We start from the raw sequence: 57,671 nt of genomic DNA on the forward strand, positions 1-57,671 counted from the left end.
AAAAGGAACCAAGAAAACGACCTCGAAAGAAGTCGCTTTTATCGAAAATTGGATTAACAATTACCCTAAAAAATGCTTGGACTACAAGTCGCCGAGTGAATTTCTTACGGGTGGCTAATTTCAACTTGAAATTTGGGTTTCATTTTTGTTCTCCCATAAAAGCACCGCATCATTAAATAACAAACATGATATTAGCGATATTGTGTTAAATCTTGTTTTAAAAAGTAGTAAAATAGGTTGCCATAATTTCCTGAATAATCCAGTACATGACCGTTATAAACGACCTTAGTGACTTTGTAATAGTCGGCAATATCGATTGAGCAAGCTTGCTGTGAACGTTCGAATTCCTCGTATGAGTCAAACGTCACCACTCGTTCTTGGTTTACGGCGTTTAAAAATGTAATTTCAATCATTATTTACATTTCCTTTCTAATTCTACATACTATATTACTTTGATGTTGGAATATAGTATGTAGAACTGTATAACGCTATGCTACTACAAAGTATGTTTTCACACAACTATTTTGCTCTGACTGGATTTTCTCAATCATAATTCAAGAATCAATTGTAAATTATAAAAAGAGATTCCAAACAGAAATCTCTTTTTTAACTGAATTTGTAAAATTATATTATCCTTTATGATATTCAAAAGCAATAGTATAAGTCTTTTCGGTATTGGCTGGAAGAACAATATCACCAAAACCGTCATTATTAATAGCATCTGGGAGAAATTGTGCTTCAAGCGCTAAGGCTTCAAATTCTTTAGCCATTTTACCCTTATCACGCGCTGGATAAATATCCTCAGGAATGCCACCCATACTGTAAACGACCCAAGTATCACGGTCAGAATAAAGGTGAACAGAATCGCCACTTTCTTCATCTTTCAATTCTCCACAAGGTTTATCAAGCGAAGCATTTACCAAGAAAGCATCGTCAAGCCCGCCTGTATCAGCGATAGCCTCTCCAAGGTTTTGCCCAGTTTGAAAATCATAAGCTGTGCCAGCAACGTCAATGAATTTTCCTGTTGGCACCAAATCATCACGTGTTTCCAAGTAACAGTCAGCAGCCAAAGTAAAGGTATGGTGTGCCAAGTCTTGGCGTTCACCGAGGTTAAAGTAAACGTGGTTAGTTGGGTTAAAGAGGGTCGCTTGACCGCCATTTTTACCAGTGTAAGTGATTATAAAACGATTGTCGTTATCCAGCGTAAAACGTGCTGTTACCAACATATCACCAGGGAAACCATCAACACTTTCTTTAGCATTGTAAGTCATGACAACAGTGGCTTTGTCAATATCATTTTCAACTCTTGCTTGCCAAATGTGTTTGTGGAAACCTTTTGGACCACCGTGAAGAGTGTTTCCTTTTTCGTTTTGTGGTAGCTGAATTTCTTTGCCATCAAGGTTAACTTTCCCTTGATTAATACGCCCTGCAACACGTCCGATTGATTGACCTGCACATAAAGGACTTTTCAGATAATCACTTGGCTCATCAAAACCAATGATAAGATTTTTCTGACCACCTTTGTCATCTGGCACTAAAAATTCTTGCCAAGTTGCTCCCAGCGTTAGTAAACCAACTTGGACACCATTATCATTAATAATAGTGTATTTTTCAATCTTTTGCCGATTAATTATCTCAACAATTTCTTGTTTTACTTCCATTTTTCCCTCTTTCTTAGGTTCTTTCTTTTATTTTACCTTTTAGATAATTTTTTGTAAACGTTTACTATTGGATTTTACTAAGTTTTACCAGACATCATCGTTATAAACCAAAAACTCCTGTCCATTGGACAGGAGTTCAAGATTATATGTAGTGATTATTTTACCACGATGTTGACAAGTTTGTTAGGGACAGCAATAACTTTGACGATATCTTTGCCTGCGATTTCAGCTTGAATCTTGTCATTGGAAAGGGCGAGTTTTTCGAGTTCTTCGCGACTTGCGTCTTTTGGTACGACCAATTTAGCTCGTACTTTTCCTTTGATTTGGATGACAATTTCAACGTCGTTTTCAACAAGTTTTGATTCATCCCATGTTGGCCATGCCACGTATGAAATGCTTTCACCTGATTGGGTCACGTTTTGCCACAATTCTTCAGCAAGGTGTGGGGCAAATGGAGCCAACAATTGAATGAAGCCTTTGGCGTAATCTACAAAGAGTTTGTCTTCTTTGTTGGCGCTGTTTACAAAGACCATCAATTGTGCAATCGCTGTGTTGAATTTCATGGCTTCGAGCTGTTCTGTAACGGCTTTAACGGTTTCATTGTAAACCTTGTCTAAAGCACCGTTATTGTCAGCAACGATATCTTTGGTTGTCAACAAGCGGTAAACGCGGTCAAGGAACTTACGTGAGCCTTCAAGACCTTCTTCAGACCAAGCGATAGAAGCGTCCAATGGTCCCATAAACATTTCATACACGCGCAATGTGTCGGCACCATAGCGTTCAACTACGTCGTCAGGGTTGACAACGTTTTTCAATGATTTAGACATTTTAGCTGGTGCTTGTTCCAATTCTTCGCCAGTTTCGATGTTGAAGAATAACCCATCGCGTTTTTCAACCTTGTCTGTTGGTACAAGGGCTCCACGGTGGTCGCGGTAGCTTGTTCCCAAAATCATCCCTTGGTTAAAGAGTTTTTGGAACGGTTCTTTGGTTGGAACAACGCCTAAATCATAAAGGAATTTGTGCCAGAAGCGAGCGTAAAGCAAGTGAAGCACGGCGTGTTCGGCACCACCGATGTAAATGTCAACTGGCAACCATTGTTTCAATAATTCTTCGTCAGCTAGTTTTTCGTCGTTATGCGGGTCGATGTAGCGTAAGAAGTACCAGCTTGAACCTGCCCATTGTGGCATGGTATTGGTTTCACGGCGCCCTTTAACACCGTCTTCACGAGTAACTTCTAACCAATCTGTCAAGTTAGCTAGTGGTGACTCCCCTGTTCCTGAAGGTTTAATGTCCTTAGTTACTGGCAAGACCAGAGGAAGTTGGTCTTCTGGAAGGGCAGTGGTTGTGCCATCTTCCCAGTGAACGATTGGAATTGGTTCACCCCAGTAGCGTTGGCGTGAAAAGAGCCAGTCGCGTAAACGGTAAGTGACTTTTTTATTTCCCACTCCTTCAGCTTCGAGCCATTCGACCATTTTGTCAATGGCTTGCGCTTTGTCAAGACCGTCTAGGAAGCCAGAATTGATGTGAATACCGTCTTCTGTGTAAGCTTCTTCTTCAACATTGCCGCCTTCAAGTACTGGGATAATATCTAGATTGAATTGTTTAGCGAATTCCCAGTCGCGTGTGTCGTGGGCAGGAACAGCCATGATAGCACCAGTTCCATAGCTCACAAGCACATAATCTGCAATCCAAATTGGCATTTCACGACCATTGACAGGATTGATCGCATAGCTACCTGTCCAAACACCTGTTTTTTCTTTAGCAAGGTCTGTACGCGCAAGGTCAGATTTGAGGCTTGCTTGGTGTTTGTAATCTGCCACAGCTTGTGCTTGTTCAGGCGTTGTAATAGCATCAACCAATGGGTGTTCAGGTGCTAAAACAGCATAAGTCGCACCAAAAAGAGTATCAGGACGAGTGGTAAAGACTGTGAAATCTTGGTCTGTGTCCTTCACTTTGAAGGTCACATTGGCACCTGTTGATTTACCAATCCAGTTGCGTTGCATATCTTTGATTGATTCAGGCCAGTCAAGGTCTTCCAAATCTTCTAGCAAGCGCTCTGCATAAGCTGTGATTTTAAGCATCCATTGACGCATTGGTTTGCGGACAACTGGGTACCCTCCACGTTCAGAAGTACCGTCAGGAAGCACTTCTTCGTTGGCGATGGCTGTTCCCAATTCTTCAACCCAGTTAACAGGCACTTCAGCTTCGTATGCCAAGCCTTTTTCATACAATTTTGTGAAAATCCACTGTGTCCATTTGTAGTAGCTAGGGTCAGTGGTATTTACTTCGCGGTCCCAGTCGTATGAGAAACCAAGTGCATTGATTTGGCGTTTGAAGTTAGCGATGTTTTGCGCTGTAAATTCAGCTGGGTCATTTCCTGTATCCATCGCGTATTGCTCAGCAGGAAGTCCAAAAGCGTCCCATCCCATTGGGTGAAGCACGTTATAGCCTTGTGCACGTTTGAAACGACTCAAAATATCAGTTGCTGTGTAGCCTTCTGGGTGTCCAACGTGAAGCCCTGCACCTGACGGGTAAGGAAACATATCCAACGCGTAAAAGTTTGGTTTATCAGCGTCTGTTCCTGTTTTGAACGTATGATTGTCAGCCCAATAAGCCTGCCATTTTTTCTCAATTTCTTTGTGATTGTAAGTTGCCATGTCATTTCTCCATGTTCATAGTATAGCTTCTATTATACCATGAAAATAACAAAGAAAAAAGGCGAAATCACTGGGGACTTCATGCCTTCGATAAATAAGCTTGTAAGCTCGCCATATCTGCTTTGGCTTGTTTCAAGCCAATCTGATAAATCTCTTCAAACTTGTCAGGGTTGGTTTCCAGACGTCCAATCTCTAATGGTTGGCTTGGTCTAATCGCAAAAACTTGCCCCTTCTGCTCCAAATCAATAATGTGCTCCAGCGTGTCATTATAGTATTGGTAACGTTTGGAAGCCACTTCGACAAAGTTAGGGTAATGCCTATAAAGCAACTTGTAAAGGCGACCACTAGACGCTTTTTTGCGGTAATCAAGCGGACGTGTCAAGACCACGATGAGTTTATCAAAGCCAAGGCTTTTGGCAAAATCAACAGGAATGCTGTCTGACAAGCCACCATCAAGGTAATGTTTGCCCTGCCACTCAACAATTTTTGAGGCTACTGGCAAGGCCGAACTGGCACGAAACAACTCCATTTGCTCAAACACATTGTCAATCTTGTGGTATTCTGCCTTACCTGTTTCAAGATTGGTGACAGTGACGTAAAAAGGAACACCAGATTGCTCAAAGGTTTCCTCATCAAAAACATCTAATTCCATGGGAACCTTGTAATAAGCAAATTCTTTGTTGACCACATTGCCCGTTCGTAACCAAGAACGAAGGCCCATGTAGTTAGGATAAGAAGCGTATTTTTGATTGTAACGGAGAGCTCTGCCCTTTTGCTTAGATAAAAAATTCACCCCAAAAAGTGCCCCAGCTGATACCGCGACTATCCCGTCAACCTTGATACCAGCATCTAAAAATGCATCGAGAACGCCAGCCGTGTAAAGCCCACGCATTCCCCCACCTTCTAATACTAAACCAACAGACATTTACAGACTCCTTTATTCTTGTATATGACTATGTACAGTATATCAAATGATTGGCAAAAGCACACAATGCCGATATCATTTTTAGTCACCGACCAACAAAAAAGCTAGAGCATTCACCCTAGCTTAATCATGACGCTTGTTTACAGTTCAGCGATTTGGTAAAGTTCCAATTCTGCTTGTGTTTCTGTTCCAAACATATTAATCATCAATTTCACTTTGTTGTTTTCAATTTCAACGACGCGACCTTCTTGTCCCATAAAGGCACCATCAATGATTTGAACCACGTCACCTTCTTTAATGTTGGTATCAATCACATCAACCGTTTGACCCATTGAGATGAGAATTGAGCGGATTTCTTCTTCCAAGAGCGGTGTTGGTTTTGAACGGTTACCGTGTGACCCAACAAATCCTGTAACGTTTGGTGTGTTACGCACAACAAACCAAGCTTCGTCTGTCATAACCATCTCAACCAAGACATAACCAGGGAAACGGTTTTCTTCAACTTCTTTGACTTTCCCGTTTTTCTCAACATTGACAGTTTGCGTTGGGATTTCCACGCGCAAAATATTGTCCAACATATTGTAGGTTTGGGCACGTTGCAAAAGGGTTTCTTTCACTTTATTTTCATACCCAGAGTAAGTTTGTAGCACAAACCAGCCTTTATCAAATGAATCTAGCATCTTTTCCTCCACTATAAAAAGCCCTGAGGGCTCTTTGCTTCGTTTTTTCTTTCATTATAGAATAAAAAGGCGTTCTCTGTCAATGATGGACTCGGGGAAACCACAAAAAAAGTGATGGGAAGCCCCACCACTTTTTGTTATTCTACCTAAAAACGGTTCAATAAGTCCGTTACTCCCAACGAGAGTAGTTTATCAAAGATATAAATCGCAAGTGTAAAAAACGCTGTATACTCTAATACAGAAATAAAATCTCTCCAACGTTGTCTACGATCTGGCCATGTTGTATCTCTTAAAACCGCAAAAACTCCCTTGATAAATCCCACGGATCGCTCCTCCTTCACACTCGTTACGTAATCGCCTTAATATTAACGTGTTTCTTTGTGTAACGTGTATTTCTTACAATGTTTACAATATTTATTGACTTCTAAACGTACAGGTTTAGGGTTACTGCTCACTCCGATAGAGTAGTTACGGCTCCCACACTCTGTACAAGCTAAACTTGCTTTTTTCTGTGCCATAATGCCTCCAATATCATCCTATCATCTTTTTATCATTTTATCAAGTTTTAATTCGTTCGTCTATTAAACCAGTTGGAAACATTGTCCCAAACGTCTTGAACGGCTTGACCTATCTTTTCCTTGGCGGTTTGTGCTGATTCTTGAACCTTATCCAAAAAGTTATCTGAGCTAGATGATGGGCTAGTGTCAGTGTCAGACGCGTTGGCACTATAAATCAAGTCGTAACCGTTTTGACTATAAGCATTTTCAACAGTAAAGGCAGTACCTGCGGTGTATGGCAAGATGCGACTGGCAACAGCACTGAAAATCGTTGAGGCTGTTCCCGAGCTGGCATCTGTCAGGTAGTGATTTTCGTCCGTCGAATCATAGCCTAGCCACTGGGCAATCACCACATCAGGCGTGTAACCAATCACCCACTGGTCGCTCGTCAAATTGTCATTGAAGCTTGTTTCAACCGTACCTGTTTTTCCTGCCATGGTATAACCATAAGCATTGGCATTGATAGCAGAACCATTTGAAAAGGTTCCTAACATCATGCTGGTCATCTTGTCCGCAACAGTTTGGCTAATCACGCGTTTTTGGTCTTGTTTAAACTGTGCAATGACTTCACCGCTGGCATTTTCAATACGTGAAATCAAATGAGCCGTTGGCATGATACCGTCATTGGCAAAGGTTGAATAGGCCTGGGCCATTTCAAGCGGGTTGGTTGTGACACCGCCACCCAGCGCGATACCCAGTTCTTCCTTGACCTTCTTCATGTTCAGACCGAATTTCTCACCGTAAGTAATACCCTTGCTGATACCGATTTTATTGAGCAAATAAACAGCTGGAATATTGTAAGAATTAGCCAAGGCTTGATACATAGGAACATCAGCTGTTTCAACGCCACCATAGTTTCCAGGATCATAGCCATCGTAATCTTGCACGGTATTTGGCAATTCCGTCGTAATCGAATAGCCCGCCGCGACGGCTGGAGTGTAAACCACCAACGGTTTAATGGTTGACCCTGGGCTACGTGAGGCTTGGGTCGCGTAGTTGAAACTTCTAAAGGAAGCCGAACTTGAGCTCACACGCCCAACTAAACCACGAACAGCACCAGTTGCGGGATCCATTGCGACGCTGGCTCCTTGAGCGCTTTGACCATCATAACTTGACGTTGGGAAATAACTCGTGTCGTCAAAAACAGCCTGCATATTGTCTTGATAATTTTGGTCTAACTCCGTATAGATTTTATAGCCATTGTTGACAATATCATTTTCTGACAGATTGTATTTTTGCTCTGCTTCTTGAATAACCGCATCAAAGTAAGACGGGTACTGATAACTATCAGAAGTTCCTGTATAAGTATCGTGCAACTCACTGGCAATATCCACTTGTGAGGCCTCATCAGCTTGTTCTTGCGTGATTTTACCAGCGTGAACCATGGCCTGCAAGACCGTATTCCTTCGGTTTGTTGCATTCTCCACTGAGTAATATGGGTTGTAAATCTCAGGCCCCTTCAACATTCCAGCCAAAATAGCCGATTGCTCCAAGGTCAAATTCTCAGCGTCAGTACCAAAGTATTTTTGACTGGCATCTTCAACACCCCAAACCGAATTACCAAAATACGCATTGTTCAAATACATGGTCAAGATGTCGTCTTTGCTGTATTTTTTGGTCAACTCTAGCGCTAGGAAAAATTCCTTGGCTTTACGCGTGACGGTCTGTTCTTGGCTCAGGTAAGCATTTTTCGCCAATTGTTGCGTAATGGTCGAACCACCACCAAAACGCCCAAACGTAAAGACTGCCAACAAGAAACGCGAGTAATTGATACCGCTATTTTGGTAAAAGGTTCTATCCTCCGTGGCAATAACCGCTTCTTTCATGTAATCGCTGATATTGTCAAGGTCCACATAAGTTCCTTTTTGTCCCGACAGCGAGCCAATTTGCTCATCATTTTTATCGTAGATGACAGTGGTAGCCTTTAAGGCATCTTGCAAATCAGAAACGTTGGTTGATTTAGCAACCAAATAAAGGTAAGAACCAATCGCCAAGGTCGCTATCCCCGCCAAAATCAGCAGTATTTTACCAATATGGTAACGGCGCCAAAAACGGCGGATGGGATTCTGAGGAGAGGGTACAAACCGCAGGATTTTTTGCACCCAAGCGGGATAATGCTTGGTTTTATCTTGGTGCGCACGGCTTCGCTGATAGCGTGGTGCAGCCTCTCCTTCTTGAGAATGATCAGTAACGTCTTCAGGACTTTCTTCCTCGTTGAGCCACTCTTCAAAATTACGGTCCTCTTCCTGAGAAGATTCCCTTCCTGTCAAGCGCCTAACAAAGGACAGAAAGCTTTCTTTAATTCTTTTTAAATGTGTCATAATTCCATTATAGCAATTTCCCTTAAAATCGTCAGAAATGAAAAGGATGTCATTTGTTATAACGTTTTCATTCTATTTTTAAGGTTTTATGATAAAATGGTAGGGTAGAGATATCTGGTCAGACAAAGATATTAGAAAGGAATTGCTTATCATGAACAAAGAATTTGAAGCATTTAAAAAAACACTTTCTCCTGAAAGTCTAAAAGCCATCTACGATGAAACAAAGATTGAAGTTTCTGAAAGCGAAACCGAAGGAACAGAAGCTTATTCTGTCGCAGTAGCAAGCCAAATGGCGGTCAACTTGGTGGAAAAATACCATGCTTGGCTCAAAGAAAATGAAAGCAAATAGGGCTTTAGCGCATCTCGTTGAGGTGCGTTTTTTTTTGGTATAATAGAGTCATGACTACATCTTACACATTTACCAATCCCTACCCAGACTGCACGGTCAAGGAACTTTTAGAAGAGCACCTGCTGATTCCTCGGAAAATTCGGCATTTTTTGCGCACCAAAAAACACCTGCTCATCAACGGAGAAACCATTAATTGGCAAAGTTTGGTGCAAACAGGCGACAGCATCCAGCTGACCTTTGATGAGGAAGATTATTCGCAAAAAGACATTCCCTTGGGACAAGCTAAATTGGTGGATTGCCTGTATCAAGACGAACACATTATCATCGTCAACAAGCCCGAAGGCATGAAAACACACGGTAATGAACCAACAGAAATGGCTCTGCTTAACCATGTTTCGGCTTATGTAGGGCAAACCTGCTACGTGGTGCACCGTTTGGACAAGGAAACCAGCGGAGCTATTTTATTTGCCAAAAACCCTTTTATCCTGCCTATTTTAAACCGTTTGTTGGAAAACAAGGACATTTCTCGTGAATATTGGTCCTTGGTTCAGGGGACTTTCGAGCCAAAACACCAAGTTTTTCAAGATAAGATTGGGCGCCACCGTCATGACCGCCGCAAACGAGTAGTCGACCCTAAAAATGGCCAGCGCGCCATTACTATCGTGGACCGTTTAAAAGTTTTTTCAAAGGGAAGTCTGGTTCGCTGCCGCTTAAAAACAGGGCGAACGCACCAAATTCGAGTGCATTTGTCAGCGCATCATTATCCCATTATTGGGGACCCTTTGTACAGCCATGTGTCCGATGACCGCCTCATGCTGCACGCCCACAAACTCAGTTTTACACATCCCTTAACCCTGCAAAAAATCAGCGTCGAAGCCCATTCTGACACGTTTGAAGCAGGCCTTTCTTAGATTCAAAAAAACAAGACCCAAACGCAGTTGAGTCTTGTTTTTAGTCGTCTTAAAACTTACAAACCAGCTTCTTTTAAAGCGTCTGCCAATCTAGCAAAATCCGCAATAGAAAGGGCTTCGCCACGAACAGACGGTTTGATATCTGCCATGTCAAGCGCTTGTTCCAATTTAGCCTTGGTTTCCTCAGCTTTTCCAAAATGGCTAGTCAAATTATTCCAAAGGGTTTTGCGGCGGTGAACAAAGCTGATTTTAGCAATGCGGAAGAAGAAATCTTCATCTTTCACTTGAACAAGAGGTTGCTCACGGCGTGTCATTTTCAAAATAGCTGAATCCACGTTCGGTGCAGGCACAAAGACCGTGCGAGGCACGATGAAAGCCACCTTGGCTGTCATGTAATATTGCACCGCGATTGACAATGACCCATAAGCCTTGGTATTTGGCTCAGCTGAAATACGGTCTGCCACTTCTTTTTGCATCATCACGACAAATTCCGCAAATGGGATTTTTGACTCAATCAAATGCATCAAGATAGGTGTGGTGATGTAGTAAGGCAGATTTGCGACCACCTTGATAGGCAAATCGGGATTTGCAAATGATTTGATATGGCTTTGCAAATCAGCTTTCAAAATGTCTCCGTTGATGACTTTGACGTTGTCAAAATCGCGGAGCGTATCCGCCAAAATCGGAATCAAACGGTCGTCAATTTCAAAAGCCATGACTTCAGCAGCATTTTCTGCCAAAAATTCCGTCAAAGCACCGATACCAGGACCAATTTCAATCACGTTGACACCCTTGTCAATCTCCGCTGTATCTACAATCTTTTGAAGAATATTGGTATCTGTCAAAAAGTTCTGTCCAAATGATTTTTTAAAGGTAAACCCATGACGCTCAAGAATAGCACGCGTCACGCTATAATCTGCAATTCTCATAATCAATATTCCCCAACCAAAACGTGGGGACTTTTCTTTCCTTTCGTTTCTATCAATCTTAGTATAGAACACAGAAGACTCTTAAAAAGTCAGCCCTCATATGTTGCCATCGTTTCTTCTACTTCGGCCAAAGTAATGTCAAAGAGCTCTAAGCGTTTGAGAAGTTGTTTGCCGTTGCTATAACCAATACGAAGCTTTTCGCCCAAATATTCGCGACGTTTGCGGCTATCTGCTCCCATTAAAAGCCCCAAGCGCATTAAGTCTGTTTTCGTGATGTCAAACTGGTCATCGTCATCAAAATGCCCCAACACACCTGACAAAGCCTTTTGCAAATCATCAAAACTGGCGTGTTCGACACCGAGCGAGCGCCCTTTTGTTTTTGACTTGGGAGCCGCCTCATCACGATTTAAAAAGGCGTGCTTCACATTTGGGATGGCATTCATGATGATTTTACGAATGCGTTCGCCGTTGTAATCTGGGTCGGTAAAGACAATAACCCCACGAAGATCATTTAATTTGTCAATACGCTCAAGGTCGTCATCATTGATAGCAGAACCTCGTGTTTCGTAGGTGTCCACATCGTAGAAATGACGCAAATTGGCTGTGTCGTCCTTGCCTTCAACCACAACCACTTCTTGAATTTTAATTTTCTCAGTCACAATCAAACAACCTCTTTGCATTTTCTGTTGTCGCTTGTGCCACTTCTTCCACAGTCAAGCCACGGAGTTCTGCGATTTTATCTACAACATAGCGAGTATAAGCCGTGCGGTTTTCACGTCCACGTTTTGGAACAGGGGCAAGGTATGGGGCATCTGTTTCCACCAAAATCTTATCCAACGGCAATTTTTGCGCAGCTTCTTGCACATCAAGGGCTTTTTTAAAAGTGACAACCCCTGAAAATGAAATCATCATACCAAGCTCGATAAAACGCTCTGCCATTTCCAAAGACCCTGAAAAAGAATGAATAATCCCACCACGAGGGCCAACACCTGCCTCTTTGATAACTTGATAGGTGTCTTCTAGGGCATCGCGGGTGTGGACGATGAAAGGCAAATCATGGTCTTTTGATAATTGAATCTGACGCTTGAAAATCTCAATCTGAACATCTTTCGGGTCTTCCATCCAATAATAATCCAATCCAATCTCACCTAGACCAATCACTTTTGGATGTGACAAGTGGGCGACAATCATATCCTCCACTTCTTGATTGTAAGACCCAGCTTCTGTCGGATGCCAACCAATTGTAGCATAAACTTCAGGGTATTTTTCAGCCAAATCAAGGGCACGTTTAATCGTTGGTGCATCAAAACCAACCACATTGTGCCGAGTGACGCCCATTTCCTTAGCTAGCGCCAATTCTTCATCTTCACGCCCAACAAAATCGTCAGCGTTTAAATGCGTGTGTGTATCAAAAATCGTTATCATGTATTAGTCTATTCCTCTTTTTTCTCGTTTTTATTATAACATACTTCACGAAAAGGTATCCTGACACTAGGTTCACAAAAGAGCTGCACTTTCAAGCAAACGAAAATACCATCAGTCTCGAGCACTGATGGTATGGTTTATTCTATCAATTAAGCAGATAAAACTTTACGTCCTTTACGACGACGTGCAGCTAGGACACGACGACCGTTTTTAGTCGACATACGGTGACGGAAGCCATGCTTACGTTGACGACGAATTTTACTTGGTTGATAAGTACGTTTCACAGTGATTACCTCCTCATAGATTTTCGTATTCGTTTAGCCGGCTATTTTTGATCAGTTACTAAACATACCTTATTATTTTATAACAAGAATGGCATCCTGTCAAGCTGTACCGCTCTTGTTTGTGTCTATTTTTTTGAGAATAATCATCAAGCCTATAAATCAAGAGATTTCTCTGTTGAATTTTTTCAAAAAAAAATACCGAAACAAAGGTTTCCTTGCTTCAGTCTTGACTTTATTGGCTTTTTTGTGTTACAATAACTTCAGACTGATTAAGCAAAGTGTAGATTTGTCTTAATCGGTGGAGTAGAAGTTACCCGCTTCTGCTCCTTTTTTTGATTTTCTACAATGATATTATAACAAAATTGTCAGAAAAATGCAAACAAAAACAACTTAAAAAAGCCTTAAAATCCAAAAAATTTTAAAGTTTTTAATACTTAAATTTTTGGCGGTCAAGAGAAGTAAATTTCCCAGCACGTTGAAAAATTTTGCGTGATTTAAATATCGTTTGTTCCTTCGCTTCTCGGAGATAACCAACGCTTAAACGTTGATTTTGATAGTATTCATACTCTTTTCGCCAATTACCAAAAAATAGATCATCAACAAAATTAATTCTATCTAGAATAATTAATCTCGACATTGTATAAGCACCTTTTAATGACCAATACATTCCCCTGTGTTTCATCCGATAGGTTATTTTTCGATGCTGACTCTCCATAACACCTATTCCTTTGGCTGATAAATTTCTTAATTTAGCAGGCTTAGTTATTATCTGATGAAAGCAATACTTTTCAACTTATTATTTTTCTAACTTGGTAGTGTATCATCTAATCTAACATAGATTTTTATATCTAATTTAATTGACAGATTGAATCTCAAGCAATTATATCACACATTTTTACGTGCTCGTAATGCTGAGAGAATTGAAACAGTATCAACAACTTCTTGAAGCATAGCTCCTAATAAAGTTGGGATGACACCTGTTGCTGCAATGACCATCAGCACTAAACAAACAAATAAACCAATTAAAACAGATTGTTTAGCGATTTTCATGGTGTGTTTTGCAATAGCAATAACTTGTGCAACCTTACTCAAATCATCTTTCATGATGACAACATCTGCGTTCTCACTTGCTGCTGTTGATCCATGAGCACCCATAGCAATTCCGACATCTGCGGTTACAAGGGCTGGGGCATCATTTACACCATCTCCCACCATTAAAACTGGTCCATTTTGGACTTCAATATCTTTTAAGTGCTTAATTTTATCCTGCGGTAAGCAATCTGCGAAGACTTTATTAATACCAACCTGCTCTGCTATTTCCTTAGCGACTGAATATTTATCTCCAGTGAGCATAACTAGGTTTTTAACATCCATTTGTTGGAGTTTTTGCATTGTTTCCTTGGCTTCAGGTCGAACGGAGTCCTTAAAAGTAATATATCCGAGTAGATGACCGTTTTTACCAACATAAATGCTAGTTTCTTTTGAAAGATTTTCAGAACTAAAGTTTTTGATAAGGCTCGGTTTGCCTGCTGAAACTTCATTACCTGAAATCTTTCCTATGATACCTTGAGCCGTTACTTCAGTTGCTGATGTGACAGGTAAAAATGTAATACCTTTACTTTTAGCGTATTGTACTAGTGAACGTGCTAAGATATGTGATGAATTTTGTTCAAGACTTGCTGCAAGCTGAATGAGTTCTTCTTCCGTGGTCCCTTCAACTGCGATGATTTGATTGACAGCTAGGTTTCCTTGTGTAATAGTACCCGTCTTATCAAAAGCTACAGATTTTGCACCAGACAACTTTTCTAGGGTTGTCCCTGTTCTAATAATAATCCCGTTCTTTGATGCTTGACTCATGCCAGCAACCAGTGCTACAGGGGCTGCTAATATTAGGGGACATGGCGAAGCTACAACAAGGACTTGAGCAAAACGCACTGGATCTTTTGAGACAAACCAAGCAAATCCACCGATTACATAAGCAATGACTGTAAAAGGAATTGAATAGCGATCAGCAAGTCTAACAAATGGTGCAGGATTTGAAGTTGACTCTTTTACCAATCTCACCAATTGTTGGTATTGACTATCTTCAGCCAGTGAAGTAACTTCAAATTGGATAGAATTTGAACCATTCATAGAACCAGATAAAATATTATCTCCAACCTTCTTTTCAATTGGTTTAGATTCACCAGTCAGTGAGGCTTCATTAAAATCAGATTCTCCACGTAAAATACGTCCATCTACTGGCACCATCTCATCAGGTCTAACGACGACTACATCACCAATTTTTAAAGCTTCAACAGGAACATCTTCCAACTCGTGTCCAATCAAGCGATGTGCAATTTTGGGACTATTATCAAGAAGACTTCGTAATTCACGACTGGCCTGTTTACTGGCATAATCTTCAAGACTTTCCCCACCTGTAAGCATGATGAGAATCATAAGACTAGCCCAATAATCACCAACAAGTAAGGTAGCAATAATAGCTGAAATAGCTAGAATATCAACACCGTACTGACCAGATTTTAAAGTCTTAATCATATCAATAAGCATTGATAAAGACATAATACCGCCGGCAATAGCCACTAGAATGTAGGCCAAATCTGGTTTATGAAGAATAAAATTAATAACCAATGCACATAGTGCAATAGTTAGAGTTGTAAGTAATTTTTTGAAGTTTGACATTCTATTAACCTCTTTCTTACTTTTATTATATTATAATAGTTCCAAAAAAACTACTATTTATAATGATTCTAAATAAAAATCAAATTATTAAGTGCAACAAATATTTTACTGAGCTAAGTCAATATATCTTATTATCATAGTGTGACTTTTATCTAACTTCATAGAATGCAGTAAGTGACTATTTATGGGCGTGAAAAAATCTCTTGAATACCGTGTTCTAAAATATTACTGGAAACTCATTCAAAAGGATAGTCGAAAATTATCGCCCAATGCTTTTTATTCAAGGACTTTCAGAGAAACTCTAATATCTAAAGAGTATTTAAAAAGATTTTTCAAACACGTACCGCAACTTAAAAATTACTACAACCTTTATCCGTTATCAGAAATACATCACTAATGCTACTCCCTTATTCTAACGTCAAACCTGAAGCTACTAACAAACTCATCAAAGATATTAAACGAAACACTTTTGGTTACAGGAACTTTGACAACTTTAAAAAACGCATTTACCTCGCTTTAAACATCAAAAAATCGAGAACATCATTTGTTCTCGCTAGAGTTTAACTTTGACACCTATTACAGTTGACAAAGAGCGATTCATATGCAGGTAACTCTCATCATAGCAAGGACGAATACAATTCATGGTTAATTAATGACATGAATTTATTAAAAGATAACGGTTTTAATCAGTTATACAGCGCCATTGAAAGTATTATAACTGTGCTATTTAACGCTTTTGCTATCATTTATTTTCATTGGCTACTACTTGCGGTTAGTATTTTAATGACTGCTTTAGTTTACTTTCTTCCTAAAATTTTTGAAAATAATATTGCACAAGAAACGGAGGCTGTTTCATCTGATTTGACTGTTGCTTTAAATCGTACAAGTGATTATTTAAGTGGTTTTGACATTTTTTTCCACAATAATCAAACTGCTTACTTTAAAAATCGCATTTTAGCAGACTTTTTCACAGTGGTAAAATCCAAGGTTAAGTTGGCAAGAAGCTCTAGTACGGCTAATTCTCTTTCATTGATGTCAAGTGTTGTGGCACAAGTAATTATTTTTATGGTTACTGGTTATCTAGTCATTAAGGGGGAAATCACTACGGGGGTTATTTTCTCAATTGCCAATCTAACCAGTTGCCTATTCAACTACACTAGGGGAGCTGCTTATAACATTGTTACCTTTAAAGCGACCTTTAAATTGCTAGAAAAATACCCTAAAAAAGTAAGTATTGAGAATCTCGATGCCATAACTAATTTTAATTAAGAATTGGTTATTCACGATTTGTGTGTCACTTTTGAAAATGGCAATAGCATCACCTATCCTAATATTACGATTAAGAAAGGAGAAAAAGTTGCTATTGTGGGAGGCTCGGGTGCTGGAAAATCAACATTAATCCGAGTATTAACAGGAGAATTGACCTGCTATGACGGTGATATTGTGATTGATAATCATCATTACAAAGATACGTTGCTAGAAAGTTTGCAAACTATTTTTGCCTTGATTCCTCAAAAACCACATATTTTTAAAGAATCTTTACTTGATAATCTGACCCTTAGTCGTTCTGTGGATAAGGACGTTTTTAAAAAGGTTTTGACTTTTGCACATGTGGATAGCTTTATTTGACCAAATTATAAAACTCTGAACATTCTTAGCTGCCTCTTTTTTATCATTCGTTTTTTATACAACAAAAATACTATTTGACTTATAATAAAAATAAGATATAATAATATCCTAACATTATTTAAAACATTGTGTCTTAATATTCGTAAAAAGGAGAAGTAATGTCTACCAACAATCGTTATGTCATCGCAAGTTGTGGTGTTATCTTGCATTTAATGCTAGGCTCTACCTACGCTTGGAGTGTTTATCGTAATCCTATTATTGCTGAGACTAGCTGGAATCAATCAGCGATTGCCTTTGCTTTTTCGCTTGCCATTTTCTGTTTGGGCATGTCGGCTGCATTTATGGGGCAAGTTGTGGAAAAATTTGGACCTCGTGTTACTGGTACCATTTCTGCTATCTTATATGCTTCTGGAAACATCCTGACAGGCTTTGCTATTGCCCAGCATAGTATCTTTCTGCTTTATCTTGGTTATGGTGTCCTTGGCGGTATCGGGCTGGGTACGGGCTATGTCACACCCGTATCAATGATTATCAAGTGGTTTCCTGATAAACGAGGGCTGGCAACTGGGCTAGCTATCATGGGATTTGGCTTTGCCTCTCTTTTAACCGGTCCAATTGCGCATTTTTTAATCACCAAATATGATGTTATCAACACCTTTTACCTGTTAGGGGGAGCTTATTTTCTGGTCATGCTTATCGTCTCACAGTTTCTCAAATTTCCATCCTACAGTGAACAGGATACTGACGACAGTCATAAGCAATTAAGTCAAGGTATTGGAGCTAAAAAAGCCTTAAAAACAGTTGAATTTTACCTGCTCTGGCTAATTCTCTTCATCAACATTTCTTGTGGGCTTGCCTTAATCTCTGTTGTCTCACCTATGGCACAAGATATAGCTGGCATGACTGCCAACCAAGCTGCCATTATCGTTGGGCTTATGGGAATTTTCAATGGCTTTGGAAGATTGCTCTGGGCTAGCTTGTCAGACTATATCGGTCGTCCGCTGACCTTCCTTATTTTATTTGTTGTTAATATACTCATGACTGTATCGCTCATATTCCTTCACGCGCCAGCATTGTTCACCATTGCCATGGCTGTGCTCATGACTTGCTACGGAGCTGGCTTCTCACTCATTCCACCATATCTTAGCGATATTTTCGGTGCTAAAGAGCTAGCAACCATGCACGGTTATATTTTAACAGCTTGGGGAATGGCTGCGCTAGCAGGTCCAATGCTGCTTGCTGTCACATACTCAGCAACCAAATCATACACAAGTACTCTTATTATCTTTATCCTACTCTATCTACTTGCACTAGCTATTACACTTTGGCTAAAATCACAAAAAGAAAATAAATATTTATCATAAAAATAACCCCCTAGCCTGTGGTGAGCAAGCTAGGGGGTTCTGTGTAATAATATTGTCTATTTTTTCAGAGTAAACACAAATTTTAAAGGGTATTCAATACATTTTAAGGAGTAAAGTGTTGAATTAATGTAAAAATTGGATTAGGATTCCTCCAAGGATGAGGACGATTGCACCGCCAAGTCGGTTTGCCATTTGGGCAAAGGCAATCATTTCCATGCGGTCCGCCGCAGAAAGCACAGCGATATTTCCTGTGCCACCCATGGAATTGTTAATCATCCCAGCACCGATAGCTGTTTCGACTGGATACATACCGAGAACCTGTCCCAAAATCCAGCTAGCAAGTCCCATTGACACAACAGATGTTAAACCGATAAGGACAAATTGCCATGTCATGGCTTGCGCTAATGAACTCAAATCAATCATTGAAAGCCCAATACCTGCCAAAACAGCGTGTGTCAAGTTAGTCATAATCACACGATTAAACATAACCACTGCTTCTTCTAATGGTTTTGGTACAATATCAAGCGCTTTGAGAACAAAGACAATGATAATCATAAAGGCATAGCTGTGCACTTTTGGAATAAAGGCATTTAAGATAACGCCGATAAGGAAAAGGGCAAAGGCAAGCATCATTCCGACACCGATTTTTGTAGGGTCAAGCGGAGCTTCAGATTTTTTCAAATCGTCTTTGTCAACAGGGATGAGCACACCGTGCCCATTGAATTTGGTGTTAGCAAATCCACGCGCCAACACAATGGCACCGATAATGGCAAAAATATTTCCTAGCGTGGTTGCTGGGGCTAATTGTGACAAGATTGATGAGGCATCTGTGTGCAATCCAGCCGCATAGATTTTGGATAATGGCACGATTCCTGCACCCATTCCTCCTGCCATTTGGGCAAATGAAATGTACATGACAGAATGTCCAAAGCCTTGACCGAGCAAAGCCCCAACAGCACCAGTGGCAAAGAAACCGATAACCATTGATAAAAGAGCGACAGGAATGAATTTAGCAGAGGCTTTCACCAAAAGTTTGCGGTTCATCCCTAGAATTGAGCCACAAATAAGCGCTGCAATATAAAAATCTAGAAAACCCCAATCACTCATGAAACTAGAAGTGGCTGAGACAACTGATCTTGGAATCAATCCTGTTGAAGCTAAGATTGCGGCTAACAGCAAGGTAAAGACTGACCTACCACCAAGGTAAGTATTCCAAAATGGTAATCGTTCACCAAGGAAGTAGAAAAGATGTCCTAAAACGACCAACATAAAAGTAATTCCAACCATATTGAGCGGTAGTTTCCCCATAGCAATAACAACAGCTAAAATGATAACCAGAGCCTTATAAAGTGGAGCGGAAACACCCGCAATTTTAACGTTCGAGAATTTTTTCATACGAATGGTTATCCTCCTTCATTAATATTTTGGATACCATTTAAGGTCACGAACAGCTTTAGCCATGTCTTTTTCTTCAGCTTGAGCCAAACCTTGTTCTTGAGCTTTTTTGGCAACAGCTTCCGCAACTTTGATAGAAACTTCAGCAACGTATTGGAATGGAGGAAGAACAGGTGCTCCTGGTTGACCTGGATCTACAAGACCACTAAGTGAGTGAGCTGCAGCACCAATCATTTCATCTGTAAGAAGTGATGCTTCAGAAGCCAACATACCAAGACCAAGACCTGGATAGATTAGAGCATTGTTTGCTTGACCGATTTGGTAATCAACGCCTTTGTAGCTTACTGTACCTGAAGGCACACCAGTAGCAACGAAGGCTTTACCGTCTGACCATTCTATAACTTGCTCAGCAGTTGCTTCTAATTTCTTAGTTGGGTTTGAAATTGGGAAGATAACTGGACGTTCAGTGTTTTCACACATTGCTTCAACAACTTCTTTAGTGAAGGCACCAGCATCAGTTGATGTACCAACCAAGATTGTTGGTTTAACTGTTTTAATAACGTTAAGAAGGCTTGTCATATCACCGCAGTCAGCGAAGTCTTCACGTTTTTTAGCAAATGGTTTTTGAGCAGGTGTCAAATCTTCCATGTCATCGAAAAGAAGACCTTGTTTGTCAATCATGAAGAAGTGTTTGTAAGCTTCTTCTGGAGTCAAACCTTCTGAAACCATTTCAGCGTGAACGCGGTCAGCAATACCAGCACCAGCAGAACCACCACCGTAGCATAGGTAAACTTGGTCAGTTAGTTTTTCACCAGTGATGTCCATAGCACCGAAGATACCACCAAGAACTACGATACCAGTACCTTGGATGTCATCGTTAAATGTTGGAATTTCTTTTTTGTATTTGTTAAGAATGTTCGCAGCATTTGAACGACCGAAATCTTCCCAGTGAAGGTACAATTTAGGGAACATGTTTTCAGCTGTTTGAACGAATTTGTCGATAAATTCGTAGTATTGGTCACCTGTAACACGTTCGTGGCGGTTACCAAGATACATTGGATTATCCAAAAGTTCTTTACGGTTTGTACCAGCATCGATAACAAGTGGCATAACTGATGCAGGATCAATACCAGCTGCAGCTGTGTAAATCATCAATTTACCAACAGAGATATCCACACCTTGTACACCCCAGTCACCGATACCAAGGATACCTTCAGCATCTGTTACAACGATCAAACGGATATCGCGGTCGCCAGCAGCATTACGCAATGTTTCTTCGATGTTTTCTGGGTGGTTGATATCAAGGTATGCAGCGTATTGTGGGTCAACGTACAATTCACTGTATTCTTCGATTGTTTCAGCGATAACTGGATCGTATACAATTGGGTTGAATTCAACGATGTGTTGGTTGAATAGGTAGTAGAAAAGTGTACGGTTAGTGTTGAAGATCTCCATCAAGAGATGACGTTTTTCAAGATTTGATGGCTTACGCAAGAAATTTTGGTAAGCTTGTTCAGCTTGTTCTTCAATTGTTTGAACGTAAGGCGGTAAAATACCAAGCAAGCCAAGTTCTTTACGTTCTTCCATAGTAAAGGCAGTCCCTTTATTTAAAAACGGGTTATTTAGAATTTCATGTCCACGCATGATTTTTCCTCCTGATAGTATATTAAATATGTAGAAAGATCTTATGCGGGTCATTATAAACTTCCAAACTTCTTATAGTCAAACCCATCAGTTTTAATAAATAATATTTATAAGTAGAATCCCAAAGAATATGATAAAATAAGTCAAGGAGGTAGGCATGAACTTACGTGATTTAGAGTATTTTTACCAGTTAGCCAAATCAAAATCCTATACTGGAACAGCGCAGCATTTCAAGGTCAGCCAACCGACAATTTCTTACGCTATCAAACGTTTAGAAAAAGAGTTGGACTGTGACTTAGTCATTAAAGATCCTTCGCACCGTACTGCCGAATTAACCTTACAAGGTGATATTTTCCAAAGTCACGTGGAGGATGTCTTACTACAAATCAAAACAGCAGTTAATGAGGTTCACCAATCACTCAATCCTATGACGACCGTTGGTTTCCCGCCCATTATCTGTAATTATATTTTGACTGAATTGCTGGAACAAAATGAAAACTTGGAACCTTTTTCACAGGTAAAAGCCATTCGTGGCGGTTCAAATAGCCTCATGATGAAATTGCTCGATGGACAAATTGATTTTAGTCTGCTTGGCTCACTAGCTCCCTTAAAAAATGACCAATTGGTCATCCGACAACTCTTCAAAAAAGATTTTTACGTTGTCCTTTCTAAAAATCATCCACTAGCTAAACAAAAAGAATTATCATTCCAAGATATTCTCTTTGAAAAATTCATTCTGCTAGATGAACACAACATCCACTTAACAGCTTTCAACCAGTTAAATCATCGCTATCACGACCAAGCATCCGTCTTATTCAAAATCGATGATGTGTCAGTAATCAAGCAAATGGTTGCTGAAAACATGGGAATTTCACTTTTATCTGATATTGCTCTTGCTAGTGATTCTGATCAACTGATCAAAATCCCATTATCAAAAGAGGATAGCATCACATTTTACGTCAGCTATGCCCATTCAAAACATGCTGTTTTATCAGATGAAACTGAAAAACTGATTGATTTGATTGAAAAAGTGTCATAGCAAATAAAACAAAAAACTCAACCCTATCGGGTTGAGTTTTTCCATGTTGAATTTTTAATAGAATGAATCAGGCTCTTTGGTGTAATTTGCCCATTTTTTACTTAGAAATTGTTTGTTGATTTGGTAGTTTGGTTTACTTTGCTTTTCAGTCAAGAACGGGTTAACAGCCTTATCCATAGCTACCCAGCCATTCCAGCCCATGTGGATAGTATCTTCCATGAAGTAAGCCTTATCACCATCTCTTGAGAAATCAGCAATATTTTTAAATCCTTGACTTTGCAACTGGTATTTGATTTTTTCAACTGCTTTTTGGTACATGTCTTCGTTAAGCCCTGTATAATCTGACCATTTGCTATTAACAGGTGGGATAACAAAAAGAACATTGGTATCATTTTGAGCAAATTGGTTCAATACCAATTGTAGATCGTTGTACTCCGGTGATTTTAAGTAGTTAAATTTACGTTGAGAATTTTTTAAATCTTTCAATATCGGTTTGATACGAATATCATAAAAACCGTTGTCGATTCCAAAGGTATTACCACTACTTGCTTTTTTACCATCAGCTGTTGCTAGTTTTCCTAGTTTCTGATATGAAAAAGCATTTGGGAGTTTTTTAGCTTGAGTAACTACTTTGCTATCGTAATGATCAATCACAGAAACGCGACTGAAGAAAGCATCTTCTTTTTGATAAACAACACTTTGAGTTCTGAGTTTTCTCTTATCAGCTGCTGATAATTTTTTGCCTTCAGCTACTTTTTCCATCATGTCTTTGAATGAAGACTCTGGATAAAGTTTCAAGAAACGTTTAGCAGCATAACGATCATAAGCTGTTCCTGTTTGGCTTTGCAAGAAATCAATGGCTTGTCCACTGCTAAAATAAGATTGAAACGCGTCAGCATTGGCACCCTTAGCCGTAAACCACTGAGGAGAAATGAAATAAACGGCTTGTTTATTTTTCAACTCATTATTGATTTGTTGGATGCCATAAAAGTGTGTCAATGAGGCAGATCCTCTTTGGCCAAGCAAATATGGTGTATAAGAACGATTGTAAGTTTCTGCAATGACAGAAGGGTGCATTTTATCAAAGCGCAGCCACTCACTTGAACCAAAAAAAGGAACGAAACGATGATTTGGATCCGTTAAAGCACGAACCTTTTTATATTTGCTTTTAAAACCTGTTTTACTTAAGGAAACAGCGTCTTTCTTTTCTACTTTTAGGGAGTGCGATTTATTCGAAAGCGAGACACTACCCAGACTAATGACAACTAGCAAAAAGGCACAAATAACTGGTCCTAGAATTTGCCAAAGGCGTTTAAGCATTGCGAAGTTCCTCAATTCCAGCAATGATTTTATTAGCGGTATTCCAATCATCACGTCCAAATTCTGAAATTGGAATATCAATATCAAAATGACTTTCCAATTCAACAATCAATTCGACAGTTCCCATACTATCAAGGACGCCTGCGTCAAACAAATCTTCATCCATCATGTCTGAAACGTCTTCCATAAAAAGATCATCAATAATTGCTAATACATCTGATTTAATATCCATTTGCTAAACTCCTGTTGAAGCCGTTGCTAAAATAGCTGTTGAAAATAAAGCGACTGCTTTAATCTTTTTCATTGGTTTCCTCCTTTATTCATTTCGTTGGCGATGATAGCCAACTCCTGTTAACACAAGAAGATTATCTCCGTTTCGATTAATTCTCTCAGCAATGATAAAGTGTTTTCGCTTGACGGTTAGAATTGCTGAGTAGATCTCGTGAAAACGGAGAATCTCTTCACTAACAACTTGCCAATTGCCATTAACCATTCGTTTTTCTTGCACTACTGCAAACTTTGGTCTGACAATGGCTTGCCTTCCGTCAACAAGGTAAAGAATAGCTTCACCTTGTTGTCCAAGAAGACGTAAGTCTGATAGAGTCATTTCTGGTCTATCAAATACTTTTTGTAAGTTTGGTATAGCAAACTCCTTTCTGCTGCTTATGTAGAAATAAATTCTATCCGCAAATTTAAACGCATGAGTAATACTCACAACTCCTAAACAGGAGTTAAGCCAGGACGTGCCTTCCCTTTTAAAAGGCTGTTACACCGTCTTCCTTATTCATTGTTATTCCATAGGCTTGCTGATCAGATCGGTGTTGGTGTTTAATTGTCAAAGGGCACAAGCAGTTTTAAGACCTGCTTAGGTCAAGACTGACATTTTGAGTTCTCCTTGTAGTATCACTGTTTATCCTTTGACGGTAATATAGTCATCTCATCATCAGCCATAAGTGGGGCATTGTGAATTTCAATTGTTAGTAAGGTAATGCCCGCAAGAACAATAAAGCTAATAATAACAAACACAATGCTAAACATAGTTTCCTCCTTGCAAACGCAGTTCATGATAAGCCTTTGCATTTCGATGTGCAATTTCTTTTTGCTCATACAGTCGTTCTTGTTTTAAGTTTTCTAGTGATTTCAGCAAATAGGCTAATGGTGATGCACTATCCTTTGGAATACGTTCAATCATGTTTAATACTTCAGCACTTGTTACATAGCCACTTGCTAAATATTGTCCGATTTTCATTTTCTGGTTATGAGTCATTGTTAGGACATCTGGGAAACCAAACATCTGGTCATTGTATTTATCAGCAATTATTTGCAAGAGAGAATAATACTTTGGTTCAACGAATGGAGTTGATTGATTTTGTGATAATGACTGATTAGTTTCAGTTGACTGTGAAAATTCATTAGAATTTTTCTCAGTCTTTCTAGAACTAATATGATCACTATAATTAGTCTCGTTATATTCAGTCTCATTAGGGGCTGAATTTGACACCACCCCCGTATTATTTTGACACCCCCCTGGTCTAAATTTGACACCCCGGGTAATTCATCATCGTTAGCGTCAAAATCATCAACAATCAAGTTTCCAAGATAAATACGATTAGCAAGGTTTCCTTTACTACTAGTTGACTGTTGAACTTCCTTAATTAAATCGTATTCAGCTAATTGTTTTTTTATCCTTAACAAAGTTGACTTTGATACTTTAAGAATTTTCATCAAACTTGTATTTGAATAAACTAGATAAATTCGTCCCTCTTCATCAACCCAATTATTTCTTAGGGAAAGGCTTAGTCTATCTTTTAAGATTGAATAAGATACTTTTGAATCTAATCGCATATCTTCATAACGAGGACTTTCAAATAAAAGTTTTGGAAGTTTAAAATATCGTTCAGACGTTTCATACTGTTCTACAGTTATTGCATTAAAAACCATAAATCTATACCATTTTAAAATAAAGCTGACCATTTGGTTTTATTTCAATAAGACCAAATTTTTCTAATTCAGCAAGTTGACTTTGACTTTCTTTACGTGAAATTTTTAACTCAAACATCAAAAATTCAATGAGTATTTCACGCGAATGTAGTTCATTAGAAGTCATGTTTGTATCCTTTCTTTTTAGTACAGAAAAAGAGAACAATTTTCATTGCTCTCTTGACTTATAGATTTATTTTATTAATTCTCAAAACTCTAGACACTTACCGCTCTTTTTTAACAAATCAAATCCCCAATGCAGCTTTTCAAGGCGTTTGAAGAGGTCTGAAATTAAATAACTCACCTCAATGAGAAGTGTTGACTAAATATTTATTCACCACTGTCAGTAGCATATGTCTTTAGGATAGCATAGTTATCAGTTAAAGAATAAAATAAACCACCTTCCTCATCAGTAATGACTTTAGTATTTCCATCAATACCCCAGTCGTTAAACATTTCATCAATGTCACCTCACAATCCCAAGTTTTCCAACTCTGACAAATAACGCCGACTAACATCTGCTTTGATTTTTCCTGTCAATATCGCTAACATATTGCCTGAAAAGCTATTCTCAAGTGCTTTCAAATGATTGATATTAATCAAAGCATGCTTAGAAACCTGTACAAAATCTGGATTTGCTAAGCGATTGCGAAATTTATACAATCGGTCGTTAGTCAGCAATCGTCCCTGCGTCGTTTCCAAAATAAGGGTAGAGCCATCAACATCAACGAGAATCAAATCTGCCACATGCAACATTTCAATACAATCTACCGTTTTTATCGGCAAAACTGCCGGATCTGTTTGCTCAAATTGGGCAAGATAATCCAGAACTTTTTGTACGGAATTGTCAAACTGACAGCTTTTAACTAAGACTTCAATAACATCTTTTGGTAACTGCTTATTTTCCTCGAATTGATAGTGCACAACTCTCCCCCCTCATTTTCTACTTATCCACTAATCACTGGACGTTTTTCTTTGACGATTAACATCATTGCTAGAACGCTAAGGTTAATAACCAGCACACCACTGATGATTAGCAATTCTTGATTGACCGTCGTTAATTCTTTTAATTTTAACCCAATGCCTAAGTACGCTTTTTCTGATTTTCCAAGATAGTCTTGGTTAATCAATACCTGACGATAAGCCGCAGCGACGTAGGCTGCTGGCGTTATTTTAACCACAATTTGTGCAATATTCGGTAGTACTCCAAGTGGCATATAAACGCCCACGAGAAACCCTGAAACTGTCCCAACAATAGTTGATAAAGCCTCACTAGATTCTATCGATTTGACAAATTGTAAAATCAACAAAGCAAGACTTGCTCCGAGTAATGACCCTAAAACCATTATACCAAGTATTTGTGGTAAATGTGAGGCAGAAAGGCTAATCTTATCTTGCCAATGAAAATAGAGTTTCATCACGATAAACATAAATGCTTGCATGGTAAAACCAATGATACTCGCTGACATTAAATAACCCAGATAGACTTTAAAACGTGACATATCAGTCAATAAAAAATCTTCTAGCTTGTGATTTTCTCGGTCATGAACTAAGCGAACAATTCCTGTCCAAGTTGTCGTAATGCTCGTTATCGCCAAGGTACCACCAATCACCCAATTATCTAAAACTTCTTCCAAATGTGAGGTTCCAGACCAAGAATCCTGCATATTTTTTTGCAAGAAAATAATGTATAAACCAAAAGCAATCAAAGCTCCCAACATCGAGAAAAAACACTCATTTTATTGGAAAAATAAAGTTTCAAATTTCGTTTTGTCATCGCAACCATTTACGCCATATCCCTTCCCGTAATGCTTAAAAAGACATCGTTAATATTAGCCTTTTTGTAATCAAAATCCTCAATCACGGCTCGCTTGTCCGACAAAATCGTTAGAGCTTCTGATACACTGTTAACCTCAATTTTCAAACAATCATCCGCTTGTAGATAATAATCGGTATCCTGAAAAGCTTTCACTTGTTGTGTTTTGATTAATAAATGGGGCTGTGTATAAGTTTCTTTCAATTCCTTGGCTGACCCTTTTGCCAAAACCTTGCCATGGTCAATGATATAAGCCATATCCGCATTTTCAGCTTCTTCAAGGTAATGCGTTGTCAAAAAGATTGTTAATTTTTCTTCCGCTTGCAACTGGCGTAATAATTGCCAAATAGCTTCTCGTGTCTGTATATCAAGCCCGGTTGTCGGCTCATCCAAGAAAAGCAAATTAGGCTTATTTAAAAGTGCACGAACAATATCAACGCGACGTCGTTGCCCACCTGACAAAGTACCATATGTCTGATTAAGAAAAGCATCGATCCTCGTCAAACGAATCAGTTTATCCATCCAATCCTTATCACGGTTACGGTAAAGCGCCAAACGACTTCTCAAATTATCCAAAACAGTTAATTCCGCATCCAAGACACTCTCTTGAAAGACCATTCCGATTTTTAAATCTGGCGCTAATTCAATTTCACCAGAGGTCGGTGCCAAAAGACCCGTCAACATCCGCATTGTCGTAGATTTACCAGCACCATTTGTGCCAATATAGGCTATTAACATTCCCTCTTCAACTTCCAAATCCAAATGATCAATCACCAATTGGTCTCCAAATGTTTTCGTAAGCTTCTTCGTTCTAATCAACATAACCTTCCCCCCTTTTACAGCTATTATAGCAAAAAAGTCCCAACAAAATAGCCATCTTACGGTAAGCGGTGAAAAATAGCAACTAACCGACAAAAAAAAGAGCCTTAACGGCTCTGTAAATTTATTAAACAGCTGTCACAACCACGTAGCGATCTGGGTCATTACCTTCTGAATAACTATCCACGCCTTCAATGCTGGTGATAGTTTTGTGGACGATTTTTCGCTCACTATTGCTCATGGGATCCATGACATAATCTTTACCTGTTTCAAGCACGCGATTAGCTGCTTTTCGGGTAAATTCAATCAAGGTTTCCGTGCGGTGTTCCATGTAATCATGCACATTTAAAATCACTGAAAAATTCTTTGAATAACGGTCATGCAAGAAGTTTTGTGACAACAATTGCAATGATTTCAAGACTTTACCGTGATAGCCAATTACACGTCCTGCCTCTGGTGTTTCAATTTGCAAATTGATTTGGCGGCGGTTGTGGCTGGTTTCAAGCGTTGCTTCGATATCCATTTCATAAATGATTTTTTCGACATAGGCAGCTACTTCTTCAGCCGCTTTTTCGATATCATTGCTCAATTCAGCACGGTTGTCAGTCGATGAAACAGGCTCTTCTTTTGGTGTTTCTGGAGTTGGTTCAGAAACAGTAATTTCGGGGCTTGCTGAAACTTCTTGGGTGTCAGCTGTATTTTCTGGAGTATCAGCCTTTTCCAAGGCCTCTAAAACCGCTGTATGACCAGCTTCTTCAAGAATTCTTTGGGTCGATTTTTTGTGTTTGACGATGTTTTCCTTAACTTCATCATCAATCTTTTCGCCACGTTCTTCCATTTGCTTGATGATTCCTGAAATTTTGCGCAATTCCAGTGTGTCCTCAAGTTGAGAAGAAACGGGGGTGTTTTGTTGATTGATGGTATCAGGAACGCCTCTGACAGCCTTTTGGTCTGCCCTATGAGCCGTTACTTCATTAATGCCTTCAATATCAACTTGAGCTGGTTTTTTACCAAATCCTAAAAAACCATGTTTTTCACGAGAAACGACTTTAATATGAGCTTTCAAGCGGGTTAGTTGCATCTCGTTTAGCCCTTTTTCGATTGCTTCTTCAACAGTTCGACCTGTGAATAATACCATACTTTCCTCTCCTACCTTTTTCTTCTTTGAGCTTTCTTTTTAGCTCGGCGAATTCTAGCAGCACGTTCTCTTTCTGCTTGCTCTTCTTCCAAACGTTTTGCAATAATTTTAAATGGGTTATTTAACAAAAGGATTTGGAAAACTTGGAAAGCATAGGATACAGACCAGTAAAGCACAACCCCTGAAGCCAATCGGAAACTCATAAAGAAAATCAAGACAGGCATGACATAAGTCATCACAGTCATGGCCATGTTTTGCTCACGCGCAGCCTTATTGGTCAACCAAGATGACAAGAAAGTAAACAAAGCAGCTGCCAACGGCAAGATGAAGTAAGGGTCTGGTTGTGACAATTCAATCCACAAGAAAGTCCCTGTCTTCAAGAAAGAAACGCGAGTCAAAGCTTGATACAAGGCCATCAAAATCGGCAATTGTACCAACAAAGGAATCATGGTTGCATAAGGATTGACACCGTATTTTCTGTAAAGAGCTTGGCTTTCCTCAGCCAATTTCATACGGCTATCTGTGTCACGACCTGGGTAACGCTTTTGCAATTCTCTCAACTCTGGTTGCAAGTCTTGCATTTTTTGACCAGATTTGATTTGAATATTGTAAAGCGGCATCATGAGGGTTCGGATAACAATGGTGAAGAGCACAATCCCAACACCGATACGACCGTTAATGGATAGCCACTGAATGGCTTTGGCAAAGAAATAAACAATCTGGTCCCATCCATTTGTTGATGAGGCTGTCACTTCTCCAGTACCACAAGCCGTTAGAAGTAATAAACTAAGACCGCTAAGTCCTAATAATTTAAAGTTTCTTTTCACTAGTTAGACCTTCCTGATATAGATTAGCAATTTTTAAAACATGGAGTAAATTCTTTTTCACTTCATGGTAGTCTAGCTCCTCGACACCTTTACGCGCAATAATCACAAAGTCGTAAGGCTGCAAATGAGGTGAGAATTCCAAAAGGACGTGTCGAATTTTTCGCTTGATACTGTTTCGTGTCACAGCATTTCCAAGTTTTTTGCTTACAGAAAGCCCTGCCCGATAGTGGCTTTGATTTTTTTTGAAATAATAAACGACAAATTTTCGGTTGGCAACACTAGTGCCTTGACTGAAAATAGTCTGAAAATCTTTGTCACTTTTAACACGATAGGTTTTCTTCAACGTACGACTCCATTCTAAATTATGTCTATTATACCATAAAAATTCAAAAAGCCCCAACCTCTAATGGTTGTGGGCTCAATATCTTCTGTTAGACGTTTATTTCACCTAATCTTTCTGCTGAGCTAAGCATTGTTTGGCTTGGTCAATTTGCCACTGTACTTGGTCAAAGCCTGTACCACCAAGCGAATGACGGCGTTTGACAGCCGTGTGAGAAGCCAACGTATCGTAAATATCCGCCTCAATCAAGTCAGAAATAGTTTGGTAACGCTCCAGCGGCACATCTTGCAAATAACAACCTGCCTTGGTGCATTCCAAGACTAACTTGCCGACGATTTCGTGGGCTTGACGGAACGGTAGACCCTTGCTAGCTAGATAATCGGCTAACTCTGTTGCATTTGAAAAATCTTTCTCTGTTGACTCAGCCATGTGCTCTTTATTAACCGTCATGGTTTTGAGCATTCCTGCCAAAATATCAATGGCCACCGTAATGGTTTCCACCGTATCAAACATACCCTCCTTGTCCTCTTGCAAGTCTTTATTGTAAGCCAGCGGCAAAGATTTCATCACGGTCAATAACCCAATCAAATTGCCATAAACACGCCCTGATTTTCCACGAATCAACTCGGCCATATCAGGGTTTTTCTTTTGCGGCATAATAGATGACCCTGTTGAAAACGTATCTGATAGGATGATAAACTGAAATTCATTTGAACACCAGTTGATGATTTCTTCACACATACGGCTCATGTGCATCATCAACATCGAACTATTGGCCAAAAATTCCAAGATAAAATCACGGTCAGATACAGCGTCCAAGGAATTGCTATAAGGTTTGGCAAATCCCATCAAATCCGCTGTCATGTTACGGTCAATAGGGAAAGTCGTTCCCGCCAAGGCTGCCGCACCAAGAGGAGAGAGGTCTGTATGTTTCACGTTAAACACAAAACGTTCGCTGTCACGCGTGAACATATTATAATAAGCCATCAAGTGATGCCCAAATGAAATAGGCTGAGCGTGTTGCAGGTGGGTATAACCTGGCATGATGGTGTAAACGTGCTCTTGTGCCAAATCCACCAAGGTTTCCCGCAAATGAGCCAACTTACCAATCACCTCATCCAATTTTGCCTTCAAATACAGGTGCATATCCGTTGCCACTTGGTCATTACGCGAACGTGCCGTGTGCAATTTACCCGCCACAGGACCAATTTTAGCAGTCAAAAGGCTTTCCATATTCATGTGGATATCCTCATTTGACACGTCAAAAGTTATCTGGCCTGCCTTGTATTCTGCTAAAAGTTCTTCCAAACCTGCCTTGATTTGATCAGCCTCGTCTTTAGTGATAATACCTGTTTCACCCAGCATAGTCACATGGGCAATTGACCCTTTCAAATCAAATTCTGCCATTTTTTGGTCAAAAGAAATGGATGCTCCAAATTCCTCAACCCATTTTTCAAGACCAGCCTCAAAACGCCCGCCCCATAATTTATGATTGTCATTCTTATTCATAATCGTTTCCTTTTCCTAAAAGCAATCACGATTTCGTGTTGGTATTGTTATTAAAAAAGCTAGATTGCTCTAGCTATTTCACCTCACGGGGTGCTGGGCTTAAAGGCATCTCGCTGGATGGCCTTATTTAAGTTCGATGCCACTCTCTGTTGGCACTTGCGAATGAAAGTTATAAGAAAAGAGGTTCAGATAGGGCTCCCTGTCCCTTTTTATCTGAAGCTTGATGGATAAGCTTGTTGTCTCCTAAGCCTAAACAGTATCCCACCAATTTTCTTGTCTTATTGGTTGTTGACTTGTGAATTGACTTGGGTGGGTAGTCCCCAAAGTTTGATGAAACCTACGGCTGCGTCTTGGTCAAAGCTATCGGCTGATGTATAAGTTGCCAAGTTTTCATCGTAAAGTGAATTTGGTGATTGACGTGCCACCACTTGGGCGTGGCCTTTGTATAATTTCACTTTCGCAATACCATTTACCACTTTTTGCGTTTCTTTGATGTAGGCAATAATGGCTTGGGTTGCTGGGCTAAACCAAAGGGCATTGTAAATCAAATTTGACAATTCATTTTCAAGAATGGGTTTGAAATGTGATACTTCACGCACCAAGGTCAAATCTTCGATTTCTTTGTGGGCAGTCAAAAGTGTGATAGCTCCAGGACATTCGTAGATTTCACGCGATTTGATACCAACCAAACGGTTTTCCACGTGGTCAATACGTCCAACACCGTGTTTTCCAGCAATCGTGTTCAATGCTTGGATAAGGTCTGTCAATTTCATGGCTTCGCCGTTTAGGGCAACGGGTTTTCCTGCTTTAAATTCAATATCCACAAATTCTGGTGTGTCAGGTGCTTCTTCTGGTGACGTTGTAATGCCAAAGGCGTCTTCTGGAGCTTGATTCCAAGGATTTTCAAGAACACCGCATTCATTGGCACGACCCCAAAGGTTTTGGTCAACAGAATAAGGATTGTCAAGGTCAGCTGGAACTGGAACGCCGTTTGCTTTAGCGTACTCAATTTCTTCCTCACGTGACCATTTCCACTCACGCACTGGCGCAATCACTTTTAGACTTGGGTCCAGCGCAGCAATGGCCACTTCAAAACGCACTTGGTCATTTCCCTTACCTGTACAACCGTGGGCAATAGTTGTTGCGCCCGTTTCGTGGGCGATTTCCACCAATTTTTTAGAAATAACTGGACGGCTAAGGGCTGATACCAAAGGGTATTTTTGCTCGTAGTAAGCATGAGCTTGCAAGGCTGGTAGAACATACTCCTCAGCAAACTCATCCTTAACATCAAGGACATAAGACTCAATCGCTCCGACCTTAAGTGCCTTATCATGAATAAAGTCAAGGTCTTTGCCCTCACCAACATCCATACAAACCGCAATCACATCATAATCTTTTTTAAGCCAAGTAATCGCAACTGATGTATCCAAACCGCCTGAGTAGGCTAAAATCACTTTTTCTTTTTCCATAGAACTTCTCTCTTTTCTTATAGTTTTCGTCTTTATTAATTTTATGTGCATAATTATACACAGGTAAAATCATATTGTCAATAGAAATTTGAATATTTTTTCAAAAAATATCCCGTTTTTTATCTTTTATAAGTGTTATACGGTATATATACAAAAATCATCTTCTTTTATACAAGAAATACAGAGCAAGTATTCTGGCATAAAAAATAACCTACCACAAATTGTGATAGGTTAGGTCATTTAATGACTCTGCAATCTTAAATCCTCAATTTTTTGGGCTATTTTCTGATAGCCTGTCATCTGTTTAAAAGCATCCCATTCAATCCACTCAAATGAACTAGACTCTTTCTCATCTATGATAACCTGAGTATCCTTGCTCGATAAAAATAGGTATTGGCAATCATAGTGGTAATGACTTTTTTCATTTTTTAATGTATTTTCTGGAATTTTATGAATAGAGATGTGGAATGGAACAAGCGGATTGAGCGGATTTACACATTTATAGACTAAGTTTTCCGCATCAATCTGAGTTTCTTCAACCAACTCTCTTTTGGCAGCCATTAGAGGATTTTGGTCAGAAGGTTCAATGTGACCTCCTGGTTGCAGGTATCTCTTTAGAATATTATGGTGAAGCATCAAAACCCTGTTATCTTGCTCTGATACGACAAATATAGAAGCTGTAAAATGCCCTCTAAAGTTCTTTCTATTCGTCAATTCACTATCTGTTTCAGTAGCTACCTGACTTAAAAGATTGTCACAAGCAGACTGCTCATCAGGGTTATTCAAAAGGTATTCTGCCAATAACTCCTGATATTGCCCCATCCCCAATCTCCTTCCCATTTTGCCTCGTCACTCATTATGACAGGCTTTTAAGCATGTTATCGATGTGTTCGATTGATTTTTCACGACCAAGAAGGTAGATGGTATCTGGAAGTTCTGGACCGTGCATTTCACCTGAAACGGCGATACGGATTGGCATGAAGAGGTTTTTACCTTTGATGCCTGTTTCTTTTTGAACAGCTTTGATTTGTGGGAAGATGTTTTCAGATTTGAAATCTTCATCACTCATCGCTTCTAATTTTGCTTTGAAGGCTTCAAGAACGGTTGGTACAGTTTCACCAGCCATGAATTCTTTTTCAGCATCAGTTAATTCTGGGAAATCTTCAAAGAACAAGTCTGTCAATGGAACGATTTCGTCCACAGATTTCATTTGTGGTTTGTAAAGTTCCACTAATTTTTCAGCCTTGTCTGTCAAACGACCAGCTTTTTCCAAGAATGGTTTTGCCATCGCAAAAATGGTATCAAAATCAGCATTCTTGATGTATTCGTTGCTCATCCAATCCATTTTCTTTTGGTCAAAGGCAGCTGGAGATTTGCTCAAACGATGTTCGTCAAAGAGTTTAATCAATTCTTCACGTGAGAAGATTTCATCCTCACCACCTGGGTTCCAACCAAGAAGAGCAATAAAGTTAAAGACAGCTTCTGGCATATAGCCTTTTTTGCGGTAATCTTCGATAAATTGAAGCGTGTTGGTGTCACGTTTTGATAGTTTTTTACCTGTTTCAGAGTTGATAATCAAAGTCATGTGACCAAACTCAGGTGCTTCCCAACCAAGGGCTTCATAAACCATCAATTGTTTTGGTGTATTGGCAATGTGGTCATCTCCACGGATAACATGTGAAATCTCCATTAAGTGGTCGTCAATGACAACGGCAAAGTTGTAAGTTGGATAACCATCTTTTTTCTGGATAACCCAGTCACCACCGATGTTGCCACCTTCAAATTCAATCTCGCCTTTAACGATATCATTCCATTTGTAGATACCTGATTCGTTGACAGCCAAGCGAACCGTTGGAACGATGCCTTTTGCTTCACGTTCAGCAATGTAGGCTGCTTTTTCATCCTCAGACATACCAAGAAATTCGTTAATGTAGCGTGGTGTTTCACCAGCAACTTCTTGGCGTTCACGTTCAGCAGCTAATTCTTCTTCTGTAACGTATGATTTATAAGCTTTACCTTCTGCCAACAATTGGTCGATGTATTTTTGGTAAATATCCAAACGTTCTGATTGGCGGTATTTGTCATGAGTTTCTGGGCTTTCGTCCCAATCCATTCCCAACCATTTGAGGTTTTCCAATTGTGAACGTTCACCGTCTTCGACATGGCGTTTACGGTCAGTATCTTCGATACGGATAATAAAGTCACCACCATGGTGACGAGCGTAAAGGTAATTAAAGAGCGCAGTTCGCGCATTTCCGATGTGTAAAAGTCCCGTTGGACTTGGTGCGTAACGCACACGAATCTTCTTAGGCATTGTCATCTCCTATTACATTTCAATCATTCCTATTATAGCACAATCTTGAGTCTTGGAACAAAAAATTCAGCTGAAATCAGCTGAATTCCTTCCTATATCCAAGATTTAGAACAATTGAACTTTAACTTGATGCTGAACTAGCTGCACTTGACTCTTTTTCCTTGATATAATCAATAGCAATAACCAAAGAAATGACAAGGTCAGACAAAGAATCATCAGCAATTTCCACTCGATAAGTTGAAGGAAATTTAAACCATTCTTGATGAATCTTAGCCACCTCACGTCCTTGGTTAAGAAGGCTAAATGTCATATTCCAAATATCCCCAGCTACTTCTAAACCAAAATCAGAAATATCATACTTAGCTTTCAACAGTGAAAAACGTTTTTGAATCGTGATTTCCTTACCATCCGCAAAAGTCACCATAAATTTCTGGAAAGGAAAACTAAACTGCTGCTTAATATGACTGACAGTCTTTCTTTGTCCATCAAAAATAGTAAATTCCTTAAATAGTTTCAGAAAAGAACCTTGAACCTGATAAGCCAAACGACTATCCTCATCAAAGATGTCAAACTTGCCAGCTAGCGACCAGAATTTTTGGCTGATTTCAAATTTTCGCATAAACTTCTCCCAATTTACTCAAAACCCTAAAGGCATTTTTATGGCAAATCATTGCCCGCAGCCAAGTAGATTTCATACCATTCTTTTCGCGTTAACTGGATTTCTGCCGCCTTAGCTGCTTCAGCAACACGAGCTTTTTTGGTTGTTCCAATCACAGCTTGCATTTTTGCTGGATATCGCAACACCCAAGCAATAGCAACCGCTGACGGGCTGACATGATATTTTTCAGCCAAACGGTTTAAAACGTGATTTAACTCAGGGTATTTCTCAGAACCCAAGAAAACACCGCCAAAATAATCAAACTGAAGTACTGACCAAGCTTGAATCACCACATCATGCAAGCGACAATATTCAAAAATACTGCTGTCGCGAACAATCCCAGCCTCTTGTTTCATATTGACATGAAAACCAGCGTCAAAACTAGGGGTAAAGGCTGCACTCAGTTGCAATTGATTAGCCACCAAAGGTTGGTTAACATCTTTTTGAATCAATGCCATCATCATCGGATTTTGATTTGAGACACCAAAATCGATAACTTTTCCCTGTGACTTCAACAAATCAAAAGCTTCCGCAATTTCTGCAGGCTCCATAAGCGCATCTGGACGATGAAGTAACAAAGAATCAATGTAATCAACATTAAGACGCTCTAAAATGCCATCCACAGCTTCTAAAATATGCTCTTTTGAAAAATCAAAATAAGTAAATTCTTCCATGCGGATACCACATTTTGATTGAATCCACATCTTCTCACGCAAGTCAGGACGACGTTTCAACACCTCTCCTAAAATCTGTTCGCATTTTCCATGACCATAACAATCAGCAATATCAAAGGCATTAATTCCAACCTCCAGAGCAGACTCAATCAAGTCTTCAACTTGATCAACCGTCATTTCTGAAATGCGCATTAATCCCAAAACAACTTCTGAAACTTCCTTTTGGCGCTCGCCAAATTTGATATATCTCATTTTCTCTCCTTTTTCAAAATCAAACACCTAGAGTGTTACTTCACTGATGCGACCAGTATTCACATCATAAACAGCACCAGAAATCACAATATCATCAGGAATCAACGGCGACTCGCGCAGCTTTCTAACATCCTCACGGACACTTTCTTCAACATCAGAAAATGGCAGAAAATCTTTTCCATGAACTGACACACCTAAATCACGCTCTAACTGCGCTGCAAAAGCTTCATTTGTAAAACTTTGTGCCCCACAATCTGTGTGATGAAGAACTACAATTTCACGTGTCCCCAATTGTTGCTGAGAAATCACCAAAGAACGAATCACATCATCCGTCACGCGCCCACCTGCATTTCGCAAAATATGAGCATCACCAAGCGCCAAACCAAGTGCTTGAGCCACGTGCAAACGCGAATCCATACAGGTCACAATCGCAACCTGGGTTTTCGGTTTTTGTGGCAAATGCTCCGTTCCATGCAAATCCGCATAGGCTTGATTGGTTTTCAAAAAATTATCAAAATAAGACATCCAAATTCCTCCTTGGTCTGATGACGTCTAAAGTTTTTCTCATCTTATCATTTTTCGCCCCTCTTGTCGCCTAAAACGCTTTACATAAACGAAAAATCCAAGACGATTACCTTGGCTTTTCAAACTATGCAAAGACTTTTTTGAGCACATCACCGACCGTTGTCACGCCGATGACTTGGATAGTGTCTGGAATGTCAATTCCTGAAAGGGAATTTTTAGGAGCGTAAACCTTGGTAAATCCGAGTTTTGCGGCTTCATTGATCCGTTGCTCGATGCGTGTGACACGGCGAATTTCACCCGTCAAGCCAATCTCACCGATAAAGGCTTCTTGAGGATTGGTTGGTTGTTCCTTGTAACTTGAGGCAATCGCAACCGCGACCGCCAAATCAATAGCAGGCTCGTCCAACTTGACGCCACCAGCTGATTTAAGATAGGCATCTTGATTTTGCAAAAGCAGACCACAGCGTTTTTCCAGCACCGCCATAATCAAGCTCACACGGTTAAAATCAAGCCCTGTTGTCGTGCGTTTGGCATTGCCAAAAACAGTCGGTGTAACCAAGGCTTGCACTTCCGCCAAAATGGGACGGCTGCCTTCCATGGTGACCACGATAGCCGAACCAGTCGCTCCGTCCAAGCGTTCCTCGAGGAAAACTTGGCTTGGATTGAGTACCTCAACCAGACCGCCTGACTGCATTTCAAAAATGCCGATTTCATTGGTGGAACCAAAACGGTTTTTCACAGCCCGCAAAATACGGAAAGTATGGTGACGTTCCCCTTCAAAATACAAAACCGTATCCACCATATGCTCCAACATACGAGGACCGGCCAGCTGTCCTTCCTTAGTCACATGGCCCACGATAAAGGTGGCAATGTTGTTAGTCTTAGCCAATTGCATGAGTTCTGCTGTTACTTCACGCACCTGCGACACCGAGCCTTGCACCCCCGAAATATCAGGACTCATGATGGTTTGAATGGAATCAATCACCAAGAAATCAGGCTGAATCTGCTCAATCTGTGCGCGAATAGCCTGCATATTGGTTTCGGCGTAGAGGTAAAAGGCATTGTCACTATCGCCCAAACGCTCCGAACGCAATTTAATCTGCTCGGCAGATTCTTCCCCAGAAACGTAGAGCACAGTGCCTTTATCAGCCAATTGAATAGACACCTGCAACAGAAGCGTTGATTTTCCGATACCAGGGTCCCCACCAATCAGCACCAAACTTCCTGGCACGACACCACCACCAAGCACACGGTTAAACTCCTCCATCTCCGTCTTGGTTCTAGCATAATGAATCGAGCTCACGTCTTTTAGCTTGGTCGGTTTACTCTTTTCACCCGTCAAACTGACGCGCGCATTTTTAACCTCTTGGACTTCTACCTCTTCGACAAATGAGGTCCAAGCACCACAGTTGGGACAACGCCCCAAATATTTTGGAGAGTGATAGCCACACTCCTGACAAATAAACGTTGTTTTTTTCTTAGCGATAAGGCACACCCTCCTTCTCTTTTGACACGACTAACTTATTTCCCAGTTGACCCAAAACCACCTGTACGCACGCCGTCTGCTTCATCACCGTCAGCAACCAAGAAAGGCATGAACACCCCTTGAACAATGCGTTCACCAGCTTCAACCACAACAGGTTCATCAGTGATATTTTGCATTTGGGCAAAAATGTGACCTTCATTAGCAGGATTGCCATAATAATCCCCGTCAATGACCCCAACAGAGTTAATCAAAACCAAGCCTTTTTTACGTGGATTTGACGAACGGTCATAGAGGTAAAGCACTTCACCTGCCTGCATATAAGCCTTGACACCTGTTGGCACCAACTTGATTTCACCTGGGGCAATTTCTGTTGTCACGGCTGCTTTCAAATCATAACCCGCCGCATAGGCTGTTTCTCGTTTTGGCAATAAGTTGCTATCCGTAAATGACGAAACCAACTCAAACCCTCTCACTTTACTCATGTTATCATTCCTTTCTAAATTTCCTTGCCTTCATAGGTAAAACGAATGTGGGGAAAGCTTTTCTCGGCGTCTTTTCCTTCCATGAAAGCTTTGGCGTCCTTAGTTATTTGAGCAAAATCAATGCCTTGTTGCTTCGCCGCAAAAACACAGCCACAGTAGCATTGACGGTAGATATCATACTCATCGCACATTTCAACCGAACGACGGTAGCCATTATTTTTTTTGAAATCACTTGGCAAATACTTAGTAGCATAAACTTTTTGCACGTCAATGCCCACGCTATTGATGAGCTGCGAATTTTTATGCGGACTAATGGTCAAGGCACTGGCAAAATAGTCAAAACCAAGCTCCACAGCCATTTGAGCTGTTTTATCCAAACGGTAATCAAAGCAAACCTTGCAACGGTCGCCACCCTCAGGCTCTTCTTCCAAACCATGCACCTTTTGGAAATACTCTGAGGGCTCATAAGGTGCCTCGATAAATTGTACCTGATTGCCCGTTCTTTCGTTAAAATCCGACACAAATTGCTGAACAACGTAGGCCCTGCGATGGTATTCCACCTTAGGATGAATATTGGAATTGGCAAAATAAACCGTCAAATCTGCATACTGCGTCAAGTACTCCAAGGTATATGTCGAACACGGCGCACAACAAACGTGAACAAGAATGCGAGGTCGCACCTCTTCTTTCAGCCATTGTTTGGCCATTTGTTGCATGACACGGTCATAGTTGATTTTTTGATTGGGATTCATTTTAGATAAAATCTCTTCTAAATCAATCACAATTGTCTTCCTTTCCTCGTCATTTCTAAAAGTCCTTCCATTATACCATAACTCCCAGCACATGACAGACGGCCAACCTTTCCAAACAAGACTTAATCCCCCTCATTTTTCGAAAGCCGTTACAAATAATGAAGACAAACAAGGTTTTCTTGTGATATAATGGAAGTTGTAATCTTGCTCGTTTAAGAGAGGAGAAAAAATGGTAAGACAAAAAATTTCTGTCTTAGGGCCCGGTTCGTGGGGAACCGCTCTCGCCCAAGTATTAAACGATAATGGGCATGACGTTTGTCTCTGGGGAAATGTTCCCGAACAAATCGATGAAATCAACACGGAACATACTAATATACGTTACTTCAAAGACAAACATCTCTCAGAAAACATCAAGGCAACGCTTGATTTATCTGAAGCCCTAAAAGACGCGGATGCTGTCTTATTTGTCGTCCCCACAAAAGTCATGCGTCTTGTTGCAAAACAAGTCGCTGAGGTGCTTGACCATAAGGTCGTCGTGATGCACGCGTCAAAAGGCCTTGAGCCTGGAACACACGAACGCCTATCAACTGTTATTGAGGAAGAGATTCCAAAAGAACTACGTTCTGACATCGTGGTGGTTTCTGGACCAAGCCATGCCGAAGAAACCATTGTTCGTGACATCACTTTGATTACAGCTGCTTCTAAGAAAATGGAAACCGCCAAATACGTCCAAGAACTCTTCAGCAACAACTATTTCCGTCTTTACACCAATTCAGATGTGATCGGTGTTGAAACGGCAGGTGCCTTGAAAAATATCATCGCCGTTGGAGCTGGGATTTTGCACGGACTTGGTTATGGTGACAATGCCAAGGCCGCTGTTATCACACGTGGTCTAGCAGAAATCACACGTTTAGGGGTGAAAATGGGTGCCAACCCGTTAACCTACATCGGACTTTCTGGTGTGGGGGATCTCATCGTAACAGGAACCTCTGTTCATTCTCGTAACTGGCGCGCTGGTAATGCCCTAGGAAAAGGCGAAAAACTAGCTGATATCGAGAAAAACATGGGAATGGTTATCGAAGGGATATCAACTACCAAGGTTGCTTACGAATTGGCAAAAGAACTAGATGTCTATATGCCAATCACCAGTGCCATTTACAAGGTCATCTACGAAGGTTATGATGTCAAAGAATGTATCGTTGCCTTGATGTCTGGCGACTTCCGTTCAGAGGACGAATGGCACTAAACTCACATTTTTAATAAGTCATTGAATTGAAACAAAAGGAGACTCTCACATGAAAAAAGTTAAAAAGGCTGTCATTCCGGCTGCCGGTCTTGGAACACGTTTTTTGCCAGCTACTAAAGCATTAGCCAAAGAAATGTTACCAATCGTCGACAAACCAACCATCCAATTTATCGTTGAAGAAGCTTTGAAATCAGGTATCGAAGATATTTTGGTGGTAACTGGAAAACAAAAACGTTCTATCGAAGACCACTTTGATTCAAACTTTGAATTAGAGTACAACCTAGAACAAAAAGGAAAAACAGACCTTCTTAAACTAGTAAACGACACCACAGCAATCAACTTGCACTTCATCCGCCAAAGCCACCCACGTGGACTTGGAGATGCTGTTCTTCAAGCCAAAGCATTCGTTGGAAACGAACCTTTCGTGGTGATGCTCGGGGATGATTTGATGGATATCACAGATGATAAAGCTGTGCCATTGACTAAACAACTCATCAACGATTACGAACAAACACACGCTTCAACAATCGCTGTGATGTCTGTTCCTCATGATGAAGTGTCATCTTACGGTGTTATTGCACCTCACGGTAAAGGTGTCAATGGACTTTACAGTGTGGAAACTTTTGTTGAAAAACCAGCCCCTGAAGACGCACCAAGTGATTTAGCGATTATCGGTCGCTACCTCCTTACTCCAGAAATCTTCAATATCCTTGAAACACAAGAACCTGGAGCTGGTAACGAAATTCAATTGACAGATGCTATCGATACGCTTAACAAAACACAACGTGTTTTCGCTCGTCAATTCAATGGCAGCCGCTACGATGTCGGTGATAAATTTGGTTTTATGAAAACATCTATCGAATATGCCCTTCAACACCCTCAAGTCAAAGACAATATGAAACAATACTTGATTGATTTAGGGAAAGAATTAGAAGGTACAGCACCTAAACAAACAAAAGAAGACTAAAAAGCAGCCCCCTCAAGCTCAACTTGAGGGGGCTTTTTAGCGCCTTACAAGGCTAAAAAGACAAGTAAAACATTTAGAATAATATAGGCTGCTAGAGCTAGCCAGCGTTGCCACGGTTGAAATAACTTTTCATCAACCTGCGTTGGTAAAAAGACGGCACACAAGAGTCCTCCGACAATACCACCAATATGTCCGACAATACCAATACTTGGGCTAAACAGATTAAACAATAAGTTAATGGCAATCAAGATTTGGTAATTACGCCCAACTTCCTTTAAAAAAGGGTCTTTACCAAAATAGCCAACAACCATGGTCGCGGCAAAAACGCCAAATAAAGACGTCGAAGCCCCTGCTGCAATCACATTTGGCGTGAAGAAAAGGGTAAAGACGTTTCCAGCAATCCCAGATAAGACATACAAAGCCAGAAATTTATGATGTCCCCAAATCTGCTCGGCCAATTGTCCAACAAAATAAAGTGTCAATGCATTAAAAATAAAATGCTGCCAACCAATGTGAACAAAAATCGGAGTGACCAAGCGCCATAATTGGCTAGGGTCGTAGGCAACGTAAGCTCCGTACATTCCCCCAAAATTAAAAACAGCTGTTCCAGTGCTGGCATTTCCCAAATAAAGTACCTGCATGGCTAAAAAGACAAGAGTCGTCATGGCCAGTAATATCATGGTTACTGGGCTTTTTCGTAAGGCATCCCTCATCGACTAAAAACCTCCCTCACTGCAATGTCATAAGTATCTTCGTGAAAATCCTGTTCTTGAAAATGGTAAATGGTGCTGACCGTCTGTCCGTGATAATCTGATAAATAACGGTCGTAATAGCCCCCACCGTAACCAATACGAAAACCCGCACGGTTAAAGGCAACACCAGGAACATGAATCAAATCAATCTCTGACTTGTCCACAGCCTCATCACTACTTAGCGGTTCCCACAGACCAAAAGAAGTCTGCACCAGCGACTCTTTTTCATAAGGACAAAAGACCATGCGTCCCTGTGGATAAGTCTTAGGCACAAGAATACATTTACCATCTTTCTCAGCCTGACGGATCAGCAATTGCGTATCGTATTCAAAATCAAAAGCTAAATAAGTCGCAATAACCTTAGCGTCCTGATAAGCCTTAGAGGCGGTCAAATCTTCCAATAACTGGAGATCTCTCACCTGCTTTTCTTTCCGATCTTGCCCCTTTAAGGCTGCTAAAATCTGCTGTCGTACGTGTGATTTTTCCATGCTATTATCATACCATAAAACCTTTTTTCCTAATAACGAAAACTTTGGAAAGGCATGACAAAATCGACTATTTTAGCTTTTGGAAAGAAGATTTTTAATAGATTTAAGGTTTCTTTAAGGTTTACCCGCTATAATAAGATTTATCCTAGATAGCGGTTCTCCCAAACCGCTGGGAATAGTCTCTTTAGAATTATTCCCCTTTCATAAATCTCCTGGGCATGATTGAAAAATCATGTCCTTCCCTTTTTGGCCACTGTTTTCCCCACAGTGGTTTTTTCATTTAAAACATAACAAAAGACGCAAAACCAAGGTTTTGCGTCTTTTTTATTTCTAATTGGCTCTTTCTTTTAAGAAACCTGAGATTTCACGAACGGCAAATGGTAGGGCATCCTCATTTGGGCTCATTTTAGGATGGTGAAGGGCATAAGGTGTACCTACCCCAAGCCAAAACATAACGCCAGGAATGTGATTTAAAAGGTAACCAAAATCCTCACCAGTCATGGCTGGCAAACAGTCAATCAAATTGACAGCTTCTTGAGCTTCAAAGAAAGCCATCAATTCACGCGCCAATTCAGGGTCATTTTCAACAGGAAGATAGCCTCCTTGTTTGAGTTCCACGTCGACTTCTATACCAAAACTGGCCGCAACACCTTGAGCAATTTCAGTTAAGCGTTTTTGAATGTGCAGGCTCATCTCCTGTGTCAACGTTCGAATAGTCCCATGCAGCTGTGCGGTTTCTGCAATGACATTATTGGTCGTGCCTGAATGGAAAGAACCAAAGGTCACCACCCCACCTTGAATAGGGTCAACATTGCGGCTCACAATCGTCTGCACCTGCGTCACAAAGTAAGACGCAGCAACCAAGGCATCGTTAGCTTCGTGAGGAAAAGCAGCGTGTCCGCCCTTGCCTTTAAAGGTTACCAAAACTTCACAAGTCCCTGCAAACAAGGTTGAGGTATTGGTCCCAATATCACCCACCTTAAAATCAGGTCGCACATGCAAGCCATAAAATTCATCTGGTTTCCAATCGCCAAAAGCATTGTCCTGATACATGAGCATGCCACCTGCTTCGTTTTCTTCGGCTGGTTGGAAGAGAAACAGAACATTATTTTTAGGCTGTTTTTGCACCAATTCATTGAGCAGACCAAGGGCAACCGTCATGTGGATATCGTGTCCACAAGCGTGCATGCGCCCTTCGTGCTGGCTCGCAAACGGCAACCCTGTTTCTTCAACAACAGGCAAAGCGTCAATATCTGTACGCCAACCAATTGTTTTTTCAGGGGCATATCCCTTGATAAAGACAAGAATACCTGTACGCCAAGTGCGTTGTTCTACAAAGTCTTTTCCAGCCGTTATCTCTGCAATCCGCTCCAAAAGATAGGCTTGTGTTTTGAATTCTTCCAAACCAATTTCTGGAATTTGATGCAAATCGCGACGAATTTTCACTAAATCTAAAGTCATATCGCAAACTCCAAATGGGTTTTATAAATGACGTAGAGCGTCCTCTAGGGCTGTTTTTTGTTGAGTTTTCGCATCGATTTCTTTAATGATGCGAGCAGGGACACCTGCTACCACGACATTTTCAGGAACGTCTTTTGTAACAATAGCTCCCGCTGCAACGACCGAACCATTACCAACCTGAACCCCTTCAATCACAACGGCATTCGCTCCCACAAGAACGTTATCACCGATACGAACAGGTTCTGCTGAAGCTGGCTCAATCACGCCTGCAAGGACCGCACCCGCACCGATGTGGCTATTTTTCCCAACAATCGCGCGACCACCAAGAACCGCACCCATATCAATCATAGTGCCAGCACCGATTTCAGCACCGATATTAATCACAGCTCCCATCATCACCACCGCATTGTCCTCAATGGTTACTTGGTCACGAATAATCGCACCTGGCTCAATACGAGCATTGAGATGACGTTTATCCAGCAAAGGTACCGCAGAATTACGCCCATCTTGTTCCACCACATAATCCTTGTTTTCAGTCAGATTAGCCAAAAGTGGCTCAATATCTTTCCAATCCCCAAAAAGCACATTGCCAAGCTTGAGAACATTTTCTGGAACAGCCGCTGCCAACTCTCCCTCAAAAGTCACCTTCACATTTGTCTTTTTCTCCGCATTACCAATAAAAGCAATAATCTCTTGCGCCGTCATTTTTTGTGCAGTCATCTCTTTTTCTTCTCCCATCCAAAGTTAGTTAATTGTTTACTATTATACCAAATTTTCAGAAAATTTGGAAAGGAATTTGGTTATTTATTCACCCCAAATAATTTTTTCACTCAAAAAAAGACCTCCTTCAGGAAGTCTTTCAAACAAACTCAGTTACTTACTGGAGTGAAAATCAATTTTGCTAAATCTGCTGGTACTGCATCATCTGTATTATAAAAAGAGGTTGTGATAATTTCTCCTTCAGATAGTTTAACAGTAACGTCCATATTACCTGGATTTAAAGATTGACTTCGTTCATCACCAGATTCCTCATTATAAATTCCTATATTCCAACCCAAGTTTTCAAATTCAGTATCCATCGTCATGTTTGTGCTTAAAGTATATGTTCCAGCTGGAATATCTCTACCGACAACATAATTGCCAATTCCAATTTCATTTGATTGTGAAACATTCTCAACTGCTGTAAGTTTGATTTTAGAAATATTTGAAAAGTCTAAAGTGTCACCTTCAAATAATATAACTCTGATTACTGACGGAGAAGTTGTATCCCCACTGTCTGTCGAAGCACCAGTCCAGTTGATATATAGTCCAGAATACGTCTTACTTCTATCACCCATGATATTGCCATTGCCACCAGTAATCTCTAAATCATAGATTCCAGGCTTAATATCACCAGATTCCCCAACAGTAATTTTTCCAGTTATATATAACTCATCAGTAGAAACCGAAGAATCTGCCAATTTATTAATTTCTTCTAAGAAACTTGCTTCCTTGCTTGATTTAGTTTTAGAAGCAACTATATTTCCTGTTTTATCTGCACTTGATGAATTATCCATAGCAGAATCAATCGCTGCACCGTAGGCAGATTGAGTTATCAAAACAATGATAAATGCTAATATTGCAACAATAATTGAAACTAGTGATAAAACCTTTTTATTTTTTCTATTAATTATTACTGATATGGCGCCTATAATAAGAGCTACTAAAGCTCAAGCAGCTGAACCATTATTGATAAATGGCATCCAAGAAGTTAAAAGCGCTATTCCTCCTACAACAACCGCAATTATCGCAACAACTTTATGTTCATTATTTTTATTTTCCATATTTTATTTCCAACGTTCTAAATTCTTACAATTACTCTTGAAACTTTTTCAAACTAGCAAGGTATAGTGAACCACCAATAATAGCTAAAATTCCACCAACCCAGCCTAAAAATGGGATAATTGCCAAAGCTCCTCCAACAATCAGCAATACATTAGGTGCTGAACCAATACGGTCGTCATCTTTATAATATACAGAACCTACAATTCCAAGAACTAAAATAGCAATTTTAACAAATAAAGCCAAAGTGCTAGCTAGTGTCGTTGAAGTGATTGAAATTGCTGAACCACCATTGTAAGCAGTATCAAGTGTAGTTGCAACATCATTTAATGCGCTTGCTGTGATAATAAGGACCGCTATTAGCAGAAAAATTCCTCCGACAAGTCCTACAATCCCGTTAATTAAAGCTAATTTTTTTGTTTTCATAATCGTACTCCTGTAAGTTATAAATTACACCATAAAATATTAATCATTATTATCCTTGGTTTCTTGTAATTTTTTCCATTTTAAGAATTCTTGAAATTCTTGATAATCTTCCTCACCAATAAAGCTTGAATCCTCTACACTTTTAGTAGTTTTATCATCTTCCATTGTTGGGGAAATAAAATCAACAACATTATTCACAATGGAATTTTTAGTCTCTATTTTTTTCTTTTTAAATGTTTTTCCAGACTTTATTGCAGTATCAGCATTAATCTTATTGTTAAATACATTACCTAAAATAGCACCTAAACCAACCCATTTTCCTGCTTTAGTAAGTCCATCAATAATTTGTACTAAAACACCTACCATAAGCATTAGAAACATGAGACTATATAGCATTGCCAAACCTCCAAATAATAGTTTGAGAAGTCCTAAAAAATGATAACAATCGCTAAAATTCCAGAACAACCAAGTAAAGCTTTACCAACATTATTATTCATTTAGTTCACCATTCTTATTGTAAGGCTATTGCCATCTGATCTGTATATGATTTTAGGCTGTCACGATAGTCCTTTAAATACTCTACTATACTGTCTTTTCCAGTAATTCTAGCATTTCCTAAAGAACCATACGCTTCTTTTTGTGTTTCTACACTAGAAGTTACAGAATCTCTCATTGATTGATAAGATTCGACATCTCCTAAACCATATTGTGAGACGACTACTTCATAATTTGAAATGTATTCATTTACGATAGCTTCATACATTTTCAAATAGTCATTATAGGTTACAATACTTTCGATTGTTGAATCAGACGTATCTGTTGGATTAAAATCACTATTAACTGCTTCTGTTGAACTTGATGAACTAGCCACAGTTTCAGTTGAAGAAACTAAATTAGTTGATTCAGTAGTGCTACTTGTTGAAGTAGTATCTTCCTTAGAAGAACAAGCAGAAAAAAATGAAACAGACAGTGCAGTTATAGCAATTAACGCTAGTTTATTTTTCATATTTTCATATCTCCATTTTCCTTAAATTTTTCCACAATCATTATATCTATATATATATATATATATATGATTTTGTCAATCGGTTTCAGAGAATTTTTTAAGGAAATTTTAAGGATTTTTTTCACGCAAAAAAAGCTCCCTTACGGAAGCTTTTTTATCTATGTTAATGATGCATTAAAGACGTGCGTTCAATTCAGCTGACAAGTCTTCAAATCCTGGTTTACCAAGAAGAGCAAACATGTTTTTCTTGTATGCTTCTACACCTGGTTGGTTGAATGGGTTAACAGCGTTAAGGTAACCTGAAAGACCAATAGCCAACTCGAAGAAGTAGATTGTATAACCAAGAGTGAATTCATCTTGTTGAGGAAGTGTCAAGAACATGTTAGGTACTCCACCGTCAGTGTGAGCAAGAAGTACACCATCAGTTGCTTTTTTGTTTACGAAATCAACGTCTTTACCTTGAAGGTAACCAAGGCCATCAAGGTCTTCTGACAATTCAGGAATAACAACGTTTTTACGTGGTTTATCAACACGAACAACTGTTTCAAAGATGTTGCGGTAACCTTCTTGGATGAATTGTCCAAGTGAGTGAAGGTCTGTTGAGAAGTTTGCAGATGTTGGGTAGATACCTTTTTGGTGTTTACCTTCTGATTCACCTGCTAATTGTTTCCACCATTCACCAAAGTATTGCAGTGATGGTTCATAGTTTGCCAAGATTTCAGTTACATAACCTTTACGGTAAAGGATGTTACGGATAGCAGCGTATTGGTAAGCAATGTTTTCTGAAAGTTTGTCAGATGACAAATCTTTGCGCGCTGCGTTAGCACCATTCATAAGAGCTTCAATATCAATACCTGCAGCAGCAATTGGAAGAAGACCTACTGGTGTCAATACTGAGAAACGTCCACCAACATTATCTGGCACAACAAATGTTTCCCAATCGTTAGCAACAGCTTCTACTTTAACAGCACCTTTTGCTTTATCAGTAGTTGCATAGATACGTTTGTTAGCTTCTTCTTGACCGTATTTTTCAATCAAAAGTTCTTTGAAGACACGGAAAGCAATCGCTGGTTCAGTTGTTGTTCCTGATTTAGAAATAACGTTTACTGAGAAATCTTTATCTTTCACGTATTCGACAAGATCTGCTAAGTAACTTGAAGAAATTGAGTTACCTGCGTAAAGGATTTGTGGACCTTTACGGTCTGCAGATGCTTGTAAGTTGTAGAAATGATTACTCAAAAAATCGATAACGGCACGCGCCCCAAGGTATGAACCACCAATACCGATAACAACAAGCACTTCGCTGTCTGATTGGATTTTAGCAGCAGCTTTTTGAATACGAGCAAATTCTTCTTTGTCGTAGTTTTCTGGAAGGTCTAACCAACCAAGGAAGTCAGAACCAGGACCTGTTCCTTTGCGCAAGTACTCATCAGCGGCACTTACTTGAGCTTGCATAAAATCAACTTCTTCTTGTTCAACAAATTGACCTAAAAGCTTTGAATAATCAAATGTAATATGTGTCATTTTTATCCTCCTCGAATACAATCTCTCTTCTATATTACTCTTTTATCCTTTATTTTTCAATGATTTTTAACAAAATAGGTCAAATAAATAAAGCGTTTGCTATTTTCAGAAAACATTCAGAAAAAGTACACAAAAATCAAGTTTTTTCTGTAAAAAAACAACATAAAAAGTCCTAAAAATTTAGGCACCTATTTTTAGAAATAAAAAAAGAGCACACACCTACAATCGCTTAGGGCTGCTGGATTCCTCCCCTGACCCACTTCACGCGAAGATGTTGCTCCGATAAGTATTATATCATAATTAAGAAATGATGCAAGCCAGAACTATGCTTTTGCCTGTTTTTGTTGGGCTTTTTTCTTTTCGCGATTACGACGGAAAAAATCTTGCATAATTCCCGCGCATTCAGCTTCTAGAATCCCTGTTTCCACCTCAACTCGGTGATTGAGGCGAACATCGGTCAAAATATCGTACAGGCTCCCAGCACCGCCAAATTTTTGATTAGTAGCTCCGTAAATCACCTGCGGAATGCGAGCTAATCCAATAGCACCGCTGCACATGACGCAAGGTTCAATGGTGACAAACAAGGTGCTATCCAGTAAACGCCAGTTGCCCTCTTTTTCGTTGGCTTCGTTAATGGCCATGATTTCAGCGTGTAAAATAGCTTTTTGCTGCTCCTCACGCGCATTGTGCCCACGACCGATAATCTCACCGTCTTTGACGATAACGCAACCGATAGGAATTTCACCTTTGGCTAATGACTTTTGTGCTTCTTTGAGCGCTTCTCGCATAAAATACACCTTTTCTTCCTGCGTAAATGCTGACATTACAAGTCACCTAATTGCCATGATTTGTGCGGCACGGCTAAATCAACAGGAACGTCTTTGGCATAGTGTTGGGTTTGTTCTTTCAGCACTTGCAAGTGTTTTGTCGCATCAATGCCTTCTGGTGGAATTGGTGGGGTATGTGTCAAAACAAGGGATTTAACGGCTGCTTTATGGGCAATTTCGCCAGCTTCCTTGCTTGTCAAATGAGCTGGGTGGTTTTCATTGCCTTCATAAAGGTAAACATCCGCTAAAAAGAGGTCTGCATCCTTGGCAAATGCATCCAAGCCATCAAAGTAACCCGTATCACCAGTAAAGACTAGGACTTGACCAGTAGCTCTTTCAACGATACGAAAAGCGTAGCAAGGAACTGGGTGAACGGTTTTGATAAAGGTCACATCAAAAGGACCAATGTGTTCAACACCTGTCACATCATAAGCTCTACCTTCTGAAACGCCAAGCATAGTTAATTTGTCAAATTCATACAAGTCTTCCTTGTGTCCATAAATTGGCAAAACTTTTGGTGTCCAAAGGTGTTTTGGATACAATTGGAAATAGTGGCGCAACACACCCAAGTCAGCGATGTGGTCAGGATGATAATGCGAAATAATCACGGCATCCAAATCAATCGGGCTGATTTCTTTTTCCAGTTCTGTCACGGCACGACTACCGCAGTCCATCAATAATTGAAAACCATCTTCACCAGTAACGAGATAAGAAGTTGTTCCACCGTCATCGTGTGGATAAGCTCCCCAACAACCAAGTGCTGTTAACTTCATAGTACACCCCTCCTTTATTTATAAACCATTATAACACAAAAAGACCCAACCTTGACAGGTTGAGTGAAGTCTCAGAAATTACGGTCGCTTCGATTGTAACCGTAGCGTTCAAAGAAATCTTCACGAAATTCCAAAAGATTGTCATCCATAATGGCTTGACGGACTTTTTTCATCAAGTTGACAAGGAAGTAAAGGTTGTGGTAACTTGTCAAACGCAAACCAAAGGTTTCATCAGCTTTTAGCAAATGACGGATGTAAGCACGCGTGTAATTGCGGCAAGTGTAGCAATCACAGTCATGGTCAAGCGGTGTAAAGTCTTCGGCATATTGGGCGTTTTTAACCACCAAACGTCCTTCGCTGGTCATGCAGGTACCGTTTCGAGCGATACGCGTTGGCAAGACACAGTCAAACATATCAATTCCTCGGATAACCCCATCAATCAAGCTATCAGGTGCTCCAACACCCATCAAGTAACGTGGTTTATTTTCAGGCAAAATAGGCACCGTGAAATCCAAAACCGCGTTCATTTCGGCGTGTGATTCCCCAACAGCTAAACCACCGATAGAATATCCTGGAAAATCCATGCTAACCAAGTCATGAGCTGACTGGCGGCGAAGGTCTTCAAATCCAGCCCCTTGCACGATACCAAACAAGCCTTGGTCATGTGGTCGGCGGTGTGCTTTCAAACCACGTTCTGCCCAACGGCTAGTACGCTCGATAGATTTTTTAACGTAATCATAAGGTTGGTAGAATTGTGGGCATTCATCAAAACTCATCATGATATCAGAACCCAAATTATTCTGAATCGAAATGGCTTTTTCTGGAGAGAGGAACATCTTAGCACCGTTGAGGTGGTTTTTAAAGGTTACCCCTTCTTCTGTGATATTACGCGTTTCTGCTAATGAATAAACCTGAAAACCACCACTATCTGTCAAGATGGCTTGGTCCCAATTCATAAATTTGTGCAGACCGCCAGCACGCGCAATCAAATCATCACCTGGACGCAACCAAAGGTGATAGGTATTGGCCAAAATAATACCAGAACCCATTTCTTTGAGTTCTTCTGGGGATTGAGTCTTAACAGTAGCCTGCGTTCCCACAGGCATAAACATTGGTGTCGGGAAAGTGCCGTGCGGTGTGATAATCTCACCCAAACGCGCTCCCGTGTGTTTTTCTTTCTTAATTAAACGATATTTAATGGGATAATCTGTCATATTTTCTCCTAGCTACCACAAAAAACAGTTGTGGGCAATGTCAATACATTCTCAAAATAATGGTAAAAATAACCTTTACGATTCTACCAAAAAAGTAGCTGTTTGTCATGCAGTTCTTATTATATGCTATTTCTAATACAATATGTTATAATAAAAAGCACGATTAAAGGAGGTTTTTTGACATGACTGCTTCAGAAACACGCCGACAAGCGCGAGAGTTTCTTAAAACACTGACTGGTAAATACCAGCTCTTTATTGTTACTATCATTTTATCTATTTTAACCATTTCCCTATCTTACCGTCAAACCATCGTTTCTTATGGTGATGTGACCACATTTGTGAATTTTTCAACCTCACTTCCACCACTTATTCAAATTTTATTGACCCTATTTTTAGCGTCAGCAAGTTATGCGGTGCTTGATGTGCTACGTGCCAAAAGAACCGAAGTGAGCGTTTCAGACAATATGATTGTCTTTTCAAACGAACTCTTTTGGAAATTTGTTGTGACAGCTATTGTTAAATGGTTCTTCATTTTCTTGTGGTCTTTGATTGCTATTGCTGGTGGTGTGATTTTATCACTTGGTATGGTCGTTAGCGTTGACAACAACCTAGCTGGTTCTGCTATCATTTTCGTTGGTTGCGCTATGGCTCTTATTGGAACATTCTTTGCCATCATGAAGCAATACGCTTATAGTATGACGACATACGTGCTTTACGACGAAGTCAACAACGGTACTTACCGAGGACCTCGTCAAGTGATTGCCAAAAGCCAAGCCTTGATGGATGGTAACAAATGGCGTTTCTTCTGCCTTGAGTTTAGCTTCATCGGTTGGGATATTTTGACCGCCCTTACCTTTGGTTTGCTTTACTTCTACACGCTACCATACAGAACAACTGCAAACCTTATCTTCTACGAAAACTTGCTTGAACAAGAAGAAATCTAAAAAAAGCCTTTCAGCCAGTAGTGGTTGAAAGGCTTTTTTATTGTCCCTCATTCTTCATAAAGAGCAAGGGGTGAGCGTCCTGATTGCTTGACATCTTCTTGACACTTGGGGCAAAGACCGTGGGCGGTTACCTGTATTTTTGTGATTTGGTAGCCCGTTTGCTCGTAAGCTTCTTTTCCAATGTCAATCGCATCCACATCCATAAAATCAGCGATGGCACCGCAGCATTTGCAAATGATATTGATGTGCTGGTGTCCCATAAAATCATAGTAAGTGGTTGGATTGTTTGTGACCTTTAATTCCGTCACAAATCCCTCATCGACTAAAACTTTTATATTATTATAAACCGTTGCCAAACTCAAACTTGGGTGTTCTGGCAACAAATCTTTGTAAATTTTATCGGCACTAGGATGCTCGGTGCTATTTATCAGATAAGCAATGATAGCTTTACGTGTTTCCGTGATACGAATGTGTTTTGCCCTTAAATGCTCAATCACATTTTCATAAGCATCTAATGGACGATGATGGGTATGAATATCCATAGCAAAGCCTCCTTCCTCGTTTGCTGTATTCATTATAACACAGTTTAAAAGCTAAGAAAGAAAGCGGTGCTCGTTTTATTTTTGTCTTTATCGACAAAAAATTCTTGAAATTCATTTTATATATAATGCAAAAAGAGCATAAAAACTGAGAGTCGCTTTCTGCGAACTCTCAGTTTTTTCATAATAAGTTTTGATATTCAATCTTGATGCATTTATTCATGACGATGTTATCACGGCCTGCAGCTTGTAACAGATCAGCAGCTTCTTGGCTTTCTAGACCAAGTTGTGCCCAGAAAATATCGGCATCTGTTTCTAGGAAATCTTTAGCGACTTCTGGAAGAAATTCACTGCGTCTGAAAACATCCACAATATCAATGTGAACAGGAACATCTTGCAACCTAGCATAAGCTGTTTCATTTAAAACCTTCTGCCCTGCTAATTTGGGATTGACAGGAATAATAGTGTAGCCTGCTTCTTGCATGATCTTAGAAACACGGTAAGCAGCACTGTCCTCACGATGAGATAGCCCAACCACAGCAATGGTTTTAGCATTTTTCAGATAGTCCGCTATCACGGTTTGGCTCGGATTTTGGAAAGTAGTCATCGCAGAAACCTCCTAAAAATGTCTTTTCTTCAGTATAACACACTTCTTTCTAAAAATGAGATGACAAACCTTGCCATCTCATGTCTTTTATTTAGCTTCGTACCAAGTTTGCCCTGCATTTTCGTCTGCAATAAGTGGTACTGACAAATCAATTGCAGATTCCATGGTTTCTTTAACCAATTTTTTAACGGTTTCAAGCTCATCTTTTGGCACTTGAAGAATGATTTCATCGTGCACTTGCAGCAACATTTTAGTCTTGAATTGTCCCTCAACCAAGGCTTTATCAAGGTTAATCATGGCAATTTTGAGAATATCGGCAGCACTTCCTTGAATAGGCGAATTGATAGCGGTACGTTCGGCAAATTGACGGACGTTGAAGTTGCGAGCATTGATATCTGGCAACTCACGGCGGCGGTGGAAGAGTGTTTCCACATAGCCTTTATCTTTGGCATCACGCACCACGCGCTCCATGTAATTCTTGATGCCTGGGTAGCGTTCAAAGTACGTGTCAATGTACTGCTTGGCCAATTTCCGCGGAATGCCTAAGTTGTTGGCAAGCCCATAGTCTGAAATACCATAGACAATACCAAAGTTTACTGCCTTAGCATTGCGACGGTCATTTGGCGTCACGTCTTCTGGCTTGTCAATACCAAAGACACGCATGGCAGTTGAGGTGTGGATATCTGCTCCCTCACGGAAAGCCGCAATCAAATGCTCATCATTTGAAATGTGGGCAAGCACACGCAATTCAATTTGCGAGTAGTCCGAACTCAACAAGAACTCATCTTCTGTTTCAGGCACAAAAGCTTTTCGAATCAAGCGCCCTTGTTCCAAACGCACAGGGATATTTTGCAAGTTCGGGTCCACACTTGATAGACGTCCTGTCTGCGTCAAATCTTGCAAATAGCGGGTATGGATTTTGCCGTCTTGTAAAATGAAATCCTGCAAACCAACGATATAAGTGGATTGGAGCTTGGCAATTTGGCGGTATTCCAAAATTTTAGACACAATTGGAGAAATCGGGGCCAAACGTTCCAAAACATCTACGGCCGTTGAATAGCCTGTCTTGGTTTTCTTGGTGTAGCTAGTTGGCAACTGCATCTTGTCAAACAACAATTCACCCAATTGTTTTGGTGAGTTGATGTTGAATTCCATGCCTGCTAGGTCATAGATTTCCTGTGTCAATTCGTCAATAACGGCTTGGTTGGCTGCTTCCATATCTTGCAAGGTCGCTTTTTTTACGGAAATACCTGCGATTTCCATTTTCGCCAAGACATTTGCTAAAGGTTGCTCCATGTCAACTAACAAACTGGCTTGTTGGTGCTCAGCCAATTTGTCTAACATGGCTTGTTCTGAGTCGTTCAAAACAATGATTTTACGAGCTAAATGGCTGAGCAGCACCGCTTTTTCAGGAACAGCACGCTTAACGCCCTTGCCATAAACGGCCTCATCACTATCCAAAACGTGGTTGGTGTAAAGTCTAGCAATGGTTGACAACTCATTGTCCTCAACCGTTGATAAGAGGTACTTGGCAAGACGGCTGTCAAAGGCTGGCGCTGGCAAATCAATGCCTAAATGACTGAGTAGGACCTTGCTCCGTTTGAAATCGTAGGTCTTGATTGGCTTAGCCAAAGCGGCTTGGAACAAATCATCTTTGAGGAGTTCAAGATTGGTTGACGCATAAATCGCCTTGTCATTTCCCCAAGCAAAGCCAATGATAGGCTCAACGTGGTAATTGTCGCCCAAAATTTCAAAATAGAAAAATTGGTCATCTGTGAACATATCCGCACGCAAGCTGTCCACTTCTGTATAAGCCACGTCAAATGTTTCTTGCTTCTTAGGAGCACCTAAGCTGTCTTTAAACTGCTTGAAGCCCATGTCATCGTAAAAAGGCACCAATTTATCCAAATTAGGTCCTTGGTAGGCAATATCATCCAAACCAATGGTGATAGGAGCCGTCACATCAATGGTCGCCAAGGTCTTAGACAAGAAAGCTTGCTCTTTGTCGTTAATCAAGTTTTCCTTCATCTTAGACTTTTTCATGCCGTCAATGTTGTCATAAATGCCTTCCAGACTGCCGTATTCTAAGAGCAGTTTCAGACCTGTCTTTTCACCGATTTTGGTCACGCCAGGGATGTTGTCCGATTTATCCCCCATCAATGCCTTAAGATCAATGAATTGTTTGGGTGTGATACCCATTTTTTCCATGAGGTAAGCTGGGGTAAAGGCTTCAAATTCAGCCACGCCTTTTTTGGAAATCTCA

61 protein-coding genes, 1 other RNA gene and 5 pseudogenes (2 of these 67 cut by a window edge) are annotated in these 57,671 nt (G+C 40.1%); 11 read left to right on the forward strand and 56 right to left on the reverse strand.

The genetic code is table 11. The features are described from left to right. A pseudogene (locus ACFORE_RS02775) lies at positions 1-118 on the forward strand (IS30 family transposase) (its annotated part extends 398 nt beyond the left edge of the window); the annotation flags it as partial. Between the two features lie 73 nt (positions 119-191). Here the strand turns inward: ACFORE_RS02775 and ACFORE_RS02780 are convergent. From ACFORE_RS02780 to pbp2a, 8 genes are all read right to left on the reverse strand, one after another. Further along, positions 192-413: a DUF4649 family protein gene (locus ACFORE_RS02780; RefSeq protein WP_020916018.1), complete on the reverse strand. Its 222-nt coding sequence runs from the start codon at positions 411-413 to the stop codon at positions 192-194. Positions 414-629: 216 nt separating this feature from the next. Next, the gene (locus tag ACFORE_RS02785; RefSeq protein ID WP_154454844.1) at positions 630-1,661 is read right to left on the reverse strand and encodes an aldose epimerase family protein; all 1,032 of its coding nucleotides are present in this window, start codon (positions 1,659-1,661) and stop codon (positions 630-632) included. Between the two features lie 155 nt (positions 1,662-1,816). Next, complete coding sequence (gene leuS, locus ACFORE_RS02790) at positions 1,817-4,318, reverse strand: leucine--tRNA ligase (protein WP_264879420.1); 2,502 nt, start codon at positions 4,316-4,318, stop codon at positions 1,817-1,819. 79 nt (positions 4,319-4,397) lie between these two features. Further along, positions 4,398-5,243, reverse strand: coding sequence for a patatin-like phospholipase family protein (locus ACFORE_RS02795; protein ID WP_154454842.1), 846 nt, complete (start codon positions 5,241-5,243; stop codon positions 4,398-4,400). 140 nt (positions 5,244-5,383) lie between these two features. After that, complete coding sequence (nusG, locus tag ACFORE_RS02800; protein WP_154454841.1) at positions 5,384-5,923, reverse strand: transcription termination/antitermination protein NusG; 540 nt, start codon at positions 5,921-5,923, stop codon at positions 5,384-5,386. A gap of 146 nt (positions 5,924-6,069) precedes the next feature. Next, positions 6,070-6,246, reverse strand: a complete 177-nt coding sequence (gene secE, locus ACFORE_RS02805; RefSeq protein ID WP_167829286.1) for a preprotein translocase subunit SecE — start codon at positions 6,244-6,246, stop codon at positions 6,070-6,072. Between the two features lie 42 nt (positions 6,247-6,288). Beyond that, positions 6,289-6,441 (reverse strand): 50S ribosomal protein L33, encoded by a 153-nt coding sequence (gene rpmG / locus ACFORE_RS02810; RefSeq protein WP_003067827.1) that lies wholly within the window; start codon positions 6,439-6,441, stop codon positions 6,289-6,291. 47 nt (positions 6,442-6,488) lie between these two features. Beyond that, positions 6,489-8,801 (reverse strand): penicillin-binding protein PBP2A, encoded by a 2,313-nt coding sequence (pbp2a, locus tag ACFORE_RS02815; RefSeq protein WP_264879419.1) that lies wholly within the window; start codon positions 8,799-8,801, stop codon positions 6,489-6,491. A gap of 151 nt (positions 8,802-8,952) precedes the next feature. Here pbp2a and ACFORE_RS02820 point away from each other — a divergent pair, with 151 nt between their 5' ends. Both ACFORE_RS02820 and ACFORE_RS02825 read left to right on the forward strand, forming a co-directional pair. Beyond that, positions 8,953-9,150: a hypothetical protein gene (locus ACFORE_RS02820; protein ID WP_204984925.1), complete on the forward strand. Its 198-nt coding sequence runs from the start codon at positions 8,953-8,955 to the stop codon at positions 9,148-9,150. 50 nt (positions 9,151-9,200) lie between these two features. Continuing rightward, a complete protein-coding gene (locus ACFORE_RS02825; protein ID WP_168261148.1) occupies positions 9,201-10,061 on the forward strand; it encodes an RluA family pseudouridine synthase in 861 nt (286 codons plus the stop codon). Positions 10,062-10,117: 56 nt separating this feature from the next. On the opposite strand, the gene rsmA is transcribed toward ACFORE_RS02825, so the two are convergent. From rsmA to ACFORE_RS02855, 6 genes and pseudogenes are all read right to left on the reverse strand, one after another. Then, positions 10,118-10,990, reverse strand: a complete 873-nt coding sequence (gene rsmA / locus ACFORE_RS02830; RefSeq protein ID WP_154454837.1) for a 16S rRNA (adenine(1518)-N(6)/adenine(1519)-N(6))-dimethyltransferase RsmA — start codon at positions 10,988-10,990, stop codon at positions 10,118-10,120. 89 nt (positions 10,991-11,079) lie between these two features. Next, positions 11,080-11,649, reverse strand: coding sequence for a ribonuclease M5 (gene rnmV, locus ACFORE_RS02835; RefSeq protein ID WP_277998686.1), 570 nt, complete (start codon positions 11,647-11,649; stop codon positions 11,080-11,082). Next, positions 11,642-12,415 carry a TatD family hydrolase gene (locus tag ACFORE_RS02840; protein WP_154454835.1) on the reverse strand — a complete coding sequence of 258 codons (774 nt, stop codon included), beginning with the start codon at positions 12,413-12,415 and terminating at the stop codon, positions 11,642-11,644. The genes rnmV and ACFORE_RS02840 overlap by 8 nt, the downstream gene beginning before the upstream one ends. Before the next feature lie 149 nt (positions 12,416-12,564). Then, a complete protein-coding gene (rpmH, locus tag ACFORE_RS02845) occupies positions 12,565-12,699 on the reverse strand; it encodes a 50S ribosomal protein L34 (RefSeq protein ID WP_002885866.1) in 135 nt (44 codons plus the stop codon). A 427-nt stretch (positions 12,700-13,126) separates the two neighbouring features. Then, a pseudogene (locus ACFORE_RS02850) lies at positions 13,127-13,462 on the reverse strand (ISLre2 family transposase); the annotation flags it as partial. A gap of 122 nt (positions 13,463-13,584) precedes the next feature. Next, positions 13,585-15,381 carry a heavy metal translocating P-type ATPase gene (locus ACFORE_RS02855; RefSeq protein ID WP_168261152.1) on the reverse strand — a complete coding sequence of 599 codons (1,797 nt, stop codon included), beginning with the start codon at positions 15,379-15,381 and terminating at the stop codon, positions 13,585-13,587. A gap of 199 nt (positions 15,382-15,580) precedes the next feature. Between ACFORE_RS02855 and ACFORE_RS02860 the strand changes: the two are divergent. The 4 genes and pseudogenes from ACFORE_RS02860 to ACFORE_RS02875 all read left to right on the forward strand — a co-directional run. Continuing rightward, positions 15,581-15,945: pseudogene (locus ACFORE_RS02860) on the forward strand (transposase); the annotation flags it as partial. Between the two features lie 18 nt (positions 15,946-15,963). Further along, positions 15,964-16,650: an ABC transporter transmembrane domain-containing protein gene (locus tag ACFORE_RS02865; protein WP_257903772.1), complete on the forward strand. Its 687-nt coding sequence runs from the start codon at positions 15,964-15,966 to the stop codon at positions 16,648-16,650. A gap of 3 nt (positions 16,651-16,653) precedes the next feature. Next, positions 16,654-17,010, forward strand: coding sequence for an ATP-binding cassette domain-containing protein (locus ACFORE_RS02870; RefSeq protein ID WP_233451206.1), 357 nt, complete (start codon positions 16,654-16,656; stop codon positions 17,008-17,010). A gap of 158 nt (positions 17,011-17,168) precedes the next feature. After that, entirely contained in the window at positions 17,169-18,374 is a 1,206-nt protein-coding gene (locus tag ACFORE_RS02875) for an L-lactate MFS transporter (protein ID WP_039671247.1), read from the forward strand. 123 nt (positions 18,375-18,497) lie between these two features. On the opposite strand, the gene ACFORE_RS02880 is transcribed toward ACFORE_RS02875, so the two are convergent. Both ACFORE_RS02880 and ACFORE_RS02885 read right to left on the reverse strand, forming a co-directional pair. Continuing rightward, positions 18,498-19,769, reverse strand: coding sequence for a 2-hydroxycarboxylate transporter family protein (locus ACFORE_RS02880; RefSeq protein ID WP_269725608.1), 1,272 nt, complete (start codon positions 19,767-19,769; stop codon positions 18,498-18,500). A gap of 21 nt (positions 19,770-19,790) precedes the next feature. Then, positions 19,791-21,413: a malolactic enzyme gene (locus tag ACFORE_RS02885; RefSeq protein ID WP_264879387.1), complete on the reverse strand. Its 1,623-nt coding sequence runs from the start codon at positions 21,411-21,413 to the stop codon at positions 19,791-19,793. 157 nt (positions 21,414-21,570) lie between these two features. Between ACFORE_RS02885 and ACFORE_RS02890 the strand changes: the two genes are divergently transcribed. Next, a complete protein-coding gene (locus ACFORE_RS02890) occupies positions 21,571-22,452 on the forward strand; it encodes a LysR family transcriptional regulator (RefSeq protein ID WP_235281078.1) in 882 nt (293 codons plus the stop codon). A 54-nt stretch (positions 22,453-22,506) separates the two neighbouring features. Here ACFORE_RS02890 and dltD read toward each other — a convergent pair whose 3' ends face one another. The 24 genes and pseudogenes from dltD to ACFORE_RS03010 form a co-directional block, all read right to left on the reverse strand. Beyond that, entirely contained in the window at positions 22,507-23,772 is a 1,266-nt protein-coding gene (gene dltD / locus ACFORE_RS02895; protein ID WP_380434959.1) for a D-alanyl-lipoteichoic acid biosynthesis protein DltD, read from the reverse strand. Continuing rightward, positions 23,765-24,004 carry a D-alanine--poly(phosphoribitol) ligase subunit DltC gene (gene dltC / locus ACFORE_RS02900; RefSeq protein WP_015695707.1) on the reverse strand — a complete coding sequence of 80 codons (240 nt, stop codon included), beginning with the start codon at positions 24,002-24,004 and terminating at the stop codon, positions 23,765-23,767. The genes dltD and dltC overlap by 8 nt, the downstream gene beginning before the upstream one ends. An 84-nt stretch (positions 24,005-24,088) precedes the next feature. After that, entirely contained in the window at positions 24,089-24,415 is a 327-nt protein-coding gene (locus ACFORE_RS02905) for a hypothetical protein (RefSeq protein WP_014295381.1), read from the reverse strand. A gap of 260 nt (positions 24,416-24,675) precedes the next feature. Then, positions 24,676-24,810 (reverse strand): hypothetical protein, encoded by a 135-nt coding sequence (locus ACFORE_RS02910; RefSeq protein WP_268828079.1) that lies wholly within the window; start codon positions 24,808-24,810, stop codon positions 24,676-24,678. Then, on the reverse strand, positions 24,803-25,273 hold the full coding sequence (locus ACFORE_RS02915) for a hypothetical protein (protein WP_293693976.1): 471 nt from the start codon (positions 25,271-25,273) through the stop codon (positions 24,803-24,805). The genes ACFORE_RS02910 and ACFORE_RS02915 overlap by 8 nt, the downstream gene beginning before the upstream one ends. Positions 25,274-25,503: 230 nt before the next feature. After that, a pseudogene (locus ACFORE_RS02920) lies at positions 25,504-25,746 on the reverse strand (replication initiator protein A); the annotation flags it as partial. Then, positions 25,718-25,879, reverse strand: a complete 162-nt coding sequence (locus tag ACFORE_RS02925) for a hypothetical protein (RefSeq protein WP_006531779.1) — start codon at positions 25,877-25,879, stop codon at positions 25,718-25,720. The gene ACFORE_RS02925 and the pseudogene ACFORE_RS02920, both read right to left, overlap by 29 nt. A 203-nt stretch (positions 25,880-26,082) precedes the next feature. Next, positions 26,083-26,208 carry a hypothetical protein gene (locus tag ACFORE_RS02930; RefSeq protein WP_268828022.1) on the reverse strand — a complete coding sequence of 42 codons (126 nt, stop codon included), beginning with the start codon at positions 26,206-26,208 and terminating at the stop codon, positions 26,083-26,085. Positions 26,209-26,223: 15 nt separating this feature from the next. Next, entirely contained in the window at positions 26,224-26,676 is a 453-nt protein-coding gene (locus tag ACFORE_RS02935) for a LytTR family DNA-binding domain-containing protein (RefSeq protein WP_235281074.1), read from the reverse strand. Positions 26,677-26,699: 23 nt separating this feature from the next. Further along, a pseudogene (locus tag ACFORE_RS02940) lies at positions 26,700-27,538 on the reverse strand (ABC transporter permease). Next, positions 27,539-28,390 carry an ABC transporter ATP-binding protein gene (locus ACFORE_RS02945; RefSeq protein ID WP_168261158.1) on the reverse strand — a complete coding sequence of 284 codons (852 nt, stop codon included), beginning with the start codon at positions 28,388-28,390 and terminating at the stop codon, positions 27,539-27,541. A gap of 124 nt (positions 28,391-28,514) precedes the next feature. After that, on the reverse strand, positions 28,515-29,525 hold the full coding sequence (gene jag / locus ACFORE_RS02950) for an RNA-binding cell elongation regulator Jag/EloR (RefSeq protein WP_154455284.1): 1,011 nt from the start codon (positions 29,523-29,525) through the stop codon (positions 28,515-28,517). Between the two features lie 11 nt (positions 29,526-29,536). Beyond that, positions 29,537-30,352: a YidC/Oxa1 family membrane protein insertase gene (locus tag ACFORE_RS02955; protein WP_167829311.1), complete on the reverse strand. Its 816-nt coding sequence runs from the start codon at positions 30,350-30,352 to the stop codon at positions 29,537-29,539. Further along, entirely contained in the window at positions 30,336-30,695 is a 360-nt protein-coding gene (rnpA, locus tag ACFORE_RS02960) for a ribonuclease P protein component (RefSeq protein ID WP_154455285.1), read from the reverse strand. The genes ACFORE_RS02955 and rnpA overlap by 17 nt, the downstream gene beginning before the upstream one ends. A gap of 105 nt (positions 30,696-30,800) precedes the next feature. Continuing rightward, positions 30,801-32,201 (reverse strand): argininosuccinate lyase, encoded by a 1,401-nt coding sequence (argH, locus tag ACFORE_RS02965; protein ID WP_154455286.1) that lies wholly within the window; start codon positions 32,199-32,201, stop codon positions 30,801-30,803. Positions 32,202-32,479: 278 nt separating this feature from the next. Next, entirely contained in the window at positions 32,480-33,670 is a 1,191-nt protein-coding gene (locus tag ACFORE_RS02970) for an argininosuccinate synthase (protein WP_154455287.1), read from the reverse strand. Positions 33,671-33,910: 240 nt separating this feature from the next. After that, positions 33,911-34,492 (reverse strand): NUDIX hydrolase, encoded by a 582-nt coding sequence (locus ACFORE_RS02975; protein WP_154455298.1) that lies wholly within the window; start codon positions 34,490-34,492, stop codon positions 33,911-33,913. A gap of 34 nt (positions 34,493-34,526) precedes the next feature. Next, entirely contained in the window at positions 34,527-35,984 is a 1,458-nt protein-coding gene (gene gltX / locus ACFORE_RS02980) for a glutamate--tRNA ligase (protein ID WP_168261160.1), read from the reverse strand. Positions 35,985-36,105: 121 nt separating this feature from the next. Further along, positions 36,106-36,603 (reverse strand): LURP-one-related/scramblase family protein, encoded by a 498-nt coding sequence (locus ACFORE_RS02985; RefSeq protein WP_168261161.1) that lies wholly within the window; start codon positions 36,601-36,603, stop codon positions 36,106-36,108. 38 nt (positions 36,604-36,641) lie between these two features. Further along, entirely contained in the window at positions 36,642-37,568 is a 927-nt protein-coding gene (locus ACFORE_RS02990) for an aldo/keto reductase (RefSeq protein WP_204984651.1), read from the reverse strand. A gap of 27 nt (positions 37,569-37,595) precedes the next feature. Then, positions 37,596-38,093: a beta-class carbonic anhydrase gene (locus tag ACFORE_RS02995; RefSeq protein WP_168261163.1), complete on the reverse strand. Its 498-nt coding sequence runs from the start codon at positions 38,091-38,093 to the stop codon at positions 37,596-37,598. A 124-nt stretch (positions 38,094-38,217) separates the two neighbouring features. Next, on the reverse strand, positions 38,218-39,579 hold the full coding sequence (gene radA, locus ACFORE_RS03000) for a DNA repair protein RadA (protein ID WP_167829313.1): 1,362 nt from the start codon (positions 39,577-39,579) through the stop codon (positions 38,218-38,220). Between the two features lie 35 nt (positions 39,580-39,614). Continuing rightward, positions 39,615-40,061 carry a dUTP diphosphatase gene (locus ACFORE_RS03005; RefSeq protein ID WP_154455290.1) on the reverse strand — a complete coding sequence of 149 codons (447 nt, stop codon included), beginning with the start codon at positions 40,059-40,061 and terminating at the stop codon, positions 39,615-39,617. A gap of 14 nt (positions 40,062-40,075) precedes the next feature. After that, positions 40,076-40,843, reverse strand: coding sequence for an epoxyqueuosine reductase QueH (locus ACFORE_RS03010; RefSeq protein ID WP_167829312.1), 768 nt, complete (start codon positions 40,841-40,843; stop codon positions 40,076-40,078). Between the two features lie 199 nt (positions 40,844-41,042). Between ACFORE_RS03010 and ACFORE_RS03015 the strand changes: the two genes are divergently transcribed. Both ACFORE_RS03015 and galU read left to right on the forward strand, forming a co-directional pair. After that, positions 41,043-42,059, forward strand: coding sequence for an NAD(P)H-dependent glycerol-3-phosphate dehydrogenase (locus ACFORE_RS03015; RefSeq protein ID WP_154455292.1), 1,017 nt, complete (start codon positions 41,043-41,045; stop codon positions 42,057-42,059). Positions 42,060-42,108: 49 nt separating this feature from the next. Continuing rightward, a complete protein-coding gene (galU, locus tag ACFORE_RS03020; RefSeq protein WP_154455293.1) occupies positions 42,109-43,026 on the forward strand; it encodes a UTP--glucose-1-phosphate uridylyltransferase GalU in 918 nt (305 codons plus the stop codon). Positions 43,027-43,070: 44 nt separating this feature from the next. Here galU and ACFORE_RS03025 read toward each other — a convergent pair whose 3' ends face one another. From ACFORE_RS03025 to tgt, 13 genes are all read right to left on the reverse strand, one after another. Beyond that, positions 43,071-43,739, reverse strand: coding sequence for a rhomboid family intramembrane serine protease (locus ACFORE_RS03025; RefSeq protein ID WP_154455294.1), 669 nt, complete (start codon positions 43,737-43,739; stop codon positions 43,071-43,073). Continuing rightward, positions 43,736-44,266, reverse strand: coding sequence for a 5-formyltetrahydrofolate cyclo-ligase (locus tag ACFORE_RS03030; protein ID WP_154455295.1), 531 nt, complete (start codon positions 44,264-44,266; stop codon positions 43,736-43,738). Before ACFORE_RS03030 ends, ACFORE_RS03025 begins: the two co-directional genes overlap by 4 nt. Before the next feature lie 330 nt (positions 44,267-44,596). Beyond that, complete coding sequence (locus tag ACFORE_RS03035) at positions 44,597-45,727, reverse strand: N-acetyldiaminopimelate deacetylase (protein WP_204984655.1); 1,131 nt, start codon at positions 45,725-45,727, stop codon at positions 44,597-44,599. Between the two features lie 21 nt (positions 45,728-45,748). Further along, positions 45,749-46,447, reverse strand: a complete 699-nt coding sequence (dapD, locus tag ACFORE_RS03040; protein ID WP_168261171.1) for a 2,3,4,5-tetrahydropyridine-2,6-dicarboxylate N-acetyltransferase — start codon at positions 46,445-46,447, stop codon at positions 45,749-45,751. A 149-nt stretch (positions 46,448-46,596) separates the two neighbouring features. Then, positions 46,597-47,283, reverse strand: coding sequence for a hypothetical protein (locus tag ACFORE_RS03045; protein ID WP_380434960.1), 687 nt, complete (start codon positions 47,281-47,283; stop codon positions 46,597-46,599). A gap of 298 nt (positions 47,284-47,581) precedes the next feature. Beyond that, a complete protein-coding gene (locus ACFORE_RS03050; protein ID WP_204984656.1) occupies positions 47,582-47,974 on the reverse strand; it encodes a hypothetical protein in 393 nt (130 codons plus the stop codon). A gap of 39 nt (positions 47,975-48,013) precedes the next feature. Beyond that, on the reverse strand, positions 48,014-48,370 hold the full coding sequence (locus ACFORE_RS03055) for a transcriptional regulator (protein WP_293650748.1): 357 nt from the start codon (positions 48,368-48,370) through the stop codon (positions 48,014-48,016). Between the two features lie 115 nt (positions 48,371-48,485). Further along, entirely contained in the window at positions 48,486-48,980 is a 495-nt protein-coding gene (locus ACFORE_RS03060; RefSeq protein ID WP_269725617.1) for a hypothetical protein, read from the reverse strand. Positions 48,981-49,154: 174 nt separating this feature from the next. Then, a complete protein-coding gene (locus ACFORE_RS03065) occupies positions 49,155-50,504 on the reverse strand; it encodes a glucose-6-phosphate isomerase (protein WP_154454930.1) in 1,350 nt (449 codons plus the stop codon). A gap of 200 nt (positions 50,505-50,704) precedes the next feature. Continuing rightward, positions 50,705-50,790: signal recognition particle sRNA small type (gene ffs / locus ACFORE_RS03070), an RNA gene on the reverse strand. Positions 50,791-50,827: 37 nt separating this feature from the next. Then, complete coding sequence (tadA, locus tag ACFORE_RS03075) at positions 50,828-51,328, reverse strand: tRNA adenosine(34) deaminase TadA (protein WP_154454929.1); 501 nt, start codon at positions 51,326-51,328, stop codon at positions 50,828-50,830. After that, positions 51,328-52,104, reverse strand: coding sequence for an MBL fold metallo-hydrolase (locus ACFORE_RS03080; RefSeq protein WP_154454928.1), 777 nt, complete (start codon positions 52,102-52,104; stop codon positions 51,328-51,330). The genes tadA and ACFORE_RS03080 overlap by 1 nt, the downstream gene beginning before the upstream one ends. A 71-nt stretch (positions 52,105-52,175) precedes the next feature. Beyond that, on the reverse strand, positions 52,176-53,318 hold the full coding sequence (tgt, locus tag ACFORE_RS03085; RefSeq protein ID WP_154454927.1) for a tRNA guanosine(34) transglycosylase Tgt: 1,143 nt from the start codon (positions 53,316-53,318) through the stop codon (positions 52,176-52,178). A 182-nt stretch (positions 53,319-53,500) separates the two neighbouring features. On the opposite strand from tgt, the gene ACFORE_RS03090 reads away from it, so the two are divergent. Next, entirely contained in the window at positions 53,501-54,262 is a 762-nt protein-coding gene (locus ACFORE_RS03090) for a DUF975 family protein (RefSeq protein ID WP_235280833.1), read from the forward strand. 47 nt (positions 54,263-54,309) lie between these two features. Here the strand turns inward: ACFORE_RS03090 and perR are convergent, their stop codons facing one another. The 3 genes from perR to polA all read right to left on the reverse strand — a co-directional run. After that, entirely contained in the window at positions 54,310-54,804 is a 495-nt protein-coding gene (gene perR, locus ACFORE_RS03095; protein ID WP_154454925.1) for a peroxide-responsive transcriptional repressor PerR, read from the reverse strand. 178 nt (positions 54,805-54,982) lie between these two features. Next, entirely contained in the window at positions 54,983-55,408 is a 426-nt protein-coding gene (locus ACFORE_RS03100; protein ID WP_154454924.1) for a CoA-binding protein, read from the reverse strand. An 87-nt stretch (positions 55,409-55,495) separates the two neighbouring features. After that, on the reverse strand, positions 55,496-57,671 hold the 3' portion of the coding sequence (polA, locus tag ACFORE_RS03105; RefSeq protein ID WP_235281165.1) for a DNA polymerase I. 461 nt of this gene lie beyond the right edge of the window; 2,176 of the gene's 2,637 nt are visible here — the last part of the coding sequence; its start codon lies beyond the right edge, outside the window; its stop codon occupies positions 55,496-55,498.

The organism is Streptococcus alactolyticus (genome assembly GCF_042649785.1).
GTDB classification, from domain to species: Bacteria; Bacillota; Bacilli; order Lactobacillales; family Streptococcaceae; genus Streptococcus; species Streptococcus alactolyticus.

Excerpts from the sequence above, each read along its gene's own strand:
- ACFORE_RS02780 (WP_020916018.1), bottom strand. The coding sequence starts at position 413 with ATGATTGAAATTACATTTTTAAACGCCGTAAACCAAGAACGAGTGGTG.
- ACFORE_RS02785 (WP_154454844.1), bottom strand. The coding sequence starts at position 1,661 with ATGGAAGTAAAACAAGAAATTGTTGAGATAATTAATCGGCAAAAGATT.
- leuS (WP_264879420.1), bottom strand. The coding sequence starts at position 4,318 with ATGGCAACTTACAATCACAAAGAAATTGAGAAAAAATGGCAGGCTTAT.
- ACFORE_RS02795 (WP_154454842.1), bottom strand. The coding sequence starts at position 5,243 with ATGTCTGTTGGTTTAGTATTAGAAGGTGGGGGAATGCGTGGGCTTTAC.
- nusG (WP_154454841.1), bottom strand. The coding sequence starts at position 5,923 with ATGCTAGATTCATTTGATAAAGGCTGGTTTGTGCTACAAACTTACTCT.
- rpmG (WP_003067827.1), bottom strand. The coding sequence starts at position 6,441 with ATGGCACAGAAAAAAGCAAGTTTAGCTTGTACAGAGTGTGGGAGCCGT.
- pbp2a (WP_264879419.1), bottom strand. The coding sequence starts at position 8,801 with ATGACACATTTAAAAAGAATTAAAGAAAGCTTTCTGTCCTTTGTTAGG.
- ACFORE_RS02820 (WP_204984925.1), top strand. The coding sequence starts at position 8,953 with ATGAACAAAGAATTTGAAGCATTTAAAAAAACACTTTCTCCTGAAAGT.
- ACFORE_RS02825 (WP_168261148.1), top strand. The coding sequence starts at position 9,201 with ATGACTACATCTTACACATTTACCAATCCCTACCCAGACTGCACGGTC.
- rsmA (WP_154454837.1), bottom strand. The coding sequence starts at position 10,990 with ATGAGAATTGCAGATTATAGCGTGACGCGTGCTATTCTTGAGCGTCAT.
- ACFORE_RS02840 (WP_154454835.1), bottom strand. The coding sequence starts at position 12,415 with ATGATAACGATTTTTGATACACACACGCATTTAAACGCTGACGATTTT.
- ACFORE_RS02855 (WP_168261152.1), bottom strand. The coding sequence starts at position 15,381 with ATGTCAAACTTCAAAAAATTACTTACAACTCTAACTATTGCACTATGT.
- ACFORE_RS02875 (WP_039671247.1), top strand. The coding sequence starts at position 17,169 with ATGTCTACCAACAATCGTTATGTCATCGCAAGTTGTGGTGTTATCTTG.
- ACFORE_RS02880 (WP_269725608.1), bottom strand. The coding sequence starts at position 19,769 with ATGAAAAAATTCTCGAACGTTAAAATTGCGGGTGTTTCCGCTCCACTT.
- ACFORE_RS02885 (WP_264879387.1), bottom strand. The coding sequence starts at position 21,413 with ATGCGTGGACATGAAATTCTAAATAACCCGTTTTTAAATAAAGGGACT.
- ACFORE_RS02890 (WP_235281078.1), top strand. The coding sequence starts at position 21,571 with ATGAACTTACGTGATTTAGAGTATTTTTACCAGTTAGCCAAATCAAAA.
- dltD (WP_380434959.1), bottom strand. The coding sequence starts at position 23,772 with ATGCTTAAACGCCTTTGGCAAATTCTAGGACCAGTTATTTGTGCCTTT.
- dltC (WP_015695707.1), bottom strand. The coding sequence starts at position 24,004 with ATGGATATTAAATCAGATGTATTAGCAATTATTGATGATCTTTTTATG.
- ACFORE_RS02910 (WP_268828079.1), bottom strand. The coding sequence starts at position 24,810 with ATGTTTAGCATTGTGTTTGTTATTATTAGCTTTATTGTTCTTGCGGGC.
- ACFORE_RS02925 (WP_006531779.1), bottom strand. The coding sequence starts at position 25,879 with ATGACTTCTAATGAACTACATTCGCGTGAAATACTCATTGAATTTTTG.
- ACFORE_RS02930 (WP_268828022.1), bottom strand. The coding sequence starts at position 26,208 with ATGTTTAACGACTGGGGTATTGATGGAAATACTAAAGTCATTACTGAT.
- ACFORE_RS02945 (WP_168261158.1), bottom strand. The coding sequence starts at position 28,390 with ATGTTGATTAGAACGAAGAAGCTTACGAAAACATTTGGAGACCAATTG.
- jag (WP_154455284.1), bottom strand. The coding sequence starts at position 29,525 with ATGGTATTATTCACAGGTCGAACTGTTGAAGAAGCAATCGAAAAAGGG.
- argH (WP_154455286.1), bottom strand. The coding sequence starts at position 32,201 with ATGAATAAGAATGACAATCATAAATTATGGGGCGGGCGTTTTGAGGCT.
- ACFORE_RS02970 (WP_154455287.1), bottom strand. The coding sequence starts at position 33,670 with ATGGAAAAAGAAAAAGTGATTTTAGCCTACTCAGGCGGTTTGGATACA.
- ACFORE_RS02975 (WP_154455298.1), bottom strand. The coding sequence starts at position 34,492 with ATGGGGCAATATCAGGAGTTATTGGCAGAATACCTTTTGAATAACCCT.
- gltX (WP_168261160.1), bottom strand. The coding sequence starts at position 35,984 with ATGCCTAAGAAGATTCGTGTGCGTTACGCACCAAGTCCAACGGGACTT.
- ACFORE_RS02985 (WP_168261161.1), bottom strand. The coding sequence starts at position 36,603 with ATGCGAAAATTTGAAATCAGCCAAAAATTCTGGTCGCTAGCTGGCAAG.
- ACFORE_RS02990 (WP_204984651.1), bottom strand. The coding sequence starts at position 37,568 with ATGAGATATATCAAATTTGGCGAGCGCCAAAAGGAAGTTTCAGAAGTT.
- ACFORE_RS02995 (WP_168261163.1), bottom strand. The coding sequence starts at position 38,093 with ATGTCTTATTTTGATAATTTTTTGAAAACCAATCAAGCCTATGCGGAT.
- ACFORE_RS03005 (WP_154455290.1), bottom strand. The coding sequence starts at position 40,061 with ATGAGTAAAGTGAGAGGGTTTGAGTTGGTTTCGTCATTTACGGATAGC.
- ACFORE_RS03015 (WP_154455292.1), top strand. The coding sequence starts at position 41,043 with ATGGTAAGACAAAAAATTTCTGTCTTAGGGCCCGGTTCGTGGGGAACC.
- galU (WP_154455293.1), top strand. The coding sequence starts at position 42,109 with ATGAAAAAAGTTAAAAAGGCTGTCATTCCGGCTGCCGGTCTTGGAACA.
- ACFORE_RS03025 (WP_154455294.1), bottom strand. The coding sequence starts at position 43,739 with ATGAGGGATGCCTTACGAAAAAGCCCAGTAACCATGATATTACTGGCC.
- ACFORE_RS03030 (WP_154455295.1), bottom strand. The coding sequence starts at position 44,266 with ATGGAAAAATCACACGTACGACAGCAGATTTTAGCAGCCTTAAAGGGG.
- ACFORE_RS03035 (WP_204984655.1), bottom strand. The coding sequence starts at position 45,727 with ATGACTTTAGATTTAGTGAAAATTCGTCGCGATTTGCATCAAATTCCA.
- dapD (WP_168261171.1), bottom strand. The coding sequence starts at position 46,447 with ATGACTGCACAAAAAATGACGGCGCAAGAGATTATTGCTTTTATTGGT.
- ACFORE_RS03045 (WP_380434960.1), bottom strand. The coding sequence starts at position 47,283 with ATGGATAATTCATCAAGTGCAGATAAAACAGGAAATATAGTTGCTTCT.
- ACFORE_RS03050 (WP_204984656.1), bottom strand. The coding sequence starts at position 47,974 with ATGAAAACAAAAAAATTAGCTTTAATTAACGGGATTGTAGGACTTGTC.
- ACFORE_RS03055 (WP_293650748.1), bottom strand. The coding sequence starts at position 48,370 with ATGCTATATAGTCTCATGTTTCTAATGCTTATGGTAGGTGTTTTAGTA.
- ACFORE_RS03060 (WP_269725617.1), bottom strand. The coding sequence starts at position 48,980 with ATGAAAAATAAACTAGCGTTAATTGCTATAACTGCACTGTCTGTTTCA.
- ACFORE_RS03065 (WP_154454930.1), bottom strand. The coding sequence starts at position 50,504 with ATGACACATATTACATTTGATTATTCAAAGCTTTTAGGTCAATTTGTT.
- tadA (WP_154454929.1), bottom strand. The coding sequence starts at position 51,328 with ATGTCAGCATTTACGCAGGAAGAAAAGGTGTATTTTATGCGAGAAGCG.
- ACFORE_RS03080 (WP_154454928.1), bottom strand. The coding sequence starts at position 52,104 with ATGAAGTTAACAGCACTTGGTTGTTGGGGAGCTTATCCACACGATGAC.
- tgt (WP_154454927.1), bottom strand. The coding sequence starts at position 53,318 with ATGACAGATTATCCCATTAAATATCGTTTAATTAAGAAAGAAAAACAC.
- ACFORE_RS03090 (WP_235280833.1), top strand. The coding sequence starts at position 53,501 with ATGACTGCTTCAGAAACACGCCGACAAGCGCGAGAGTTTCTTAAAACA.
- perR (WP_154454925.1), bottom strand. The coding sequence starts at position 54,804 with ATGGATATTCATACCCATCATCGTCCATTAGATGCTTATGAAAATGTG.
- ACFORE_RS03100 (WP_154454924.1), bottom strand. The coding sequence starts at position 55,408 with ATGACTACTTTCCAAAATCCGAGCCAAACCGTGATAGCGGACTATCTG.